We start from the raw sequence: 57,671 nt of genomic DNA on the forward strand, positions 1-57,671 counted from the left end.
GACCTGGACGTGACCGCGCTGCTGCGGTGGAGTGCCCAGCCCGGCGCCGTCGAGGCGTATGGACTGTTACGGGAGGCTGAGCGGGAAGGGCTCGCACGCTGGCTGTTGGAACAGTTCGGCCGGCCAGCGAAGGCCCTCTTTGCACTGCTCGAAGCCGGGCATGGCGACGAGGCGTTGCCGCTGGGTCTGGTCTGTGACGCGCTCTGGAGCACCGAGGGCGCCGACGCGGTGCGTGCTCAGGGACGTATTGACCAGTACTTCGGCAACCTCAACGACGACGCCACCGTGCGCGGCTTCGCGGAGGCGGCTGTGCAGGTGGTCACCGCGCTGTTGAACGCGCCGCAGGCCGCGGTCCGCCGGGATGGGCATGCGATCCTCGACCGGGCGGAGCAACTACTCATCCAGTTCTCCGCGGTCAGCAGCGCCGGCCACAGTCCGATCCTGCGGACCGGCTTCACTCATCGCGTGGGCGCGGTGGCGGAGGCGCTGCTCGCCGGGTTGGGGGACCGCGCATATCCGGAGCTTGATCTCGCCGTCGACGATCTCGCCGGGCACCGGCTCGCCAAGGCCGAGGCGGAACGGGTACGTCGGGTCGAGATGGCACAAAGGCTCGTGCGCTGGCTCGGTACGACGGTGGCGCCCCCACAGAGCGTCGCGGACGGCGTGGAGCGGCACATCGCCGAGTGGGGATGGGTGGACCAAGCGCTCAATCACGTCTGGGCTGGCGAAGAAACCCACCCTGAGCTGCAACGGGCATACCGGGACATTCATGAGCTGGCGCAGCAGCGGCGGCGTGAACTCGATGGCGCCTTCGCGGGCAGGCTCGCGGCGTGGGCCACCGCCGGACCGGGCGGCGACGGGAGCTTGCTCACCGTCGAGAATCTTTTGCCCCGCGTGGTCGATCCGCTGATCCGTGCCGGTCGCCCCTTGTTGCTCGCCGTGCTCGATGGCATGAGCGCAGCGGTCGCCGTGCAGCTTGCCGACGAGTTGGCCCCGCACTGGGTGGAGTACGACCCGTTGGCAGGATCGGGAGCGGCCAGGCGGCGGGGAATCGTCGCCGCGCTCCCCACCCTCACGGCGGTCTCCCGCACGTCGCTCTTCGCTGGAGCGCTGCGTACCGGGAATCAGGATCTTGAGCGGAGGCTCTTCGCCGAGGGGCGTTGGGGCCGGGATTCCCGAATCTTCCACAAGGGCCCGGCGCGTGGCGGTGCGGGCGAGGTTATTGCCGCCGAGTTGACCGATGCGATGGCGAGTTCCGCTCCGGTGGTGGCCGTCGTGATCAACACGGTCGACGATTCGTTGGCCTACGGTCGGGAGGGCGATGAAGCCGGGTGGCAGGTCAACGATCTCGGCTTCCTACGGAGCCTGCTCGACCAGGCTCGCCGCACCGGCCGAGCCGTCATCATCACCAGCGACCACGGACACATTCTCGAGCGCGGGGGTCAGCACCTCAAGACACCGGATGCGGCATCTGCCCGGCACCGGATCGGCGCTGGCCCGGCCGGCCCCGGTGAGGTGGAACTGACCGGTCCGAGGGTCATCTCGGATGGCAACCGCATCATCGCGCTCTGGGATCCGCTGCTGCGTCACCGCCCCAGCCGGGCGGGGTACCACGGCGGTGCATCGCTGGCGGAGGTGACCATTCCGTTGTTGGCCTACCTGCTGCCCAACGTGGTCGAACCACCGGCGGGCTGGGCGCCCGTCGAGGAGCGCACCCCGGAGTGGTGGCAGGCAAGCGCCGCTACGCCGGAGCCGACCGCGCCCCTCCGGCCGACCACCGCGCCGAAGACACGACGTAAACCGCCTGTCATCGCCGGAGACGCGCTCTTCGACGTACCGGAGGCGGCGGCCGTGCCGCAGGCCGCACCGCCCGCCAGTGACAACGACCTGGTAACGGCGCTGCTGGCGACTGAACTGTTCGAGGCGCAGCACAGCTTGACGCCGCGCCGGTTGGAGCTGAAGAAGATCCAGGCGGCGCTGCGGGCACTGGTCGACGCCAAGGGGGTGCTGCCCGTTGCAGTACTCGCACAGCGGGCCGGCGAGGCACCGGTACGGGCGGTTGGCTTCGCCACCACTCTGCAACGGATCTTCAACGTGGACAACTACCCGGTGCTGTCGCTGACCGACAACGGCCGGACCGTCCGGCTGGATCTTCGGCTGCTTCAGGAGCAGTTCCGCCTCCCCGGGGGTCCGGCATGACGACAGTAAGCCCGGCCCGCCGCCGCGAGGTGATCGACGCGCTGCGGCGCGGCGCCGTGCCATCGGCCGGGCTGGACCTCTTCGCGGTGGGGTTGGACCGCTTCGCCGGCGCTATCGGTGACGACCTGGACAGCGTCGCCTCCGGCGGATCCGTCTTCAAGGCGGTTCGTGGCGAGTACGGCTCCGGAAAGACGTTCTTCGCCCGGTGGATCGCCGAGCGGGCGAAGCAGGCCAATCTCGCTGTCGCCGAAGTGCAGATTTCCGAGAACGAGACTCCCTTGCACAAGCTGGAAACCGTCTACCGAAGGCTCAGCGAGCGACTCACCACCTCGACGTTCCCGCCCAGCGCGCTCCGTCCGATCGTGGACGGCTGGTTCTATGCGTTGGAGGAGGACGTCCTGGCGGCAGGGCAGATCGCTGGTGATGACGCCGACGGTCTCGACCGAGCGGTAGAGAACCTGCTCGACCAACGGCTGGCCACGGTTAGTCGCAGCGCTCCTGCTTTCGCTGCCGCGTTGCGCGGCTACCGGACTGCTGCCGCCCAAGGAGATGCGGCGACCGCAGACGCTGTGCTCGCCTGGCTCGGCGGACAGCCGCACGTCGCGGCCGCCGCACGTCGGGCGGCCGGCGTACGCGGCGACCTTGACCATTTCGCGGCGCTCAGCTTCCTGCAGGGTCTGCTGGCCGTGCTTCGTGACAGTGGACATCCCGGTCTGCTGCTGGTGCTCGACGAGGTGGAGACGCTGCAACGAGTCAGATCGGATGCCAGGGACAAGGCACTCAACGCCCTCAGGCAACTTATCGACGAGGTGCACTCCGGGCGGTTCCCCGGTCTCTACCTGGTTATTACCGGCACGCCAGCGTTCTACGACGGCCCGCAGGGCGTCCAGCGTCTCGCGCCGCTGGCGCAGCGCCTCGCCGTGGATTTCCGCACCGACCCACGGTTCGACAATCCCCGCGCGGTGCAGATCCGGCTGTCGGGCTTCACCGTCGATTCGCTCGTAGAACTCGGCGGCCGAGTCCGGGACCTCTACGCCGACGGGTCCGCCGCGTCAGAGCGGGTCTCCGCGCTGGTCGACGACCGGTACCTCGGCGAGTTGGCGCGGGCGGTAGCCGGCGGCCTCGGCGGCAAGGTCGGGGTGGCGCCGCGGCTGTTCCTCAAGAAGCTTGTGGGAGAGGTGCTCGACCGGGTGGACCAGTTCCCTGAATTCAATCCTCGGCAACACTACGCGCTCACCCTGTCCACGGCCGAGATGACAGACGTTGAGCGAAACGCCACGAGTGCCGACGAGATCTCGCTCGACCTCTAGGAAAGAATCAGCTCATGAGCAACGACCTCGCCACACTCCTCGGCACGCAGGAGACCGCCGTACTCGAGTTCAAGCGGGAGGCGAAGGACCGCAACGCGATCAGGAAGGCAATCTGCGCGCTCGCGAACGACCTACCGCGGCTCGGAGGTGGCGATCTGCTCATCGGCGTCGACAAACAGGGCCAGCCGGTCAGCGGCCTGGACACCTCCGACGAGGCACTGCTGACGTTCACCAACATCCGAGATGAGGGACGAATCCTCGACCGGCCGTCGATGGTTGTCTCCCGCGAGTCGTACCAGGGTGAGCAGGTCATCCGGGTACGAGTCAACGCCTCACACACGCCACCGGTCCGGTTCGACAACGTCGTCTACGTTCGGCCGGGCCCCTCCACCCGTACGGCGAGCAGCACGGACGAGCGAGTGCTTTCCGAGCGGCGCCGCGCCTACGACATCCCGTTTGACGTCCGCCCGATCATCGGCGGCGCTCTCGATGAACTCGACCTGGAACTCTTTCGATCCGAGTACCTGCGCCAGGCGGTTGACATCTCTGTGCTTGAGGAGAACCACCGGCCGCCCGCACAGCAGCTCGCGTCGCTCCGCCTCGCCGATCCGGATGGCTCTCCGACGGTGCTCGGCCTGCTGCTCGTCGGTCTTGATCCGACAAACCGGATTCCCGGCGCCTACCTCCAGTTCGTCCGTTACGAAGGCATCGACGTGGGCGGTCCCATTCAGGACGAGCACGAACTTAGAATCAACCTCATCGATGTCGCTGAGCGTCTTGAGAGCGTCTTGAAGGGCCACCTTCGGACCCGACTGGTGGAGGTGAGCGGGTTCCGCGAGGAGTCCCGCCCGAATTATCCCATCGAGGCGCTGCGGGAGGCTTGCATGAACGCTCTGATGCACCGCAACTATGAGTCCTCGCACGCGCCGGTACGCGTCGCCTGGTTCGACGACCGGGTCGAGGTGACCAACCCCGGTGGGCCCTTCGGTCAGGTCCGGGCCGACAACTTCGACCGGGTCAATGACTACCGGAACCCGTCGCTGGCCGCCGCGATGAAGTCGTTGGGCTATGTCAACCAGTTCGGACGCGGCATCGGACGAATTCGGGCATCCCTCGCACGCAACGGTAACCCGCCGCCCAAGTTCGTGGTCGACGACTCGTCCTGGACTGTCATTGTCGGGAGTGCCCCGTGATCTCCGTCGCGCTGTTCAACAACAAGGGCGGTGTCGGCAAGACGACCCTGACCTACCACCTTGCGCACATGCTGCAGCGGCTGGGGCATCGCGTGCTCGCTGTGGATCTGGACCCGCAGTCGAACCTGACCGCGGCGTTCCTCGACGAGGACGAGTTGAGCGAGATCTGGCAAGAAGGGCTCGAGTCGAACTGGCCGCTTGCGGAGGGCCAACAGAAGCTTCTCCTACGGGCGTACCGTGACTCGGGCACGGTGGCGTCAGCCGTCGAGCCGATTATGCAGGGTTTGGGTGATGTTCGCTTCAATGATCCGATCACCATCACCGACGGCCTGTGGCTCGTGCCCGGTGATTTGAACCTGAGTGCCTTCGAGGACAAGCTTTCGGCGGCATGGCCAAACAGCCTGATTGGCGATCCTGCGGCTCTTAGGACGACCACGGCATTTCACCGACTGATCGCTGATGCTGCACGCAGGGTTCGTGCCGAGATCGTGCTGGTCGATGTCGGCCCCAACCTCGGCGCGATCAACCGAGCCGCGCTGCTTGCCGCTGACACGGTACTGATGCCCCTGGCAGCCGACCTCTTCTCACTGCGCGGTCTGCGCAATCTGGGGCCTGCATTGCGTGACTGGCGACGGGTATGGCAGACGAACGTTCTCCCTCACGTCCCACCGGACATTTCAGCACCCCGGGGGACTATGACACCCCTTGGCTACGTGGTCATGCAGCCCAAGATGAGGCTCGACAGGCCGGTCAAGGCATATCAGCGTTGGCTCGACCGAGTGCCGGTTGTCTTCGCGAGTTCGGTTCTGAACCTGCCAGGGGAAGGCAGTAGCGGATCGTACGAAGTCGCAACGTTGCGCAACTACCAAAGTCTGATGCCACTCGCCCACGATGCGCGCAAGCCGATGTTCGACCTCCGTTCGGCTGACGGCGCTCTCGGCAGCACCCAGACCCTGGTGCAACGGTGCTACCAGGACTTCAAGTCGCTGAGCGAGAAGGTCCTACAGCGGCTCGAGGACCTACCCGCGCAACCGTCATGACGGGTGAGGAGTTGCTGCATCCGGTCGTCCTGCACCACATTGTGAACTCCCTGCAGTGGCCAGCGCTGCGGCCGCTGCAACAAGCCGCGGTGCAGCCACTGATGGCCGGCGAGGATGCCCTCCTCCTCGCGCCCACGGCCGGTGGAAAGACCGAGGCGGCGGTCTTCCCGCTGCTGTCCCGGATGGCGCAGGAGCGCTGGTCGGGCACCTCCATCCTTTACGTCTGCCCGCTGAAGGCGTTGCTCAACAATCTTCTGCCCCGGCTGGAGAGCTATACGGCGTGGCTCGGACGCCGCGCGGCGCTCTGGCACGGCGATGTGACGATGGGCAGGCGCCGCGCGATCCTCCGCGAGAGACCTGACATCCTGCTGACCACGCCGGAGTCCCTGGAGTCGATGTTGGTCAGCGCCACCGTCGATCACGACGCTTTCTTTGGTCAACTTCAGGCAATCGTGGTCGACGAGGTCCACGCGTTCGCTGGTGATGATCGAGGCTGGCACTTGCTGGCCGTATTGGAACGGCTCAGCCGGGTGGCGGGACGACCCGTGCAGCGAATTGGGCTCTCGGCCACCGTCGGCAACCCGGACGAGTTGTTGGCGTGGCTGCAGGGCTCGGGTCGTGGCCAGCGGTCCGCGCGGGTGGTGGCCCCCGATCTCCCCCCGGTGGCTTCAGCGACGGCGGTGCCGCGTCCAGCCGGGGAGGTCGAGCTGGACTACGTCGGGTCCGTGCACAATGCGGCCAAGGTCATCGCTGCGCTTCACCAGGGACAGAAGCGCCTGGTGTTCTGCGATTCCCGTGCATTGGTCGAGGATCTAGGCCAACGACTGCGTGCACTCAACGTGACGACCTTCCTCTCCCACGCGTCGCTCTCGGTCGATGAGCGGCGGCGGGCGGAACATGCCTTCGCGCAGGAACGCGACTGCGTCATCGTCGCCACCAGCACGCTGGAACTCGGCATTGATGTAGGCGACCTTGACCATGTCATCCAGATCAATGCCCCGCGCACCGTCGCGGCCTTTCTGCAGCGTATCGGCCGGACCGGTCGGCGCCCCGGCAGCAGCCGCAACTGCCTTTTTCTCGCATTGGACGGGGAAGGACTGCTGCACGCCGCCGGGCTGCTGAACTTGTGGGCACAAGGTTGGGTCGAGGCAGTCGTACCTCCGCCCGAACCGCGGCACATTGTGGCTCAGCAGATGCTGGCGCTCTCGCTGCAACAGCATCGAGTCGGCGACAACCTCTGGTCGCAAGAGTGGAACGCGCTGGCGCCCTTCGACAAGAGTGCTGACGTGATCGTGCGCCACCTCGTCGACCGTGGTTACCTCGATGTCGACTCCGGGATGCTCTTCATCGGGCCGGAAGCGGAGCTGCGCTTCGGACGTCGGCACTTCATGGACATGTTGGCGGTGTTCACCGCGCCACCGCAGTTCACTGTGCTGGCTGGTCGCACCGAGATTGGCCGGACCGATCCCGCACTGTTGACGGCGAGGGTGCTCGGCCCCCGGTTGCTGTTGCTTGCCGGCCGAAGTTGGCGCGTTACTCACATCGACTGGAAACGCCAACGCTGCTTCGTCGAGCCGGCCGAAGGCGGCGGAAAGGCGCTTTGGATGACCGGTGGCTCGCCGCAGGGGCTGTCGTACCGAATGGTCCGGGCCATCCGTGATGTGCTGCTCGGCGCCGACCCGCCGGTCACTCTAACCAGCCGAGCAAAGAGCAGGCTCGCTGATCTACGGGAAGACGCAACAGCTATCGTCCATCCTGCGGGCACGGTGGTCCTCAGAGACGGCGACGGTGAGGTGCGATGGTGGACCTGGGCTGGCTTCCGGGCCAACGCCACACTGATCGCTACTCTCAGTGAACTCGCCGATCCGACCCAGCGGTACGACGACGCTTCCATTCGACTGCGGCCAGAACTGGACCGCACCATGGTGCGTAAGGCAATGGAAGACGCGGTCAACCGGATCTGTCTGCCCGACGTCACCGAAAAAGCGCTTGCCGGTCTCAAGTTCAGCGCCGCCCTGCCGGAGCGACTAGCCGTCGCCACCCTGGCTTCCCGACTGGCGGACACGCCGGCAGCGCGGGCAGTTCTCGCCGAGCCTACGCGGATGACCCACCTTGCGGCTCCGAGCTGACATGGAACATGGCAGAGAGCGGTGCAATGCTCGACGAGGGTGCCTACGTGGGCCGGGCGGAAGTCGGCGGACCGCGACCGGGCTGGACCGCTCATTCGCGCTGTCAACGAATGGCTGACCACGTCGCAGCGGCTGGTCGTCGCCCTTGCCGAGGTGCCGAGGACGACGGACTGTATGGCGCTGCGGGGTCTGCTAGATCGGCTCGCCGCTGGTTGCCGCAGCCCACTGGATATCTCGGGCCACGACCACGTTTCACCGGCCCGGGTATGCCGCGCTTCACCCGTCAGGTGCGGGTGCGGGTCGGGGCTCGATCGATCACGCCCGGCCCTGTCGCGATGTCTCCGCGTACGGTGAACGGCCTGGACCGGATCGTGTGGTCAGGCGTGCCCATCGACTATCGCAGGGGAGAGCGGGGTGCGGTCACCCTTGGGTGTGCTCAGATAGCCGGTGAGCGACGATCACGCTCGTCGGCCCGCGCGGCGCCACTTTCCGACAGCGTCCGCCGTCCCAGCGGCGTACCGTTCGCGGTCGAGCGGAGGGGGAGCCGGATGAGCCATCTGGAGCAGGCTGAGCAGTCGCCGGACACTGAGCGGATGTTCGACGCGGACACGAAGGCGATGGGCTACCTGCCCAACTACACCAGGTTGTTCGCCCACAGCCCGGCCGTCTACCTGGCCTGGCAGCAGCTAAACGGTGCGGTGAAAGCCGAGATGGAGTTGCGCCGCTACGAGTTGGCGACCCTCGCCGCGGCCCGGGCCCTAAAATCCTCCTACTGCGGACTGGCGCACGGAAAGGTCCTGCGAGACAAGTTCTTCGACGCGCCGACCGTCGCCGCCATCGCGTCAGACCACGGCAGCACCGGCCTCTCCGCGCAGGAGGTCGCAGTCGTCAACTTCGCCGGAAAGGTCGCGGCCGATGCGAACTCGGTCATCGAGGCCGACATCGCGGGCCTGCGCAGTCACGGTCTTGATGACACGGAGATATTCCGCGTGATCCTCGCCGTCGGTGCCAGATGCTTCTTCAGCACGGTCCTCAGCGCTGCCGGGGCTGAACCCGATCCGCAGTACAACGAAAGCCTCGACGCGGACCTGCGGCAGGCGCTGAGCTTCGGCGGCTAGACCCGACGTAATTGGCCGGCGCTCGTTGCACACACCGGTTCGATCGTCGGCACCGTGCCGCCGTCGCCTCGATGGCGTCACCCAGTGGCCGGAGTTGTCGTGCTCTGGTGCCACCTTTGCCGAATGTGCTGCGGACCGCAATCGCTGGGAGGCGCGATGAAAGAATCGGATTATCGGGCGTCGGACGAGTCGCCAGCCGCCGCTTTTGATCGAGTCGGTGGTGGGGGTCGGTGAACAGGTCGGTCGGGCAGCCCAACCGACCTGTCCTGTTTGACCAAACCGATCCTCGGATGGTGTTCAGTACCGGTCGGCGCCCGTGAGTAGATGCTCGAGATGGTCGGCGGTCGTCGTCACCAGTGCCAGCGGCCGCTCGAACTCGTTGATGTTCAGATTCAGCAGGGGCACCGCGTGCCGGAACGTGACGAGGTCGCCGGTGAGGGCCATTCCGCCGCAGACGGTGTTCCCGATCTCCTGTAGTGCCCGCGCCAGATTCACCGACCCCAGGTCACCAAAGGACGATTCGATCTGGACCCACTCTTCTTCAGCGTCGGCGAGCGTGAGGTGCCAGATCAGCACTACCTGGGAGCGCAGGTTGCCAGTTTCGAAGACGAGCTTGATCAGGCCCGGCCGCTCTTCGGCAATCTTGTAATTCGATCGAATGTAGGAGGTGAGGTCAGCCCAGGTCGCCATGCAAGACTCCTTCATCTGCGGTGGACAAAAGTGAGTGCATCCGACCGGCTCAGGAATCGCAAGCCTTGATTGAACGGTTGTACAAGATCTGTCTACCAGTAGGGACGGTCGGCGGAATGGGAACCGGATTCCAGGGGAGCGCCGGCCGGCCCTGCGTCTCTGGTCGTCCAGCGCTCGTCCTACGGGGTCTGCCGAAAATGTGACCGTTTGCGGCCGCGTGGTTACTGCGAGATCGGCCGACTGGCTTGGCTATCCCATCGTGGCGGAACTCAGCACTCAGGCTGGGTCGGGCTTACGGGATCGGCCGGGGTGGCGACTCAGGCGGCGGAGCTGGGCTGGGGCGGCTCTGCTGCGGTGGGACCTGGGACGGGTCTGTGGGGTGCTCGGAGTGGCGGCGTAGGGGTTCGGTGATCCAGCGGGCGGCTCCTTTCTGGGTGGTGAGCGTGGCGTCGCGGGCGTCGGCGATGTCCTGGTCGTCGGCGTGGGCGCTCAGGATTTCCACCCACCTGCGGCTCAGCTCCTCGGCGTACGTCGCCTTGCGGAGCTGCTCGTCGAACTGGTACTCCAACTTCACCATCCGGTCGACGTGCGGCTGGAGCGCCGGCAGGATCCGCTCGTCGAGGCGGACGGCGGCGGGCGACAATTTGTACTACCGGGCGCGCCTTGAGTTCACCCGCCGGTGCCTCCAGGACCCGAGCGCGCCGACCACCGCGATCTGCTGATCTTCGAGTGCTACCCGTGGCACTCGAAGTCCATCACGGCTCCGCTGAGGTCGCCGCCAGAGGTCATTGACGAGTTCGTGTGGCAGCCGATCGCTGAGCTGCCAGTGAAGGACGTATTCGCCTTCGGTCGGCCATGGGACTACTTGGCCCGGGCGCTTGGGCTGCGAGAGGTGGGCAGACTGGGATCGGGCGGACTGAACTACGGGTCAGCGGTGCCCTCCTCCGCCATAAGCTGCTTGGTCCGGCGATTGACGAAACTGGCGATCCACCGCGCCTCGTCCCCGGACGGATTACTGGCGCATCGCCGATGATGTGATCGCCGACGTCAGGTCGAGGAAGTTGAAGCCGGGGGACAAGCTGCCCTCGATCGCTGAGCTGCGTACTCGCTATGGCGTCAGCCACGGGACAATGCAGATGGCCTACGCCCGGTTGGAGGCGCTGCGGGTTATCCGGCGGCAGCAGGGCAAGGGCGTCTTCGTGACCGACCCGAAGACCTGGATGCGAGAGCCGTAGGTAGCGGGCTGGATTACCGGCGGGTCGCCACAGGGGTTGCCGTACCGAATGGTCCAGGCCGCAACGGCGCCCCAACTACGCTCAGTGCTCGAAGAACTCGGTCAACACCGGCGCGAGGACGTCGTCAGGGATCCCATGCCATCCACCGGGCAAGCTCCGGTGGGAGCTGTTGGGCATCGCCTTGGCAACGGTTGCAGCCATTCCGGTGAGATCGTCACCGCTCGCCTCGCTGCCCAGGACGAGGGTCGGCACGCTCACCGATGCCAGGAGTTGGAGCGAGGTTGCCTCGCTGACCATGCAGTCGTAGACCAGGGTATGCGCGACCGCCTCCATCGCTGACCAGGACTGACTCTCGCGCATCCCGGCGATGATCTCGTCGGGGACGCCGACGCTGTTCAGGAAGTGCTCCACTGCGGCCGTACGGCGTTCCGCCGCTATCAATTCAGCGAGTTCGGTGGTGAAGGCTGCCTGTGCCGACCTGTCCTCGGTGGTCTCGATGGGCGGCTCGAGAAGCGCCAGCTTGGGAATCGTGAGTCCGTTCGCGGCAGCGTGTAGGGCGACCAGGCCGCCGGAGGAAAAACCATAGAGAAAGGCCCAACCGCCGGCTTCGTCGATGAGCGCGGCGAGGTCGTCGACCTCGCGCTCGACGGCGTACGGCTGGGTGTCTGTGCTGTCCCCTCGGCCGCGGCGGTCGTAGTGGTAGACGGTGAAGTTGGCCGAGAGAAGGCCGATCAGCCCACCGAACGAGCTGAGTCCGCGGTAGTGCCCGGCGGCGTCTACCAGGATGACCGCGGGCCCGCTGCCCGACTGCTCGTAGGCGATCGAGGTGCCGTCCCTGGACGTCACCGTCTTGCTGGTCGTTGGCATCGTCATCCACTCGCTCCCCGCAGCAACCGTACTGAACGGTTCAGTTCAGTACGGTACCTAGCTGCTCCTGTACTGTCCAGTACAGTGCGAGGAGGTTTGGGAGAGATCATGCGCGGAGTAGAGCAGACCGAGCAGGAGCTGAGCGCGGTCGAAGGTCGTTCCGCCCAGAAGCGGCGCGCCATCTTGGGGGCAGCGCGCGAGGTGTTTCTAGAGAGCGGCTACGCGAGCGCCAGCATGGACGATATCGCCGCCATCGCCGTGGTGTCCAAGGTGACCGTCTACAAACACTTTGCTGACAAGCGGACCTTGTTCATCGCCGTCGTGACAGGGGCCATCAAGGAGGCCGAGGAGAGTTCGCAGTCACTCGTCGGCAGCCTCGCCACGAGCGTCGACGTCGAGAAAGACCTCCGGGATTTCGCCCGCCAGCACATCGTTCTGGTGACGCAGCCCCACCTCGTCCAGATGCGGCGAATGATCATCGGCGAGGCCAACCGCTTTCCGGAGTTGGCGCGGACCTGGCACCATGCCGGCCCCGAGCGTGGCCACGCCAAGCTGGCCGACCAGATCGAGCAGCTCGCACGCCGCGGGCTCCTGCAGGTGGCCGACCCACTGCTCGCCGCTCAGCATTTGAACTATCTAATTCTGTCGGTCCCCGTGAACGAGGCCATGTTCAGGAGCCGAGGCAAGCCATACAGCCGTCGGCAACTACAGCGCTATGCAGACGAGGCGGTTCGTGTCTTCATGGCCGCCTACGAACGGCGATAGATTCGTCGAGTCGGGCCGGCGGTATCGACATGCAGGAAGACCGGACGAAGACCCTCGCCGAGGAGAAGCTGCCGGTCAACCTGCCGGCTCCGGTAGCCGCCGTCTGGCGCAGCGGCTGACGTCTGTCCGTGGCGGCCTCAGCGTTGGCTCTGACGAAGGTTCCACCAGGGCCGGCGCGGCCGTGGGCTGACGGGAGCAGTCGCCGTGGTTTCCATCGGTGCGGTGCCGTTCAGGTTTGCCAGGGTCAGGTGCCGGCGTGGCCGTTGCGCCGCCCGGAGGTCGCTGAACCATCGCACGAAGGTGCCGATGAAGATGCCGTCCGGGTCGTTGATGATGTAGATGCCGGTCAGCTCGACGATGTCATCCCGGGCCTTCCCGTCGACGTGCTGGTGCATCTGCCAGATCAACCGACCACCGTACTTTCCGTCGGCGGCGTTCTGGACGAGGACAAAACAGGTCGGGTACTTGCCGAGCACCGCCTCCAGCACGGCTTCCTTGCCCTGCTGGCCGGCTTTGACGATTTCCCGATAGTGCGCCAGGTAGTTCTCAGCTACGAGTTCCGCGATCGATTCGTCGGGGTGGCGCTCCAGCCGGTCCATGTCGATGTGCGAAAGCTGCACGATGCGGTGGTACGTGACCTTTCCGAGCTTCCGATTGAGTGATTCGAGGTAGCGCAGGCTGTGATCTTTCACGTGAGCGTCGCCCGGCTGGATGCCGACCTCCACGAACGAGTTGACGGCGTAGATGCGGGAGTCGCCGTCCTCGTGTGCCGACTCGATGACCAGCCGCGCGGCCGCGTAGAGGGCACGCGCCTTCTCGTCCCGCTCCGGCGAGTGCTGGCCGGGATCCAGCGGGTAGTACTGGATGGAGAGGCCGGCGCGTCGTGTCAACTCCTCGACGCTGCCCCGTAGCGAGGCGAGGATGGCGATCGCCACGATGAGGATGAAGATGAGAACCATCGTGAGCCACGTCGTCTGAGTGGTGGCTTTGTCGGCGACGTTCTGACCCAGTTGTCCCACCAACGCCTGACCGAGCACCGCGAGCGTGAACGCGATCCCGGCGGTGAGTACGGCGACAAGTGGACTCCTTCGGAAGAACAGCCAGGTTCTACGCATTAGCCCACCCGTCCTGGAGTTGTTTTCTTGGGCGTGGCACCGTAGAGAGCCGCGCACCTTCGCAATTCGATGTTTGCATGCCGATCAAGGCGTCGAGAATGACAAAAATCCGACAGCCGAGCCGCTCGCTCCGCCTCAACTTCGCAGGTCGCCACCTGTGGCGGGGCGATTCTGTTGGGGTGGGACGTTCGGCGACTCGAACTGGCCCCGCTGCGGACGGCGGCGCTCGTCCAGCAGTTCGTCGATCCACCGGATGGCATCCCGCTGCCTGCTGAGCATGTGCTGGCGCGCGCTGGCCAGGTCCGGGTCGCCACCGGCCACCGCGAGGTGTTCATCCAGGATCACGACCCACCGGCGGCTGAGTTCTTCGGCGTACCGTGCCTGCTGCAAGTGCTCTTCGAGGCGGCATTCGAGTTTGATCAACCGATTGATCTGTGGCTGAATCGCCCGTCTGATCTGCTCGTCGAGCCGGACGGCGACGTCCGGTGCACAGCTGACTTCGAGGTCGCCTCGCTGGTAGCACCAGGGGCCCTGCTCGGCGAGCGCCTGCTGCAGGTGCTTCTCCAGGTCCGCCGCGCGGTGTGGGGCCAACTCCCGGGCGGCGTCGGCGGCGAGCCGGGTCAGCCGCTGGATTGCCTGCGGCATGAAGTAGTCGGCGTACCAGCTCAACACCTCGGAGCGCAGGCTGACCGTCGACGACCAGGCGAACGTCGCGCGGATGTGGAAGGAGTACACGTAACCCTGGGCGGGCACCACGATCTGCCAGGGCGCGCTGCGCTGCTCGACGAGCGGGCCGGACGGCGACGGGCCGGCCCCGGCCCCGACAGGCGCCTCGTCCTGGAGCGCGGCGACCAGCCGGTCCCAGGTTCGCGCCCACCAGCGCCACGCGCCGACACTCACGTCCCGGGTGATGGTCAGCCCACGGATGCCGCGCTGCCGCCACTGGTCCGCGGGCCTCGGCCTCCCGTCGGGAGCGTCCGTCATGGCACCCCTCCAGGGTCACGGATCCGCATTTCACGCTAACAACCGGTGACCGATTTGCCCGTAGCCACGCCGTCACCCGGCGGGGCCGCCATCAAGGGTTCACCCAGCATTGTGGAGCCGTTGAGGCGTCGAGGGGTGTTGCCGTCGGCCGACAGCGGTGAGACTGGTCCCGATCCGACAACGACACGGATCGATGGATCGGATGGTTTGGAGGCAGCCTGTGCCCACCCTCGTGTCCCCGCTGGCCACGCTCGGCGCGATCCGCCGGCGTACCACCACCCTCGCCCTGCTCCTCGCCATGGTCGCCGCCACGCTGGTCGGCCCGGCCGTGGTGACCCCTCGGTTGACCGACTCCGCGTCAGCGGCGGTCTACAACTCCTGCACCATCAGCCGCTGCGCGGACGCCCGCACCGCCCGCTCCGGATGGTCCGCCAAGGGCTTCCCGATTAGCCGTGCCTGGTATTCCTGGAGCGGCGGCAAATCCAACTTCGCCGGCGGCCGGTTCTACAACTACGAGGGTCAACTGCCCACCAACGCTACCTACTACGAGTACGACGTGTACCCGCGCACCCAGGGCGCTGCCCGGGACGCGTACCGGATCGTGGTGAACCGCAGCACCGGGGTCACCTGGTTCTCGCCCAACCACTACACCGACTTCTACCGGCTCTGACCAACGCCGGTGCCGGCCGTCCCGACCGGCCGGCACCGGCGACCGGGCCAGATCAGGGGGTACGTGATGGTCGATCCGAGCGGTGGCGAGCCGCCCGAGTGGCTGACCGTGTGCCGTGCCGGAACGCCGGACGTGCCCGGCGCTTCGGTGCTGGCCGGCGCGACGACCCGTACCCGACCGGCCCTCTTCGCCGCGTTGGCCGAGGCGCTTGCCCTGCCGGCCCACCTGGGAAGCACCTGGGACGCCCTCGCCGACGTGCTGCGCGACCGGCTGGACGCCGGCCCGCTCACCCTGCTGATCGACGACGCCGGCCAACTTCTCGCCGACGAGCCCGCCGGCCAGTACGCCCTGCTGCTCGCCGTGCTGGGCAACCTGGCCGCCACCGCCGCGCACCCGCTGCGCGTCGTCCTGCACGACGCCTCACCCTCCTGAGTGCTGCCGCCGCCGCGAACGGGGGACTCGCGCACGGGCCTCGCGCCGTCCCGCTCCCACGAGCCGCGATGGCGTCCGGCGCCGACCGGCCGACAGGATCGCTTCGTCGCCGACGTAGCCGGGACGCCGCCGGGGGGTTCCGCCAGCCGCGAGTCACTCGGTGCGGATGGCATCTTACGGAGCGTAACGGTGCGGGAGTGAGCATGCTCGTACGAGCGTGATGTCACACAGACATCTTGATGTCTGTGTGACATCACGCTCAACAGCGACACCGGCACCCCGCGCGTTGGCGGGGCCTGCGCGTTGGCGGGGCCTGCGCGTTGGCGGGGCCTGCGCGTTGGCGGGGCCTGCGCGTTGGCCGGCCTGTGCGTTGGCTGGGCCTGTGCGTTGGCCGGGCCCACGCGTTGGCCGGGCCGCTGCGCGCGCAGCCCGGGCGTTGGCTGGGCCTGCGCTCGCGGTGACGCGCCCCGCCTCGCCGACACCCCGACCTGGCGCGGCAGGCATCGACCGGAGCCGCGTCGGGGGCAGGCTGCGTCGACCGGCGCCGCGTTGGGAGCAGGCTGCGCTGACCGGCGCCGCGTTGGGAGCACGCCACGTCGACCGGCGCCGCGTTGGGGGCCACGCCGCGCCGACCGGGCCGCGTGGGGGTGTGCTGCGTTGACCGTGCGCTGCGTCGGGGTGCGCTGCGCGGTGTGGCCGCGGTTGCCGCTTCGGCGGCCTGGGGGCGGGGCGCTGTCGCTGTGCGGGTGCTCAGTTCCCGACAGTCCGGGCCTTTGGTGGGTGCGGTGACGGTGGCGGTGACGGTCGGGTGACGGCCCCTTCGCGATCCTCGTGCCGAGCCGGGCGGCGTGCCCAGGCGCGGGCAGTGGGGAGGCCGGTGCGGTGGACTTCGTCGACGGTGTGCTGGTGCGGCTGGCCGATCCGGGCACCCGCGCCGCCGTCTTCGACGACGACTCGCTGGCCCACCTGGTCGAGGCCGCGTACGACACCGAGGCGATGCCTGTCGCACCGCCGTACGCGGCGGTGTTCGACGAGCTGACCCTCGGCTTCGCTGCCGCGCCGGTGACCCTGGCAGAGGGGGAGTGGCTGGGCTCCGGCGGCACCACCCGTACCGAGCTGCGGGTCCGGCTGCACGGCCTCGGCGGGTCGGCGCTGCGCATCGACGCGCTGTGGCGGGGCAGCCTGGTGGTGCGTACCAGCGCGGCCCGGGACCGGGTGGAGGACCTCGACGTGGCGGTGCCCGCCTTCGACGTCGACCCGCAGATCGTCGCCGACCTGGGCGCGTTGCCGGCCGACCCGGCGGTGCTGGAGACCGAGCGCCGGACCCGGCTGGTGGCCCGGCTGCGGGCCGGCCTGCACCAGCCGGCCGCGTTCACCGACGCGCACCTGGACCGGCTGCTCGCCGGCGTGGGGGCCGCGACCGCCGGTGACCTGGTGGCCAGGATGCGCGGGCAGGTCGCCGGCGCCACCGTGAAGCTGCGCTACGCGGCCCCGCCAGCGGCACCACCCACCCCGCGTCCGCTGCCGTTCGCCGCCGCCGTGCTGATCCGCGACCGCGGCTTCTCCCTGGCCGACCTGCTCGTCGAGACGCGGCTCGTGCGGGCCCGCGCGGAGGAGTTGGGGCTGGACGTGCCGGCGCCGGACGACGTCCGGCGCCGACACCGGGTGGTCGCCGTCTGGGTGGTGCCCATCGAGACGTTCGACGACGACGGCTGGCCCGGCGGCGACACCGGCACCGACGCGCAGAAACGGGCCGCCCGGTTCGCGCGGGCCGGCCAGTGGCTCGCCCGCAGCGGCATCGGGCTCGCCGCCGTGACGACCTGAGACTCCCGGCCGCTGGCAGCCCGCAGCGGCCGGGAGTCGCCCACCGACCACAGCAGAAACTCCGTCCGGGAGGACCCGTGGCACCGACAGCAGCATTCCCGTTCATCGAGGTCCGGATCGTGCCACCACCGGCGCCGCTGGCCCAGCGCTCACCGGGCGTCATCGCCGTGGTCGGCAAGGCGCCGTCCACCGCCGACGGCGGCTCGGCGCCGGCGAACACGCCGGTCCGGATCGAGACCCTCGACGACGCGGTCACCAACTTCGCCCGCCGGCAGGCCGGCAACGTAGTCCGCAACGCCCTCTACAACTCCCTCGAACTGGCGTTCCTACAGGACCCGCGCCCGGCCAAGGTGTACGGGGTCAAGGTCGCCGGCGACGACTACGCCGCCGCGCTCGGCGCCCTGGAGGCCGCCGACGACGTGACAATGGTGTCGCTGGCCAACGAGACGAGCGTCGGCAACCCGGCGGGGGCGGGCGCACCGACCGGTCTGCACGCCCTCAAGGCACACGTGGAGACGATGTCCGCGGCCGGCCAGCGGCGGATCGGCTTCGCCATGGTCAACCCGGCCACCGAGAAGGTGCCCACCTACGTCGCCGACATCACCGCCGCCGCGAACCCGCTCAAGAGCAGCACCAGCCGGATGCTGATGATCGCGGCTCGGGGCGCGGACGGCGACGCGGCCACCGCCGCGATGGCCGCCGTGGCCGGGCTGCCGGTGCACCACAGCATCGTGCTGAAGAAGATTCGCGGGGTGGCCATCTCGGTGGCCAAGCAGTACAGCCCGGCCGAGATCAAGGGTCTGTCCGAGGCGAACCTCACGCCGATCATCGACCCGACCCTGATCACCGGGGAGAGCCTGCACTTCGCCGACGGGAGGCTCTTCACCACCGACGCGAGCCTGCTGCACGTCGACCTGGTCCGCACCCTGGACCAGATCGAGTTCATGCTCCGCGCCGGCCTGATCGGCCTGGTCGGCGACGCCCGGATCACCAAGCCGGGCATGACCCTGCTGAAGACCCAGGTGGACGGCATCCTCGGCCCGCTGAAGCGACAGGCGGTGATCGACGACTACCGGATCGAGATCCCGGTGCTGGAGATCCTCAGCATCCCCGAGGTCGCCCGCACCGCCACCGACACCTCGATCGTCACCGCCGCCCGGGCCGACCGCACGGTCGACCTGGTCGTCACCGTCACGTACGGCCCGGCCGTGAGCCGCCTGCTGGTCACGCTCGTGGCCAAGTTCTGACCCGGAGGAACCAGACCATGGAGTGGAAGACCCGCCTCGCGGTGCAGTACACCAAGGGCACCGAGACGGTGCTGATCAGCCCGATCGACTCGTTCAGCCCGTCCTTCTCGCTCAACGTCGAGGCGCTGCACTCGTGCGAGGTGACCCACCTGGGCGTCATCCACGCGCCGGTGTCGATGAACTTCACGATGACCGTCAAGGCGATCGGGGACGTCGCCGGCCGGCTCACCAAACTGGCCCTCGACGGCGAGCTGTTCGACATCGCGCTGCTGGAGCACACCGGCGACGACTGGGCGTTCTCGTCCTTCGTGTTGCAGGACTGCCTGATCACCAGTGCGACACCGACCACGGCCACCATCTCCGGCGCACCGGCGGCGACCTTCAGCGGCTTCAGCCTGGCCGCGACGGTCGACCCGAAGACCGGCGACCAGTCCGTGCTGCCGTAACCCGCCGACCGCAGCCGCCAACGACAGCCCGCCGACGACGAACCGGAGGTAGCAGATGGCGACCGGTGCTGGCCGTGCCGCCCGGGTCACCCGTACCGGGCTGGCCCTGGTGCACGCGGGTGAGCTGGTGCTGCCGGCGGCCGGCAGCGAGGCCGAGGCCGAGCAGGTGGCCGAGGACGACCGCGCGGTCATCGCGTACCACTTCCCGGTGGAGATCGAGGTGGTCGCGGCCGGCGGCGCGGTCGACGCCGACGCCCTCGCCGACCTCGCGCTGGCCCGGTTCGCCGAGCACCTGGACGGGTGGGCCTGACGGTGGCCATCTCGGTGCACGTGCCGGTGCGGATCCGGCTGGACGCCCGCTCGGTGACCGAGCGGCCGGAGGCGGTGACCGGCGCGCTCGGCGCGGCCCTGGCCCGCGCCCTGGAACGCTCCCGCCGCGAGGTGGTCGCGCCACGCGGCGGCTACCTGGAGGTACGCCCCAGCGCGCCGGAGTTCCGCTGGACCGGCGCGGGCCGTGAGCGGGTGTCCCCGGACGACCGGCGTGCCTTCGAGGCCCGGCTGCGCCAGCGCATCGACGAGGTGGTGGCCGCCGCGCGGCTGGACCCGGGGCTGCCGGCCGGGGTGGCCGCGCCGCTGAGCCGGCCACCGGCCGAGCTGTTCGACCCGCAGCGGATGCGCCACCTGCTGGCCGTCTACCGGGTGCCGTCCTACGACGACGGTGGCGACGCCGCCGAGGTGCCGGTCGACGGCGACGAGCCGCCGCCGATGCGCTACGACTGGCATCTGCGCCCGGTCGCCGACCTGGTCGGTCACTTCGCCGAACTGGCCCGCGAGGCGGTCCGACAGCACGGTGGCTTGCCGTCGGGCACCCCACACGGCATCATCGCCCGGGTCACCAGCCCGGAGGGACGGCAGGTGTGGCTGGTCATGGTCACCACCACGCCGCTGTCGTACCTCACCTTCGACCGGTTCGGCGAGACGGTCTTCCGGGCCACCCCGCAACCGCACTTCGAGATCGAGGCGCGTACGCCCAGCCCGCAGCCGGGCACGGTGGACCGTCGACCCGTCGCCGACCGGGCCGCGCTGGTGGCCATGGTGGACGAGGAGATCGGCGCCGACATCCGGACCCGTTTGCGCACCGCGCAGCCGCGTGGTGAGACCACCACCGCCGAGGAGTACGCGGCGCAGATCGAGCGGGCCGTCGAGGCGGAGGTGAACCGGCGCGTCGAAGGGATCCTCGGTTCGCTGGGCGGTGCGACACCGACCAGCCTGATCATCGTCCAGGTGGGTGGCACGTCGCTGCTGCTGGTCGGCACCGAGGCCACCGATGCGACGCTGCACTGGACCGGGCGGGCCAACCTGCTGCCGATCAGCGTCGAGCAGCACCCCACGACGCCGGTCGACCCCAACGCGCCACCCGGTGGCGGCACCAGCACCGGGGCGGGCGGCGGCACTGGCTCTGATGGCGGCGGTGGCACGGGTGACGGAGGCGGTGGCACCGGGGCGGGCGACGGTACGGGCGATGGTACGGACGCCGGGGGAGGGTCCGGTGCCGGAGCCGGCGGTACGCCACGGGGCGGGTTCGTCTTCGACCCGAGCGTCCCGAGCGCGCCACCCGGCGCCGGGGCGAGCCGGTTTCCGCTGGTCACCGGCGAACGGGCGGAGATCCCGGCGTGCGGGTCGCTCAACGGCGAACCCGACCTGGACGCGTTGGGCGCGGACGCCGACGATCTGCGTCGCCTGATGGACGACATCGCGTTCCGCCTGCAGATGAACCAACCGTGCCGCTACCCGGCGACCTTCTGCCTACAGGCCGCCGCGGTGCTGCGCGCCCGGGCCGCCGCGATCGGCGTACTCGTTGGCACGGCGGAACGGGAGGCGTTCAGTCGGCCCGTTCCGGAGGGCACCGGTCGGCTCGGGCCGCTGGACTTCCGGCCGGTCGCCTCGCCCGCCATCCAGTTCCTGCGTCACCTCGCCGGGGTGGTTCCCCGGCTGGACCACCTCGCCCAGCGGATCATGGCCGTCTATCGCAAGCCGGAGCACTGGGCCCGGATCCGCAGCGCCTCGTTCGAGCACCCGGCCGCCTGGAACCTGCACTTCCTGCACAGGTTCACCCCGGCCGTGAAGGACGCCGTCGGGACGATCTTCGTGATCGGCAACAAGGCCATGCTGGTGCAGTTGCTGCTCACCTCCCGGCAGGGCATCCAGGCTCGGATCACCAACTTCCCGGCGTACGCGCCGATCTTCGAGCGGCTGATCGTCTCCCAGCTCACCGACTACGTCGAGTTGCAGGGACTGCGGGACCGGCTGCGTCGGCACGAGGCGGCCCGGACCCTCCTGACCTACACCAGCACCGGGGGAGAGGCACTCGCCACAGCCAGCCTGGTGAACCCCTCCACGGCCTGGTACGGCGCGGCGCACTCGCTCGCCGGCGCGTTCCTCGCCGCCGAGGCCGCCTTCACCAGCGCCGGGGCGGCCGGCGAGATCGTCGAGCGGGACGGGGTGACCCGCATCCGGGACTCCCACGGCGTGCTCTGGACCGTCGCCGACATCGAACAGGCGATGGTCATCCAGCGCGGCGAGGCCGAGGGCATCGACCCGCTGGTCAAGCAGATCGCCGACCTGCCCGACGTGCTGGCCCGCTTCGCCGGTGACCGCAGCGCCATCCGCGACGAGCTGTGGCGGGTGCTGCAGGACATGCGGCGCAACAACGCCGAGATGCTCGACCGCGCCCGGGAAGACGCCGGGTTCGCGTTCCGGTCCAGCCGGATCAGCGAACACATCCCGTCGGCCACCATCCCCGGCGGCCGGTACGCACTGCAGGGCATCCACCTCGTCACCCACCAGCAGCTCGGCGAGTTCTTCGGCGGCAGCAGTTACTACACCCTCGGCGTCGATGACCTGTTCAGCGGTGAACTCGGCCGGCAGGCGCTGTCGACGTTCGCGCTGACCGTCGGCATCATCGCCCTGTCGGTGCTCTGCCCACCGCTGGGTTTCGTCGTCGGGGTGGCCGTCGCCGTGGGCGACGTGATCCACGCCCACCGGCGCGAGCGGCTCTACGGGGCGTTGATAGACCCGGAGCTGGTGCTGACCCGCGCCGAGGTGGAGGTGGAACTCTTCGCCGCGTACCTCGGGCTGGGACTGTCCCTGATCCCGGAGGTCGGCACCATCGGCGGCGCGGTCGTGCGCGGTGGCCGGGTCGCCCTGCGGTACGGGCTGCGCGCCGGGCTGCGGGCCGGTGGCCGGTACGTGGCGCGCCGGGTCGCCCGCCAGGTCATCGAGGCGGCCTCCCGGGACCTGCTGCAGGCGTTCATCACCGAGATCCTGCTCAACGAGGTGCTGGAACGCGTCGTGCAGAAGCTGATGGAGCCGGTGCTGGCGTACGTGGAGCGGGAGGCGATGCTGCGCAGCGCGGTCGGCGGCCCGGAGGGCGCCCGGTTCATCCTCATGGTGCTCGACTCCCAACCCGCCGCCGCCGGTCCGCGCGTCCCGGTGGTGCGGCCGTGACCCCGCCCCGCCGGTTCCGCGCCGGCCGCTTCCTGGACGCCGCGGCGGTGCACGCCGCCGCCGACGCCAACCCGCGGTTGCGCCGGTTCATGCGAACGGTGGCCGGGCACAGCGAGGCCGGCGAGGTGCGTTCTCGCCGGCTGCTGGAGCACCTCATCCGCCGCATCGTCGACGATGTCGGCGACCTGCACCTGGGCAACGCGGTGAGCCGGCTGGAGCGGATCGCCGTGCTGCGGGAGAACATCGCCGCGATCCTCGACCACGTGCTCGACGGCGGCACCCTGCCCGAGGGGGTCCGGGTGGAGACCCTCGGCGAGTACTTCGACCAGCTCAGCACCGAGATGCGCGAGCTGAGCCGACCCCGCGACGGCATCGTCGGGGACGCACCGCTGCGGCTGGCCGACGACGCCGCCGCGTACGCCGAGTCGTTGCTGCGGGAGTTCGAGGCCGGCGGCGGCGCGGGCGGCCGGCACGCCGAGCCGGCCGCCGTGGTCGGTGACGCGTTCCGTGCCATGCCGGCGGACCGGCAGGCCGCGCTGCGCCGCGCCGCCGAGCTGGAGCCGCAGGCGCTGTGGCGGGCGGTGGCCGCCGAATCCGAGAGCGGCAAGCGGGCCGCCGTCGCGGACCTGGAGACCCGGCTCGGCGGCCGGCTCACCCCCGACGAGTTGGCCCGGCTGCGTACCGCCGTCGACGACCTCGGTCGGGCCCGCTCGCGCGGCCTGCAGATGAGCGAGGCCCGCCTCGCCGAGATCCTGGCGCGGATCGCCGACCCGGACCTGCGGGCGGTGGTGGCCGGTGGCGACGCGTGGCTTACCCAGCAGCTCGCGGCGCACAACCCGGAGGCCCTGGCCACCCTGTGGCAACGCTTCCGGGACCGGGGCGGACGCGCCGACGACGGCCCCGGCTTCCGCGCCTACCTGCGCCACGACATGGTCACCTACGGCCGGGGCGTGCTCGGCGAGTACAGCGCGGCGTTCTCGCTGAGCAGCATCGAGCTGTTCCTCAAGGGGCCGGACGCCAACGTCAAGGTCGCCGGCACCGACCTCGTCGGCATCGGCCACGACGGCTGGGTGTGGCTGATCGACGACAAGTCGCACCGGGCCGCCAGCGTCAGCGGAGTCAGCGCGCTCACCGAGAACCTGGCCACCAACCTGCGCCGCGACGCCGCCGACTTCCGCGACGCCATCACGCGGCTGCAACGCGACGACCCCGGCTTCACCCCGGACCCGCGGATCCTCGACGCGATCTCCCGGATGGAGGACGCCGCCACCGAGATCGACCGGATCAACCGGCGCGGCTCCGCGTCCACCCGGCCCGCGCGGATCAGCGCGGCAATGGCGGAGCGCCGGCTGCGGCTGCGGGTCACCAGCGCAGCCGGCGAGGTCCGCGAGATCACCCAGGCGCTGCGCGACCTGGGCCTGGCCGTCGAACCCACCGGTACGCCGGTGCCGCTGCCACCGACCGGAGGGCGCTGAGCATGGCCATCACCAGCAGCTTCATGCGGTACGGCACGGTGCCGTCGGCGATCATCAGTGACGGGGTGCTGCCGATCCCACTGTGGGCGGTCACCGCGATCTCCCTCGCGCAGACGTACCACCTGCCGCCGATCGGCTCCACCGCGCACAAGGCGATCGTGGCCACCCACGACGACACCATCACGCTGACCGGGGTGCTCGTCGGCGCGGAACGCTACGCCTGGAAGTTCGCGCTGGAGACGATGGCCGAGGCGAGCAAACGCGGCACCGCGCTTGCCGCGTACTCCGGTGGGAAGTTCGGCGGGCTGATCCTCGTCACGTCGATGACCATCCGCACCGACATGCAGGTGCAGTCGCTGACCTTCAACGCCTCGGCCGCCCGCCGGGACGTCCTGGACACCACCATCACCCTCGTCCACGTGCCCCGTCCCAGCCTGCTCGGCAAGCTGCTCGACGTGGCCAGCATCGGAGTCGGCGCGCTCGCCGACGGGTTGGGCAACTGATGCCACCGTTCCCGATCGACCGCTACCTGCTGCCGGAGACCCCCATCGAGGTGCCCGACGGGTTCACCGAGGTCCGGCAGAGCCTCACCGCCGGCCTGCCGCACCGCGTCGAACTCGGCGCGGGCGTGCACGCGGTGCTGATCCTGCCCACCGGCCTGGCCCGGCAGTGGCTCGACACCGACCCCCTGGCGGTGGTCACCAGCTCCGCCGACGACCTGGCGCCCCGGCCCGCACCGCCGGCCACACCTCGGGCGCCGGCGCTGGTCGGCCGGGTGCCGCTGCGCCTGGTCGTCCGCCAGGGCACCCGGATCCTCGGCTCGGTGCCGCTCGCCGCCGGCCTGCGCCGGGTCTGCCCCGACGCCGGCACGCCCGCTGACACCGCCGGGTCCGCCCCGGTCGCCGTCGAGGTGGTGGTGCTCGGCTGGCTGCTGCACGCCGGGACGGTACGCGGCTCCGGCGACTACGGCTCGTCGCTGACGCTGGCGTGGCGTCGGGCCGACCGGGCGGTGGACCAGTTCGGGCCGCCCCCGATCAACGAGTTCGTCTGGCGTCGCCGCCCACCCGCGCAGCGCGTCGAATCCGAGCTGGGCCCCGGCAAGCTGCGCTACCGCTACCTGCTCGACAAGAAGCTGCGGAGGGTTCTGCGATGACGCTCACGCCGTTCCAGACCGGTCAGGTGCGCCAGGGCGCGGTGGGCAACGACGCCGGCTGGACCCTGACCTTCCACCGGGAAACCCCGACCGGCCTCAGCCCTGACACCGCGCTCACCCTCTCCAGCGCGGACTACTACGCGGCCATCGACGCCGCGCTGCCCGACGGGCTCGGCCCCGGCGCGTACACGATTACCGTGCAGGGGCTGATCGACGAACACTTCGCCGCGCTGCGCACCGCCGAGGGGCAGCCGCCGCTGGTGGCGAAACTGCACCTGTACTGGCGGGACGCCAACACCTCCGTCGGCGCGTTCTTCACCAACCTGGTCGGCGTCAACGCCGGCCCGTCGCCGGCCGAGCTGACGCAGGCGCTTGTCGCCGTGCTGCGGGTGACTAAGGTACGCCGGCTCACCGGCCAGCGGACCTACGACACCGAGCTGACCCTCGTCGAGCAGGCGTACGCCCGACTCGGGCAGCGGGTCGCCGAACGGTTCGAGGCGGCGAACTTCACCGCGGCCGTCCGGACCATCGCCGAGCGGACCCGGGTGGACATCTCCACCTGGGGCGCCAACCCGGACGGCACGATGACCCGGGGTGCCAGTGAGGCGGCCGGTGACGAGCGGGTCGCCTTCGGCGCCGGTCTGCTCTACCGTGCCGCGTTGGACCGGCTCGGGGGCGCGTTGCAGCAGTCGCTCAACGCGTACGGGCGGGGGATGCTGCTGATCCGCGACGGCACCGTGCACGTCGGCAAGCGGCCGATCCCGTACCCGGAGGGGGAGCCGAAGCCGCTCACCCTCGCCACCGGCCTGCTGGAGTGCACCGAGAGCGGCGGCCAGGACACCGACCCGTACGCGGCCACCGAGGCGGGTGGGACCGCGCCGCCGCGCCGTCGGGCGTGGACGCTGACCCTCAAGGGCCGCCCCGATCTGAAACCCGGTGACGTGGTGCTCTTCGACCCGCCGGCCGTGGACGAGGCCACCACGCTGGGCAGCGTCGGCGCGGCGCTGCTCGGCTCGTTCGCCGCCCCGTTCGCCCCGTCGACCGGGGAGTTGGGGGCCGGGGCGAAGCTGCTCTACCTCAGCGCGGCCCGGCACACGCTGTCGCGTACCGCCGGGTTCGTCACTGTCGTGCAGGGCGTGGAGGTCGCCTCGCCCGCGCAGGCCTGGGACAGCTGGAGTGACGCCTCCGGCGTGGGCGCCACCGAGCCGGCCGGCCCGGCGTCCTCGCCCGGGGTGGCCGCCGCCGAGGCCGTGCGCCGTGCCGTCCGCGCGGCCCGGGGCGAGACGCGTGGCCTGGAGATCGGCGAGGTCCGGGCGGCGGCCACCAACGCCAGCGGCGCGGTCGAGCCGCCGGCCCAGACCGAGACGGTGTGGGAAGGGCTGGCCCGCCCGGACGGCCGACCCAACGGCGCTCGCCGGCTGCCGGTACGCCGGGAGCAGCCCGCGCCGTTGCCCGGGGTGACCTACCTGACCCCGTTCGCGTGGGGTGGATGCGGGCTGATCCTGCCCCGCTACCCGGGGACGCGGGTGGCGCTGGCCTACCGCAACGGCGCTCCGGACGACCCGGTGGAGGTGGGCGCGCTCTGGCCCACCGGGCACGCCCCGGTGTCCGAGCCGGGGGACTGGTGGTTGTCACTGCCGGTCGGGGTCGCCACCAACAGCCGCTCGTCCATCGGCGACACGGTGGTGCCCGCCGACCACGCCGGCAAGGTGACGCACGACCTCACCGACGGCGACGGCAACCGGGTCATCGAGTTGGGGGAGCTGACGGTACGGGTGGGCCGGGATCAGCTGCACGGTCGGGGTCAGCGCCCGGCACGCGCCGGGGTGGCCGACAGCATAACCATCGAGCACGCCGCCGGTGGGTCGTCGATCGTCATGAAGCAGGACGGCTCGATCACCATCACCGCCAAGCGGATCGACCTGGACGCGGGCAACGGTGCGGTGAACATCAGCGGCGGCACCGTCAACATCGCCGCCGACGACGTCGACGTCCAGGTCAGCAACGCGATGAACGTCCACTGAGGAGAACGACATGGCATTCGTGCTCACCACGTCGAGTGACGTGCACTGCCCCACCCAGGGGAAGGTCTCCCCGGCCGGGCAGGCGAAGCTGATCGTGGCCGATGCCGAGGTGACCCGACTCGACGGCATCACGGGGAAGTCGGTGACCGGCTGCACGATCACCGACAGCAACTCCACCATGCAGTGCAAGAGCGTCGTCTCGGCGACCGGCGCCGCCGGAAAGCTGCTCGTCGGCAACGTCGGTGTGGCGCTCGACACCCTCAGCGGCGCCACCAACGGCAGCACACCCGCCCTCTCGGCCAGCGCCGGGCAGAGCAAGCTGAAGGCGGTCTGAGATGGACCGGACCGAGCGGGAACGGCAGGCCGCCCAGCGCCGGTACCTCGGCTGGGGCCTCGCCTTCGAACCCACCATGCCCGGCGTGGACCTGGCCCGCGACGTCGTCTTCGACGACGGCCCGAACGGCCGAGTGCTGGCCCTTGTCGCCGGCACCCAGAACGTGGCGCAGAGCCTCGCCGTGGCGCTGACCACGCTGCGCGGCTCGAACGTCTTCGACGCCACCTTCGGCTTCGACGGGCTCAACGCCCTCGCCGAGCAGATCGAGCCGAACCTGATCCGCGAGCAGGTACGCATCGGCATCATCACGCTGCTCGACCGCGATCCCCGGGTTCGCAAGATCGTCGACGTGAACCTCGACGACGGACGGCTCGGCGCGAACGGCACCGACGACGCGGCCCGCGCCGCACTGCGTGCCTCGCGCACCCTGCAGGTGCAGGTCCAGTTCGAAACCATCACCGACGACCGACTCTCGGTGCATCTCGGGGAGCTACCAAGTGTCTGATCCCACCCTGCCGGCCGAGCTGGCCGACGTCCTCGCCGTCGACGCCGCCGCGCTGCGGGCCACCGGCTCGACCGGCTTCGGCATCGTCGAGACCGGCTTCGTGCCCAAGTCCTTCGCCCGGCTGCTCGCCGAGAAGCTCGCCACCGCCCGGCTGCTCTTCGGCGACGACGTCGACCTGACCAGCGGGGCCGTCCTGCGCAAGGTTCTCGAACTGGCCGCCCTGGAGGACGCCCGACTGTGGGCGGCGCTCGGCGCGGTCTACGACAACTCGTACGTCGTCTCGGCCACCGCCGACGCGTTGACCCGCCTCGGCGAGGAACTCGGCATCCCCCGGCCATACCTGCCGGCCCGGGGCACGGTGAAGCTGAAGCTCAAGGCCGCGCTGCCGACCGGCCGCACCCAGCTCACGCTGCCCCGGGGCGCACGGCTCTCCACCCCCGGCGGGCACCACGTCGCGCTGGACGAGACGGTGGTGCTCACCGCCGCCGTCGGTGAACGGACGCCGGCCGTCGCGGCCTTCTATCCCGGCCCGGCGCACAACCTGGACCCCGCCCAGGCCAGCCAGAAGATCGACCGGTGGAACCGGGCCGACACCCTGCTGGCCGACCTGGACGACGCCGAGCAGGCCGCCGGCAAGGAGCTGGTGGAGATCACCCACACCATCGCGCTGACCGGCGGCGAGCAGCAGGTCTCCGACGCCCGCTACCGACAACTGCTGCTGGCCGCGCCCCGCTCCATCTGGACGGCCGAGGCGATCGGCCTGGCCGTGGCCACCGTCCCCGGCGTACGCCAGGTGCAGGTCTTCGACGGCCGGGGCGGGCTCGACCTCAACCAGTCCATCTTCGGCAACTTCAACTTCATCGAGCGGGTCTTCAGCACCGAACGTGACCTGGGTAACCCGTACTACGTCACGGTGCTCGTCGCGCCGACCGCCGCGGCCATCTGGGACGGCCCCGACGGGCTGCACGCCGCCGTCGAGTCGGTCATCGAGGACCTGCGCCCGGTGGGCATCTTCGCCTCGGTGGACCGGGCCGACGAGGTCGGCATCGGTGTCGAGGCCGACCTGGTGATCCGTGGCCTGCCGCTGCCCACCGGCTCCACGGAGACGGTGAACGCCTCCACGGCCGCCGCCGAGCTGCGCGCCCGACTGCACGCCCGGCTCCGCCGCTACGTCGACGAGCTGCCCTTCGGCGAGCCGGTCCGGGCGGCCGAGGTGATCTGGACGCTGATGAACGAGCCAGGTGTCGCCGACGTCCGCTCGCTGCGGCTGGTCCGTTTCCCGGCCGATTCGGCCGTGGTGGTGACCGGCAGCGCGCCGACCGGCGACGGGGTGCAGCGGCTGCCCGTCGGCGACAACGCGGTGCTCGCCGCCAACCAGGTGCCCGTCTACGTCGACCGGGACGATCCCCGGCCGTTCCGGATCGTCTGAGCGGGGGCGCGATGACCGACATCCGGGTACCCGTGGACGGTGCCGACCCGTCCGTCGAACGCAACCTCGTCGACCAGTTGGAGGGCCCCTACCCGGGCACCGTGCGGCGGGTCGTCGTGCCGATCGCCGCCGCCGGCACCGCCGCCGTGGACTGGACCAGCCGACACCCGCTGCTCACCGTCGTGCTGCGCCGGGACCTGGTCGAGGAGACCGTCCGGGTGACGGTCACCGTGGCGCCGGGCGGCACCGGCGAGCGCGTGCTGCCGCCGGTCGTCTTCGCGCCCTGGTCGGCCGCTGGCGCGTCGGTGCCCGCGTACGCGCCGGACACCGCCGACGAGCCGCTGGTCGCCCCGTTCACCGTCGCGGTGACGGCCGAGCGGGCCGTCGACGGTGGTGCCGCCACGGCGGTCACCGGTGCGGCGCTCGGCGGGCTGGTCGAGCTGGCCGTACTGGAGGGCAACCTGGGGCGGCTGCTGTACCTGATGTCGTACGAGAAGCACCGGCTGCGTCGCGCGGCCCGGGAGGTGCACGCGTACCGGACCCTGGCGCACGCCCGGCGCGACGCGCTGGACCGGATCGGCGCCGACGTCGGCGTGGCCCGCTTCGTCGACGAGTTGGTGCACGAGCCAACCCGCGGCGAGGTGTACGCCCGCCGGCTGGCCCCGCCGGCCCGCGAGCCGGATTCGGCGTACGCCCACCGGCTCGGGCTCTACCGGCGGTTCCTGCTGCCCACCCCGGGCGCGGTGCGCCGGTTGCTCAACGGGCCCGGCGCGGACACCGACCCGAACGCCGGGCTCTTCGCCGACCTGCCCGGCGGCGCCCGGTTCACCCTGCGCGAGGACGACGACCGGTTCGCCGTCGCGATCCGGCTGGTCGCCGCCGGCGATCCGCAGCACCGCACCAACTTCCTCGCCCAGCTGCGCCGCGACCGGCTCGTCCTGCCGGCGAACACCCCGCCGAACAACACCACGCACGCCGGCCGGGCGCTGCCGGCCAGCCGACTGGCCGAGGTCACCGCGCTGCGGGCCAGCCTGCGCCAGTCGTACGCCTTCGACAGCGGGCACGCCGTGGCACCGCCGCTGGCCGCCGCCCTGGACCGCGCCGGGCGGGTGTGCCGGGCGCTCGGATCGTCGGTGGTGTGGCAGGTGACCCGGGCGCAGGACGACGCCGGTGGCAGCCGCTACGAGCTGGGTCTCGGTGTGGACGTGAGCTGGCCGACCCCCGCGCAGGCCACCGACCTGCGCAACCGGGTGCTGGACACCGGCCGGGCGGTCACCGCTGACCGGACCGCCGAGGCGTTGATCGTCGCCGCTCGCGCACGCGGTGTGCCCACCGTGGCGGCCGACGGCGAGCTGGCATGGCTGTGGCGGGTGTGCGGGTTGCCGACCACGCACCGGATCAGCACCACCCGGATGTACCTGTCCCACCTGCCCACCCGAGGGTTGGCGGTGACCGCGCCGCTGAGTGCGCCGGTCGCCGCCGATGCGACGGTCGAGGCGCAGTTCCACGCGCCGGGCGACCCGGGCGGCAACGCGCTGCTGTTGGCCGGGCTCAGCGCGGCCCGGACGGCGTGGACCAACTCCGGGGAACCCACGTGGAATTCGCTGACCGACGCGGTGGCCCGCACCCGGTGGGCGGCCGTGCCGACCCGGCCGGCAGGGCAGCCGGTCGATCAGGTGCTGGCCGCCGCCGGTCTTCCCGCGGTACGGGAGCCGGCGCCCGTGGTGGCCGCGCTCAACCGCCTGCCCGACGAGCTGGTGGAGACCATCGAGCTGCCGGCGGCGCTGGCCTCCGCCTTGATCGCCGGGCAGCCGGCCGCCGGAGTCCGGCTGGCCCGGCTCGTCGGGCTGCTGCGCGATCAGCACCTGGCCGCCGCGCTGCCGCTTGTCGAGACGGGCAACCGGGTGCTGCTGGTGTGCAGTGTGATCGGCCTGCCGCAGGCCGGGCTGAACCTGGCCGAGCGGCGGGCCACCGGGTTCCGCTGGTACACCGTCGGACTCGGCGGCGGCACGGCGGAGATCAAGGCGGTCGGCGCGCGGACCACCCTGCGCCCCACCCACGCCGGGCTGGTCGCCGTGGTGGCGCTCTCCTATGTGCGTACCGGCCTGACCGACCCATACGAGTTCCGGGTGGAGCTGCCCGACGGGGTGGCGCTGACCCTGGCGCAGTACGAGCGGCTGATGAACGCGTTGACGCGAGTCTGCCCCCTCGGCGTGGAGATCAACACGTTCGGCATCCGGCGCGACCACGTCGACCTCGACGGCAACGGCACCGCCGAGCCGCTGCGCCCGGCGGTGGCCCGTACCTTCCGCACCTTCCAGCAACGCCGGCACCGCGGCGTGTACGACCAGCTCTGAGAGGGACACCACCATGGCGAGCGAGATCAACTACGACGGGGTGACCGTCACCGAGCTGTACGAGGCGTTCACCAAGCACGGCATCCCGGCCTCGGACGCCAGCGTGCTGGTCTCCTCCTGGATCTACGAGAACGTGGGCACCGCGAAGCGGGTGTTCAGCTACGCCGAGTCGTTCCCGGCGGTCGAGCCGGGCTGCGCGCCGCCGCCGTTCGCCCGGACCTTCGCGCACACCGACTGGGTCGACGGCGAGGATGTCGTACAGGCTGGACAGACACCTGGCGAGCAAGGCTTCAACGAACGCTTCCACCGCATCGAGCACGACCTGGACCACCTCGGCACCGACCTGGCCAAGGCGTTCACCTGCATGGCCGCGATGCGGGTGAGCCTGCGCCGGCTGCTCGACGAGATCCGCGCCGAGATCAACCGGCTGCACTCCGCCGTGCACGAGAACAAGGTGACGCTCGGCCCGCACGCCATCGAGCAGATCCCCAACTACATCGGCGCGCTGGACTTCGGTAAGTACATGGGCACCACGATGTTCATGGACAAGAAGGTAAGCATCTGGCAGACCAAGGCCGGCACCATCGTGCTGCCCGCCGTGGAGACCCTCGGCGTGGACGTGGTCGTCGGCCCGAAGGTCCGCGGTGCCGCCCAGCTCGCCCGCCACGCCGCCGAGCACAGCGACGTCCGGCAGCGTTTCCCCCGCGAGGTGAAGCTGGTGGAGTTCATCCGGTTCTTCGGCGAGGAGGAGTTGGCCGACGGTCGGCTGGTCCGCGACGTGCTCAAGGTGCTGCCGGCGGACACCAGCTACCCGAGCCTGGACGCGATGTTCGGCGAGGTGAGCGAGCGTGAGGCAGCGATCGTCCGGACCACGGTCGGCGCCTCGTCGGCGGTCTCGGCGGCGCTCGGCATCGAGGCCGAGTTGGAGAACGTCGCCGACGCCGACATCGCCATGCTCGCCGGGGTGCCGACCAAGGCCCGTGCGGCGCTGACCCGCGCCGGGATCAGCACCCTCGGCAAGCTGGCCAACGCGAAGCCCGAGCAGGTGCTCGCGGTCATGAAGGAAGCCGGGGTACGCGCCGACGTCGGCGACGCCGCCGAGTGGACCGGGTACGCCCAGACGCTGAGCAAGCTGCGCTGAACGGACGGCCACGACTCCGGCGAACGGGTGATCCGCGCCGCTCGCCGGGTCGGTGTGACGACACTGCGCTGGCGTGCCGACCTTCCACACCCGAGCGTGGAACTGCCACGGCTCGATCGGGTGCGAAAGGCGCATGCATGGCTGTTCAAGAGGTTCCGCACGACCTCCGCACCGCGCCGCACGAGGCCGATGCGGGGCAGCCACCCCGGTACGTGCTGCGCCTGCTCGGTGGGTTCGGGCTGGAGCGCGACGGTCGGTCGGTCGCGGTGCCGCAGGGCGCCCGCCGGTTGCTCGCCTACCTCGGCGTACGCCAGCGGTGCGCCCGCGCGGAGGCCGCCGGCACGCTCTGGCCCGGCTCCCACGAGGAGCGGGCTCGGGCCAACCTGCGCACCATGCTGTGGCGGCTGCACCGGGTCACCCCCGAGCCTTTGGTGGCCGAGGACGACCGGCTCGCCCTTGCCGCCGGGGTGACCAGCGACGTGGCCATTCTGGGCGCGGCGGCGGCCGCACTGCTGGCCGGCGGGTCACCGGTCGGCGTCGGCCTCGGCGTGCCGGCGCTGGCGACCGGCGAGCTGCTGCCCGGCTGGTACGACGACTGGGTGCTGACCGAGCGGGAGCGGCTGCGCCAGACACGGCTGTACGCGTTGGAAGCCCTCGCCGAACGACTCACCGCGCAGGGCCGCTTCAGTGAGGCGGTGCAGGTGGCGTTGACCGCCGTGCAGTTGGAGCCGCTGCGGGAGAGCGCCACCCGCGTGTTGATCGCCGTGCACCTGGCCGAGCGCAACATCAACGAGGCGGTACGGCGGTTCGAGCTGTTCCGCGCCGACCTGGGCCGGGAGTTGGGTGTGGCACCGACGCCCTGGCTGGAGCACCTCGTGCGGGCGGGCAAGTCCGGCGCCCCGGTCCCGTATCCCTGAAAGACTCCGGCGCCGCCCCCGGCCGGCTCCCGCTCCCGCCGGTCTCCGCGCCCGACCAGGCCGGGCGGCGGCCACCGTCCCCACGGCCTTTGCTCTGCTTCAACCGGCGCAACGCCTACACCGCTTGAGTGTTGCGTCGGTTGAAGCAGAGCAAAGGCTGCGCGGGGGTGGGGCGGCCCCGCCGTGTGGGTGGCGTGACCGGCGCTGCCGCCGCGCCGGTCAGTGTGTCGCGGGCGGGATGCTCTGCTCGTACTGGAAGACGTTGTGGGGGTCGTACTTCGCCTTGATTCGGCGAAGCCGGTCGAAGTTGCGTCCCCAGTAGGCGGTCTCCCATTCCGCCATGCCGATGTTCGGCACGTTGACGTAGGCGCCGCTCACGTAGGGCCGCAGTGCCTGGCTGAACTCGGCGATCCAGGTCTGGGCGATCGGGGTGACGTCGTCACCGCTGTTGGGCTCTCCGCGGGTGCCCCAGCCAGCGCCGGGCTCGGAGTAGAAGAGCGCGTCGCGGTGCGGGAACGCCGTGCCACCGAACGGTTCCTGCCGCTGCGCCCCCGTGCCGAACGCCTGGGTGAAGAAGTTGCTGTCGTCCGACGGAGCGTCCTCCATGAACGCGCGGATCACTCTGATCGCCTTCGCCGGGAACGGCTCTCGGGTGAACTGCGAGAAGAACTTCCAATTCGCCGGCTCGTCCTCGGTCGGAATCTGGAATCCCGCGTACGTCTCGCCCCAGCCTCCGATCTGCACCGTCACCTCGGGGCTGCCGATTGACAGGATCGGTTCCAGCAGCCGCCTGGCCTCTGCCTCCGAGCCTTCGGCGAGCACTCCGAACAGCAGGATCTCGTTCCGGTGGACCTCGAGTTGGCTGCCGAGGCGGGGGTCGGTGAACGGTGCGCTGCGCTGCCAGGTGTCGAAGACCCCGTGCAGGTCGCCGAGGCCCTGCCAGGTCGCCTGGAGGTAGGCGACGCTCTTGAGTGGGGCCACCTTGTAGGTGAGCGAGGTGACGATTCCGAAGTTGCCGTTGCCCGCTCCCCGCAGCGCCCAGAGCAGGTCCGGGTGGTTCCACGGGTCGACCTCGAGCACCTTCGCGCCGTCGGCGCCCGCAGCGACGACGATCTCCGCCCCGACCAGGTTGTCGCAGGCCATCCCGAGGTAGCGGGTGAGGAAACCGAAGCCGCCGCCGAGGGTCGCCCCGGACAGGCCGACGGTTCCCTCCGTTCCCGTCGTCGCCGCCAGGTCGTACTCGCCGAGCGCGGTGACCGCCTCCAACTGGCTGAGCCCGGCGCCGACCCGTGCGATGCGGCTGGCGGGGTCGATGTGGGTGCTCTTCAACTCGCTGACGTCGATCACGATGCCGTTGTCGACGTTCGACCAGCCTTCGAGGCTGTGACGACCGCTGCGGACCCGGAGCGCGACGTTGTTCTGCCGTGCCCACGTGAGGGCGTTGACCACGTCCCGGGTCTCCTGGGCGAAGACGATGACCAGCGGATAGTGAACGAAGAGCTCGTCCCAGCCGAGGCTCGCGTCAGCGTAGTTGGGGCTCTGGGGGCGGACGATGCGGCCGGTCAGCTCCGCCGGGGGGTACTTCGCACCGGACCCGGACCCGGGGCCGTCGGCCGCGATCGCCGAGCTGCCCGCCAGCGCGCCTGGGATAGCGACCGCTCCGGCGCCAGCGGCCGTCGCCTTGAGCAGATCACGACGAGAAAGGTCACGCATGGTCAGAGTCCTCTCGATCGGGGTACGCCGAAATCGGTCAAGAGGGCTCATTGCCTCTGATCAGGCGCAAACCAACCGTAAGTGCAGAGGGCTCTTCGAAGATCTGAGAACTTGTCGCGGAACCCGGTCGGGTGACGCGGCGGCAGGTCAGTTCGGGTGGGCGGGCTGGTCGAGGATGGCGCTGAACCGCTCCTCGGCAAGATCGAGCTGGCCGAAGATGTGCCGCTTCACCGCCAGTGACAGCGGCGTGTCCGGCCGGCCGATCAGGTCCCGGAAGAGCGGCACCAGCGGCCGGTACTTGCGGGCCGACGAGACGACCTTCGGACCGACCGTGTGGATCACCCCAACGCCGTTGTCGGTGAAGTCCGACACCTTGATCACCCGAGCCCAGGGCTCCCGGTCCAGGCTGACCGCCAGGTGCTCCCGGTACTGCTCGTTGCGGTCGCGCCGCGGGTCGTACACCGGGTTGGTGACGGCGGCGACCAGGGTGGCCACCCGGGGCCCGAACCGCGCGGCGAGCGCGGTCAGCGCGGCCTCGGTCGGGTCGGCCCCCGGGTCGCCGTCGGCCAGCTCGACCGGGTGGTCCTCCACCGCGTCGTGCAGCAGGCCGGCGACGATCACGTCCACGTCCCGCACCTGGTAGTGGTGCATGAGCCGGATCGCCACCCGCAGCAGGTGGTTGAGGTAGGGCTCGCGTACCCGACGGTCGTCGCGGTGCAGCTCGGCGGCGAGGTCGAGCGCGGCGGTCAGCCGCGCCCGGGCGGTGTCGTCGAACTGCTGGACTTCCAACCGGAAGCGCTCCAGCAGGCCGGGTTCGCCGTGGATCTCGGTGATCGCGTGCATCGGCATGCTGCCCAGGTGTGGCGGGAAGTCCATGCGTCACTTATAGCCGATCTTCACCACATCGATGATCCCCTGCGTCGCCGACCCGACCACGAGATCTGAGAGGCAACCAGGACGTCCCGGTGCGTGGTCGACTCCGTATCGCCGACATGGGGGTATCCGAGCACGCGGACACCGCCCTGTCGGCGACACGGAGTCGATCAACGGGCGGTCAGATCGGCAGTCGGTCGGCGCCGGCGAGCGGGCCGACCAGCAGCGGGACCAGCGGCGTCGGCAGGAGCGGGTCGCGGCGCAGCGTAGGCGTCCAGCCCGCGTCGGCACCAAAGTCGGGGTCGTGCACCGCGTTGTACGCCGCCAGCAGGTCGACCGGTCGGGCCAGGCCGGCGCCCCGGCGGACCCAGGATCCCCGCTCGGTCAGCGCCGTGCCGCCCCAGTCGTAGAGCAGGTCGGCCGGGTCGACCGCCGCGTCGAGCGTGAAGAAGTTGTTCTGCGCGTAGATCGCCGACTGGACACCGACGCCGAGCGCGTACTCGAAGGCGTCGCCGCCGAGCCGGTAGTGGTTGTTGTAGACGTCGACCTGCCCGAAACGCACCCGGGGCAGCCGTTGCAGGACACCGTCGAAGAGGTTGTGGTGCAGAGTGACCTTCAGCCGGCCCACGTCCGGGCCGACGGTGTTGGACGAGCCGATCAGCATCAGCTTGTCCCGTCCCGTGAAGCGGTTCCAGGAGGCGGTGACGAGGCTGGCGGTGTGCGTGACGTCCAGCGAGCCGTCGTGCACCTGGTACGGCCGTCCGAAGTAGGTCGGCTGCGCGCTGTCCGGGTTGTCGCCGTCGGTGAACGTGTTGTGGTCGATCCAGACGTGCTCGCTGCGGCGGACCGAGATCTGGTCGTACTGGCTGTTCCAGTTGCCGCTCTCGCCGTCGGTCGGTGACCAGGCGGGGAAGCAGTCCCGGGCGTCGGCGAAGGTCAGGTTGCGCACGACGACGCTCGACGCCCGGTCGATCATGAGGGTGAGGCCGGTCAGCCGTGCGCCACGCAGCCCGACGATCGTGGTGTTGGAGCCGACGTTGATCTGGGTCTGCCGGGTCTGGTTGGCCACCGAGCGCACCCGGGCTTCCTCCAGCGGCCCGGTCGGCGTCACCCGACCCCAGACCGCCGGGTCGTACGCGGCCAGGTAGGCGTCCAGCCGGTACTCCGGGTCGGCCAGGTCGGTGCAGCCCAGCGGCGTGCCGTCGGGTCCTTCGAAGCCGTCGACGGCACCGTCCACGTAGATCAGTTTCGGGGTGGCGTCGGTGGCGTTGCTGGCGTTGTCACCGCCCAGTGCGGCGATCAGCTCGGCCCGGTCGCGGACCACCCGGGTCCGCTCGGGCGCCGCCGTCGAGCCGCCGGTGGTGCCGGCGCCCTCGGCCGCCCAGCCGTCCCGCTCGGGCAGGGCCTGTCGCCCGAGCTGACGGGCAGACCAGGAGAGACGGTCGGCGGGGTCGGGGCGGCCGGCGGCCATGGCCGGCGCGGGTGCGGCACCGAGCAGAAGGGCGACCACAGTCGCGCCGGTGAGTGTTCTGCGCATCGTTTCTTCCCATCGCTGGTGGTGGAGGATCTGTTCCAATGCGGCCCGCAGAAGCTCGTCAGGTTGCCGTCGTTCCCTTAGCCGGTCAGCTCGGCGCGGTACGCCGGAGCCGCCCACGGCACCGCCAGCTCGCTCGGCAGCGCCCCCCGCTCGGCCGCCCGGCGCAGCACGTCGACGACGCCCCGCAGGTGCAGCACCCGGTCCGGGCCGTCGCCCACCGCCGTCACCAGGTCGCCGTCGAGCAGCCGGGGCTCCGGCGCGGCGCGCAACGCGTCCAGCAGCACAGTGAACGGCGCGGTACGGGCCAGCGGGGCGATCAACGGCACCCCGGCCGGGTCGGCGCGGTGGGCGAGCAGGTTCTCCAACAGCCCTCGCCGACCGGGGATCCGGCGGACCACCACGTCGTCGGGCAGCCGCAACCGGTCGGTCGGATATTCCAGCACGGCCTGTCCCGCCGCGCCGGTCACCACGACCTCGCCCGCCACGAACTCCTCGGCCGCGAGGGTGACCGCGGCCAGCACCGGCGGGCCGGCCCGGAACCGGACCCGCAGCACCGCCGTGTCCTCCACCTCGATCGGCCGCACCCGGTAGCGCTCCACCTCGATCGCGATCGGCCACGGTGGGGCGCCGCCGAGCGCCTCGGCGACCGCCAGGCACTGCATCACGGCATGCGCGAGCGGGTTGGCCAGCGCGCCGTCCAGCACCGGCCGGCCGTCCAGACTCCGCCGACCGGCCCACGGTGAGCGGGTGTAGTAGGCGTCCGGCCGCTGCCACGCCGCCACGGTCGCGATGCCGATGACCGTGCCGAGCCGGCCGGCCGACAGCGCGTCGGTCAGCGCGGTCAGCGCCGCCGAGCCGAGCGCCTGGAAGCCGACCTGCGCCACTCGCCCGGTCGCCGCGAGCGCCGCGGTTAGCTCCTCGTGCTCGACCATCGACAGCACCGGCGGCTTCTCCAGCAGCAGGTCCGCGCCAGCGGCCAGGGCGTCCCGGGCGATCGGCAGGTGGGTGTGCGGCGGGGTGCAGATCACGACCACGTCCGGCCGGGTGGCGGCGAGCATCGCCCGATGGTCGGTGAACACCTCCACCCCGGGTGGCACCGGCGCCGCCGGCTCGTCCTCGATGGGGTGGACGTCGACCAGGGCGACCAGCCGCAGCCGGCCGTCGGCGTGCAGCGGCGCGATCACCCGCCGGTGCCACCGGCCGTGCCCGTTCGCGCCGACAACTGCCACCCGGGGCGCCGGCGCCGCCCCGTTCACCGGCCACCGACCGGGCTCAGCCCGCTCACCGCGCACCGGCCAACGTCGCCTCGACGCCGTGTCGCTCCAGCGCGGTCAGCCAGGCGATCACCTCGGCGCGTACCTCGTCGTCCTCGGCCACCTCCACCGGGATGACCTCGCGCAGCGCGAAGACCGCGTCCACGGTGCCCGCCGGGCTCTGCGCTCCGGCGTCCAGGGCGGCCCGGATCGGCCCGGCGAGGGGATCCTGGAACGGCAGCGGCCGGCCGTCGTCGGCGTACCCCAGCGCGAAGCGCAGCCAGGCGGCCACGACCAGCGCGCCCCAGCGCGCGGACCGGCCGGCCGCGCGCAGGTCCACCACGGTGTGCAGGACGCGCTGCGGCAGTTTCTGCGAGCCGTCCATCGCGACCTGGAGGGTGCGGTGCCGGATCGCCGGGTTGGCGAACCGGGCGAGGACCTGCTCGCCGTAGTCGACCACCCGCACCCCGTCCGGCGGGGTGAAGCTCTCCGCCACGTCCTCGGCGATGAGCCGGCGCAGCACGTCGGTCAGGTGCGGGATCTCCAGCGCGTCGGCGATCGTCTCCCGACCGGCCAGCGCCCCCAGGTACGCCACGGCCGAGTGGACGCCGTTGAGCGTGCGCAGCTTCAAGCGTTCCCATGGGCCGGCGTCGCCGGTGAGGACCGCCCCGGCGTGCTCCCAGCCGGGCCGGCCGCCGGGGAAGTCGTCCTCGATCACCCAGTGGGCGTACGGCTCGGCGGCTACCGCCGCCAGGTCGCTCACGCCGAGCGACTGCCGGGCCGCCTCGATCGTCTCCGGGGTGCTGGCCGGCACGATCCGGTCCACCATGGTTCCCGGGCACGTCACGTTGGCGGCCACCCAGTCGACCAGCCCGGCCGGCACCCCCGCGGCCCGGCCCACCGCCTGGTCGACAAGGCCACGCAGCCGACGGCCGTTGGAGGGCAGGTTGTCGCAGCTCACCAGGGCAATCGGCCCGGCGTCCGCGGCGGCGCGGGCGGCCAGCCCGCGCAGCAGCAACCCCGGCACGGTGCCCGGCGGGCGGCCGCCGGCCAGGTCCGCGGCGAGCGCCGCGTCCGGGCACAACCGGCCGGTCACCGGATCGAGTTGGTACGCCTTCTCGGTGACGGTCAGCGTCACCACCCGTACCGCCGGGTCGGCGAGCAGCGCGACCACGGCGTCCGGGTCGCTCGGAGCGTGCCGCACCCCGCTCAGGGCGCCCACCACCCGGGTGGTGCTGCCGGCGGCCGAGAGGGCGCTGACGCTGAACAGGTTGTCCTGCGCGGTGAGCGCCTCGACCAGGGCGGTGCTGCGCGGGGCGACGGCCACGATGCCCCAGTCGCCGCCGGTCGCGCCGATCGCCGCCTCGGTGTAGACGGCCTGGTGCGCCCGGTGGAACGCGCCGAGCCCCAGGTGGACGACGCCCGTCGGCACGGTGCCCGGCCGGACCAGCGGTCGGGCCTCGACGGGCAGCCGGCGCAGCACACCCAGGCCGAGCCGGGACGCGCCGACGGTCACCGCCATGCCGGGCCGTCCGGGAAGCGGAACTCGGCGATCGACGCCGGCTTCATGGTGGCGCTGTAGCCGGGGCGCTCGGGCAGCAGGTACCGGCCGTCGCGGGTGCGGACCGGGTCGACGAAGTGCTCGTGCAGGTGGTCGACGTACTCGACCATCCTGCCGTCCAGCGCGGTGCCGACCCGCAGGTAGTCGAAGACCGCCAGGTGCTGGACGTACTCGCAGAGGCCGACACCACCGGCGTGCGGGCAGACCGGCACCCCGAACTTCGCCGCCAGCAGCAGTTCGGCCAGGACCTCGTTGACGCCGCCGACCCGGCACGCGTCGATCTGCATCACACCGATCGCCTCGGCCTGGAGCAGCTGCTTGAAGATCACCCGGTTGGCGGCCACCTCGCCGGTCGCCACCCGGCACCGGCCGCCGGTCAGCTCGGTCACCGCGCGGGCGATCCGGGCGTGCCCGAGGATGTCGTCGGCGTGCGTCGGCTCCTCGATCCAGTACGGGTCCACCTCGGCCAGCGTCGCCATCGCGGTGATCGCCTCGTCGACGTCCCAGACCTGGTTGGCGTCCATCATCAACAGCGCGTCCGGGCCGATCTCCTCGCGGATGATCCGAGCCCGGCGCAGGTCGTCGGCGAGCGGGCCGCCGACCTTCATCTTCATCGCCCGCCACCCGTCGTCGTACGCCTGCCGGGTCAGCGCCCGCACCTTGTCGTCGGGGTAGCCGAGCCACCCGACGGAGGTGGTATACGAAGGGAAACCGTCCCGCTCCAGCGTCGCCAACCGGTCGGCCAGGCCGTCGCGTCCCTTGTCGAGGATCGCGGCGGCGTCGTCCGGGGTGAGCGCGTCGGTGATGTGCTTGAAGTCGACGCTGGCGACCAGCTCGTCGGTCGGCAGCTCGGCGAGGAACCGCCACATCGGCTTGCCGGCGAGGGTGGCCCGCAGGTCCCACACCGCGTTGACGAGCGCCCCGGTCGCCATGTGGATGACGCCCTTCTCGGGGCCGAGCCAGCGCAGTTGCACGTCGGCGCTGAGCGAGCGCCAGAACGCGACCGGCTCGGCCGCGATCTCCTCGACCGTGCGCCCCCGGACGTGGTGGGCCAGCGCGCGGACCGCCGCGCAGGTGATCTCGTTGCCCCGGCCGTTGGTGAAGGTGAACCCCGCGCCGACCGGCCCGGCGTCGGTGCCGAGCTCCACGTACGTCGCCGAGTAGTCACCCCGGTTGATCGCGTCGGAGCCGTCGCCCCGCGCCGCGGTCGGGAACCGCACGTCGTGCACCTCGACGGAGGTGATGGTGATGGTCACTGGTCAGCGCCTCCGAAGTTGAAGACCCGCTTGGGCAGCCGGTACGCGAGGTCGACGATGGTCTCGGCGGCCTCGTCCATCGGCAGCCGGTGCTCGGCGACCAGCCGGGCCAGGAAGCCGGCGTCGACCCGGCGGGCCACGTCGTGGCGTACCGGGATGGAGCAGAACGCCCGGGTGTCGTCGACGAACCCGGTGGTGTTGTAGAAGCCGGCGCTCTCGGTGACCGTCTCCCGGAACCGGCGCAGCACCTCGGGGGAGTCCAGGAACCACCAGGGCGCGCCGAGCAGCAACGCGGCGTAGCCGCCGGCGAGGGGGGCCAGCTCGCGGGTGAAGGTGTCCTCGTCGAGGGTGTAGAGCACCACCCGCAGCCGGGGGTCGTTGCCGTAGCGCTCCAGCAGCGGGGCGAGCGCGTGCACGTACTCGGTCGCCTGTGGGATGTCCCCGCCGACGTCGCGGCCGTGCCGCGCGTGCAGCCAGCGGTTGTGGTTGCGCACCGCGCCGGGGTGCAGTTGCATGACCAGGCCGTCGTCGAGCGACATCCGGGCGAACTCCATCAGCATGTGCGCCCGGAACGCCTCCGCGTCGGCCGCGTCGGCCTCGCCGCGCAGGCCCCGGTCGTACAGCCGGGCGGCTTCCTCCGGAGTCAGGTCCAGGGTGCGCGCGGTGGGGTGCCCGTGGTCCGAGGAGGTCGCCCCGGCGGCGATGAACGCGGCCCGGCGGGCGCGCAGCGCGGCCAGGTAGCCGGTGTACGTGCCGGTGTCCTCGTCGGCCAGCGCGCCGAGGCGCTGCACGTTTGTCGACCAGCCCTCGAACTCCATGTCCACCACGTCGTCGGGGCGGAACGTGGTGACGACCCGGCCGCCCGGCCCGCCCCAGCCGTCGGCGGCGAGCTTGGCGTGCTGCCCGAGGTCGTCCAGCGGTGACTCGGTGGTGGCCAGCACCTCGATGTTGAACCGCTCGAACAGCGCCCGGGGCCGGAAGTCCGGCTGGGCGAGCCGCGCCGACAGCTCGTCGTAGAGGGTGTCGGCGGTGGCCGGCCCGAGCGGGGTGTCCACCCCGAACACGGTGCGCAACGTCTGCTCCAGCCAGAGCCGCGACGGGGTGCCCCGGAACAGGTGCCAGTGCGCGGCGAAGCGCCGCCAGATCACCCGGCCGTCGGTCTCCGTCGGGCTGCCGTCGCGGGTGGGCACCCCCAACTGCGCCGGGGGTACGCCCTGACTGAGCAGCATCCGGGTCAGGTAGTGGTCGGGCACGATGAGCAGCCGCGCCGGGTCGGGAAACGGCTGGTCCTGCGCGAGCAGGGCCGGGTCGACATGCCCGTGCGGCGAGATGATGGGCTGCTGCGCCGCGAGGGCGTACAGCTCCCGGGCCAGTGTGCGCTGGCCGGGCTCCGCGGGCAGGAGCAGGTCGGTGTGGTCGAACGTCGGCACGGAGAGGGACTCCTCGTCTCCTGGTCAGCGGGGGGTGAGCAGGTCGGCCACCCGGACCGGCTGCCCGGTCTCGAAGGACCGGTTGGCGGCCAGGCCGGTGAGCAGGGCCAGCGCGCCGTCCTCGGCGGTCGCGGCGCGGTCCAGTGGGTCGGGTTGGCCGCCGAGCAGCACCCCGGTCATCCGGGCGTCCGCGCCGCCGTGGCCATGCCGCGTACGGCCCTCGACCGGGATCTGCCGGGGCGGTGCCCAGAACGGGCGCACGGTGAGCGTCGCGCCGCCGCCCTCGGGTGCCGCCTCGACGCCGTGCAGGGCGGCGCCCTTGACCGCGCCGGCGGTGCCCCGGTCGACGAAGTCGTTCTCGGTGACCTCCAGCTCCAGCCGCCCCCGGCTGCCGTTGACCATCACCCGGTAGCCCTCCCACGGCGCGTACGCGGTGAGGTGGTAGGTCATCGTGGCGCCGGTGGAGTAGCGGGCCAGCACGGCCATGTCGTCCTCGATGCTGACGCCGGGGGCGAAGACGTTGCGGTCGCGCTGGTAGCCGTCCTCGGCCTCGGCGTCGAGGTACAGCTCGCGGAGCCGGGGGTGCGCGTCGAGCCGCAACGCGAACGGGTCGTCGGCGGCGGCGGGGGAGCCGTACGCGCGGTCGTAGTCGCGGGCGTAGCCGTGTCGGCGGCCGTCCTCGCCGTAGAAGAACAGCCGGCCGGCCGCGTACACCTCGACCGGGGTGGCCGCCAGCCACCAGTTGACCAGGTCGAAGTGGTGGCTGGCCTTGTGCACCATCAACCCGCCGGAGGTGGCCTTGTCGCGGTGCCAGCGGCGGAAGTAGTCGGCGCCGTGGCGCACGTCGAGCAGCCACTCGAAGTGCACCGAGCCGATCTCGCCGACCGCGCCGTCGGCGAGCAGCCGGCGCACCTGCTCGTGCAGCGGGTTGTAGCGGTAGTTGAAGGCGACGGTCACCCGCCCGCCGGTCTCGGCCACCGCGTCGAGGATCCGCCGGCAGCGCGGCGCGTCCACGGTCATCGGCTTCTCGGTGACGACGTCCCGGCCGGCGCGTAGTGCGGCCACCACGTACTCGTCGTGGGTGACGTCCACGCTGGTGACCAGCACGACGTCGACGCGCTCCTTGTCCAGCATCGCCGCGAAGTCGGCGGCCGGGTAGGTCGGCACCGGGCGGTGGCTCAGCTCGGTCAGCCACCTGTTGTGCGCGTCCATCCGGGCCTGGTTGACGTCGGCGAAGGCGACGAGTTCGGTGGTCTCGGCGTGGTCGAGCACCAGGGCGCGGACGAACATCTCGGCCCGCGCGCCGGTGCCCACGACGGCGTACCGGACCCGCCCGTCGGATCTCGGTGACATTCGGTCGCCTCCCCGGGTGATCCTGCAAAGGTTTGCAGTGAAGTAACCACGATCGATCCAACGTCGTCAACGACGGCGGCACAATCGGCGTCAAATGTCAGTGTTTGCGGGGTTGGATGTCACCACTGAGGACGTTGGCGCAACAGAACCGCAACCATTCACCGTTGACACTGGAGCAACCGTTTGCATTAATGGGCCACACCCACGTGACCGCCGCCACATCGGACGAAGGGGCCGCCGTGCCAGTCACCATCCGGGACGTCGCCCGCGCCTCCGGCGTGCACATCTCCACCGTGTCCCGCACCTTCTCCGCGCCGCACCTGGTCAACCCCGAGACCCGGGTCCGGGTGCTGGCCTGCGCGGAGGATCTGGGCTACCGGCCCAACCGAGCTGCCCGCGCGCTGATCACCGGCCGGACGCACAACATCGGGCTGATCATCGCGGACATCGCGAACCCGTTCTTCCCGCCGCTGATCAAGGCGGCGGAGAGCCAGGCCCGCAACCGCGACTACCACGTCTTCGTGGCCGACACCAATGAGGACCCGGCCGCCGAGGAGGAGCTGGTCCACGCGCTCGCCAAGCAGGTCGACGGGGTGCTGCTGTGCAGCCCGCGGATGAGCAACAGCCTGATCGAACAGCTCAGCCGCGAGGTGCCGCTGGTCGTGGTGAACCGTCAGGTGACCGGCCTGCCCTGCGTCCTGATGGACGTCGGGCAGGGCGCCCGCGCCGCGATCGAGCACCTGATCGGCCTGGGTCACCGCGCCATCGCGCTGCTCGGCGGCCCACGCAGCTCGTGGACCAACCGCGAGATGCGCCGGGCCGCCGCTGCGGCTGCCCGGGCCGGCGGCGCGGAACTGACCCTGCTCGGCCCCAACGCGCCCACCGAGACCGGTGGCTCCGCGGTGGCCGAGCAGGTGCGGCGCAGCGGCGTGTCGGCCGTGCTCGCCTACAACGACCTGATGGCGATCGGCCTCATCGAGGGGCTGGACGCGCTCGGGGTCCGGGTGCCGCAGGAGGTGAGTGTCGTCGGGGTCGACGACATCGCCCTGAGCCGGCTCACCCGCCCCAAACTGACGACGGTGGCCACACCCACCGGGGCCGCCGGCCGGACGGCCGTCGACATGCTGCTGCAACAGGACACCGAGTCACCGCGCGGTGCGCGGGGGTCCGGTGCCGGCACGGCGCTCGGCGTCCGTCGTACCACCGCACAGGTAATGCTCCAGACCGACCTGGTCATCCGCGACTCGACCGGCCCGGGCCCACACGCCCGACCGGCACGTCCCCTGGCCGCACCGCTTGGCCCGGACCCGCATTGCCCTGCGGGCCCGGGCATCCCGACCGCTGCCAACGGTGACGCCGTCGCCTCCTAATGCCGAGGAGTGAGCGCACATGCACCCCGCAACGCCTCCCACCACTGACGCGCCCGTCGGGCGCACTCACCGTACCCCTGCACCTCGGCGGCGGCTGCTGCGCGGCCTGCTCGCCGTGACGGTCGCCCTACCGCTGATGTTCTCCGCCGCCGCCTGCGGAGACGACGAGACCGCCGCCGACCCGAACGCCCCGGTCAAGCTCTCCATCTTCTGGTGGGGCGCCGAGGCGCGGGCCAAGCTGACCGAGGACGCCCTGGCCCTCTACACCAAGAAGAACCCGAACGTGACCTTCGAGAAGACCTGGCAGGCCAACCAGGGCTACTTCGACAAGCTGGCCACGCTCACCGCCGGCGGCAACCCACCGGACCTGTTCCAGATCGACGACAACTACCTGTCCGAGTACGCGGGACGCAACACCACGCTGGACCTGACCCCTTACCAGGAGTCCGGCAAGCTGGACACCTCCAAGTTCCCCAAGAGCCTCTGGCAGTACGGCGTGGTCGACGGCAAGCTCGCCGGCCTGGCCGCCGGGGAGAACACCCAGGGTCTGGTCTACAACAAGACGCTGCTGACCAAGAACAACCTGCCCGAGCCCACCACCGGGATGACCTGGGAGCAGCACATCGCCTGGGCCGAGGAGGTCTCGAAGAAGACCGGCGTGCCCGGCACCCAGGACCCGAGCGCCGACTACAAGGCGTTCTGGGTCTGGCTGCGCCAGCAGGGCAAGGACCTCTACAAGGGCAAGGAGTTGGGCTTCACCGCCGAGGACGTGACCACGTGGTTCGACCTGTGGAAGGGCGCCCGGGACCGCAAGGCCACCCCCACCCCCGACGTCATCCACGAGGGCAACTCCAGCGACATCAGCAAGCAGTTGGTGGTCACCGGCAAGTCGGCGACCTCCTGGGTGTGGGCCAACCAGATGCCGGACCTGAAGAAGAACACCAAGGACGAGCTGGGCGTGATCGCCTACCCGGGTGACCCGAGCGCGCAGTGGGCCCGGGCCTCGATGTACTGGTCGGTGTTCAAGGGCAGCAAGCACAAGGACATCGCTGTCGACGTGATCAACTTCCTGAACAACGACACCGAGGCGGTCAAGCTGCTCGGCACCGACCGGGGCCTGCCGTCCAACCTGGATCTGCGCCGGGTGGTCAGCGACGACACCACCGACCCGGCGATGAAGCAGTCCATCGCCGTCGAGGCGGAGCTGACCCAGAAGTTCGGCGAGTCCCCGCAGGTGCCGATCAAGGGACACAGCAAGGTCAAGTCCGAGCTGATCAAGGCCGCCGAGAACGCCCAGTACGGCCGCGCCACCCCCGCCCAAGCCGCCGCCCAGTTCGTCGAGGCGTGCAAGGCCGCGATCACCTGACCGCCCCACCAGGCGAGGAGAGGAGTTGTTCGTGGCGTTGACCACGGCACCCGACCCGACCCGACGCGGCCCCGGAACCGACCGGGCCCACGCCGAGAGGCGTGGGCCCGGGCGCATCCGGCACAGCGAAGGTCTGGCGGGGTACGTCTTCCTGTCGCCGTGGCTCATCGGCCTGATGGGTATCACGGCGGTCCCCATGCTGCTGTCGCTCTACCTGAGCTTCACCAACTACGACATCCTCACCCCCTTCTCCGAGGCGCAGTGGGTGGGGTGGGCCAACTACGAGCGGATGTTCACCGCCGACCCGTCGTACTGGCACTCGGTGCGGGTCACCCTGACCTTCGCCCTGGTCGCCGTACCGCTGAAGTTGGCGGCGGCGCTCGGCGTGGCGCTGCTGCTCAACCGCGCCTGGCGCGGCGTCGGGCTGTTCCGTGGCCTGTTCTACCTGCCGTCGCTGCTCGGCGGCAGCGTCGCGCTGGCCATCGTCTGGGTCAACATGTTCAACCGCGACGGCGCGTTCAACTCGCTGCTGAGCCTCGTCGGCATCGAGGGCAAGCCCTGGGTCAACGACCCGGACTGGGCCCTGCAGACGCTGATGGTGCTGGCCATCTGGCAGTTCGGCGCCCCGATGGTGATCTTCCTGGCCGGGCTCAAGCAGGTGCCCACCGAGCTGTACGAGGCCGCGTCGGTCGACGGTGCCAACCGGTTCAGCCAGTTCCGCAACATCACCCTGCCGATGCTCTCGCCGGTGATCTTCTTCAACCTGGTGCTGGAGACGATCAACGGCTTCCAGGGGTTCACCGCCGCGTTCGTGCTCAGCAACGGCACCGGCGGCCCGGTCGACTCCACCCTGATGTACACGCTGAACCTCTACATCACCGGCTTCACCGACCTCGAAATGGGCTACGCCTCGGCGATGGCCTGGGTGTTCCTGCTCGCCATCGCGGTGATCACCGCGATCTTCTTCAGCACCGGGCGGTTCTGGGTGCACTACTCCGACGGGGAGGACCGGTGATGGTGGCGGTGACCTCGACGGCCGGCACGCCGACTCCAACGGCGCCGGTTGCCCGCCGGCGACCCGGCGGTCGGCCGGTGCTGCGACTGCTGATCCTGCTGGCGATCGTCGCCGTGGTGCTCTATCCGCTGATCTGGATGGTGGGCACCTCGGTGAAGTCCCAGGAGGAGATCGTCAACAACATCGGGCTGCTGCCCGAGCGGTTCACCCCGGGCAACTACACCGACGGGTGGTCCAATTTCGACGTCAGCTTCGGCCGGTTCTTCCTCAACAGCGTGATGGTCAGCCTGCTCACCGTCGTCGGCAACGGGCTCTCCTGCCTCCTGGCCGCGTACGCCTTCGCCCGGCTGCGGTTCCGGCTGCGCGGCGTGTGGTTCGCCGTCATGATCGGCACGCTGCTGCTGCCCGGCCACGTGCTGATCGTGCCGCAGTACATCCTGTTCCGCACGCTCGGGCTGGTCGGCGGCGACTGGCCGTACCTGCCGCTGCTGATCCCGCAGTTCCTCGCCACCGAGGCGTTCTTCGTCTTCCTGATGGTGCAGTTCATGCGGGGCGTCCCACGCGAGTTGGACGAGGCGGCCCGGATCGACGGCGCCGGCCCGTACGGCATCTTTCGGTACGTCATCCTGCCGCTGAGCCGTCCCGCGCTGGTCACCACCGCGATCTTCTCGTTCATCTGGACCTGGAACGACTTCTTCCGGCAGTTGGTCTTCCTGTCCCAACTGGAGGACTACACCGTGCCGGTCGCGCTGACCCTGTTCATCGACTCGACCAGTCAGAGCGCGGTCGGGCCGATGTTCGCCATGTCGGTGCTGTCGCTGCTGCCGGTCTTCCTGTTCTTCGTCGCGTTCCAGCGGATGCTCGTCGAGGGGATCAACACCAGTGGCATCAAGGGCTGAAGCGGCCGACACCGCCGGGCGGCGGGACTGGCGCGACGTCGCCCGCGACGCCGCCGACCTGGCGCTGCTCGGCATCCTGCTGACACTCGCGGCGGCACCCCTGTTCACCGCCGCCGCGGCGGCCGGCACGGCCAGCGCGGCCGTGCACGACTGGACGCGTACCGGCAGCTGGCCGTCGGCGCGCACCACCCTGCGCCGGTTCGGCCGGTCGGTGCTGCCCGGCGTGCCGGTCAGCCTGCTCGCGCTCGCCGTGGCCGGGCTGCTCGCCGCCGACCTGGCGGCCCTGGCCACCGGCCGGGTGCCCGGTGGGGCACCGGCGCTGGCGGTGACCGCGCTGGTCACGGTCGGCCTGACCGGGTACGCGGGGCTGGTCGTCGTGGAGGTGGGCGGGTGCCGGCGGTGGCGGGCGGCGGCCCGCCGCGCCGCCCGCGCCTGCCTGGACGCGCCCACCCGCTGGGCCGCGTTGAGCGGGGTGACCGCGCTGGCCGGGCTGCTCGCCGTCCTGGTCACTCCGGTGGCGGTGCCGATCCTCGCTGGTTACACCGTGGCCGCCCTGCACGCCGTCGCCGGCCGCCGTCCGGTCCTGGCCCACCCGGAGCTGCCGTGAGCGCCGAGCCTCCGTCCCGCCACCGCGTCGCCGACCCCGGCCCGGCCACCACGATCGAGGAGCCCGCACGGCTGCTGGTCGACGGGACGGAGGTGGCCCGGTACGTGGTCGACCCGGCGTTGGACGCGCGGCACGGGCCCCGGCCGTACCTGCACCCGGTACGCACCCTCGGCGGCACGGTGGTCACCGACGCGCTGCCCGCCGACCACGTGTGGCACCTCGGCGCGTCCCTGGCCGTGCAGGACGTCAACGGCAGCAACCTGTGGGGAGGGCGCACCTACGTCCGCGACGTCGGCTACACGTGGCGCGACGACCACGGCGTCATCGCCCACACCGGCTTCACCGAGCGGGCCGCCGACCGGCTGGAACACCGGTTGGAGTGGCGCGACCCGCACGGGGCGGTGCTGCTCACCGAGCGCCGCCGGCTCACCGCCGTCCCGCTGACGGCGGGCGGACCGCTGGGCGGCGACGGCGAGTTGACCGGAGAGGGGCCGCCCGGGGGGTTGTCGGCCTGGCGGCTGGAGATGGACTACACGCTGACCGCCCCGGCTGGGCAGGACGTGCGGCTGGGCAGCCCGGCCACCAACGGCCGCCCCGGTGGTGCCGGTTACGGCGGGTTCTTCTGGCGGGCGGTCTCGACCGAACCGGCGTCGGTGTTCAGCGCCTCGGCGACGGGGGAGGAGGCGGTCAACGGCTCCGCCGAGCCGTGGGTCGCGTTGCGCGGTACCGGGCCGGACGGTAGGGCGTACACCCTGGTCTTCTCCGGTCTGGGGGACGGCGACCGGTGGTTCACGCGGACCGCGATGTATCCGGGCGTGGGGGTGGCCTTCGCGTTCGACCATCCGGTCACCATCGCGGCAGGCGCGAAGCGGCGGGGCCGCCACCGGGTGGTGATAGCCGACGGCGCGCTCGACCGCGCCACCGCCGCCGCCTCCACCTGTTGACCATGAAGTTGTAGCCACGACACGCCGTGCGGGTCGACAATAACTTCATGATCAACCGGAGGTGCCGCCGCCGCCGATCCGGGTGGGCAGGGCGGCCGTTACTCGGATGGCCTTGACGATCGCCGGGATCGAGCCGATCAGCAGCACCAGCCCCCAGATGATCGCGATCACCGCGAAGATCAGCGCCGCCACGTCGTCGACGATGCTGACCAGGATCACCGGCACCAGGTTGTGGAGGAACTCCAGCACGACCGTGCACAGCAGCGTGGTGAGGATCAGCAGCACGAGGCCCTTGTTCTGCAGGAAACGCGGCTGGGCCACCAGCAGCAGACCCGCCCAGAGCAGCTTGAGCAGCAGCGCCAACCCCAGCAGCACCGACGCTTCGCCGACCGGGAAGAACCCCCAGAGCGCCAGATACGCCAGGGTGCCGAACGGCACGGCCAGGAACAGCGAAACCATAATCATCAGCTCGACGAACGCGATGATCAGCGCGATCAGCCCGACGATGATCAGGATGATCGAGAAGATCAGGCCGGCGACGCCCTGCACCCGGCCCTGCACTCGCTCGGGCAGCAGCAGGCCCAGGCAGAACAGCCCGGTGCTCCAGACCGCCACCGCGTCGATCAACGCCAGATAGCCGGTGCCGCGACCGGACGGCTCGCTGACGCCGGACACGTCGCCGATCTCCACGTCCAGTTCCCCGGCGCTGTCCGCGAGGGCCGCGCCGGCGTCGGCGCCGCCGAGCAGCAGCCCGGCACCCAACTCCACCCCGATCGCCAGGACGATGGCGAGCATGGCCAGCAGCAGGAACGGCTTGCGCAGGTCACCCACGACGGCACCTTCCTCTCAGGTCACGATCGGGTCAGGACGTGGCCACGACGACCGTGCAGCCACCGAGGCCGGGGCAGGTCAGGCCCACCTCGGTGGCCTGGTCGACGGCGACCTTCGCCACCGCGCCCGTGCCGTCCGACGCCGGCTCGACCTCGTCGCGGATGGTGAGGTCGGCGTCGCCGGGCGCCGGTGCGACGACCGTGAACCGTGCCGCGCTGCGGAGCACCAGGGTGCGCAGCCCACCGGGGTCGGCGACCCGCACCACGCAGCTGCCGGAGAACACCAGCCGGCCCGGCTCGTCGGCACAGTCGGCGCTGACGGTCGCCGGGTCCACCGCGGCACGCTCGCCGCCCAGCGCCCCCAACCGGTCGACCAGTCCGTGCCGGGCACCCGGATCGCCCTGGTCGTCGCGGCCGGTGCCCGCCGCGACCACGAACAGCGCCACCAGGGCGACGGCGAGCAGCCCCAGCAACGCCTTCTGCCGGCCACTCATCGCGGGACGGCCTGCGCCAGGATCTCGGTGAACCGGATCTCGTCGACGCCCGCGAAGTAGCGGTTGGTGCCCTGCGTCTTGCCCACCACCAGCAGGGTGACCTGGTGCGGACCCTTGGTCAGCCGCACCGTGCCGACGTCCAGGAACTCCGTCTTCTGCACCTTCGGGGTGAAGCCGAGGAACGTCCCGCCGACCTGGTCCCCGTCGATGACGAACACGGTGTTGGCGTAGTCGAACGAGGTGGTGCGTACCGCGGCGAACCGCCAGGTGCCGTCGGCCGGGATCTGTACGGTCACGGTGACCTGGTCGCCGACGGCCAGCCCCTGAAAGAAGAGTTGTTCGTCGCCGGACCAGGTCACCGCGCAGCAGTTGGGCTGCGCCACCACGACCGCGCCGCTCGTCCGTGGGGACTCCACCACCGCCGCGTCCGCCAGGCTCTCCGCCTCGACGGTGACCACCCTCGGCTCGCCGGGGGCCGGCTCGCCGTCGCGGGTCAACAGCACCACCCCGACGGTCACCACCACCAGCACCATCGCCGCCGCGGCGGCGATCCACAACCATGGGGTACGCCGTGGCGGCGCGACCGCCCGCACCTCGTACGTGACCCGGCCGCTGGAGCGGGAACTCTCCTCCGGCGCGGTGTTCGCCGAGTACGCGAACCCGGTCATGTCGTAGCGCCGGGGCGGGGTGCCGGCCGGCACGGCGAGCTTGACCAGGAACGACACCGAGCCCTGCCCGGGGACCACCCGCTGCGGCTCGGCGACGGTGAACCACGCCCGCTGGGAACCGTCACCGGGCGCGACGTCGAACACCACGGTGTCCGGCGCGTTGCCCGGGTTGGAGACGGTGAAGGTCAACTCGCCGCTGTTGCGCGGGTCGAGGGTGAACTGCTCGGCGGCGGCGACGACCGCCCACTCGGTGGTCATGACGACTCCTCTTCCAGGACGATCTCGGCGGTGGTCGAGGCGGGTTTCTCCGCCTCGACGATGCGGGTGACCACGGCGAGCTGGCCGGCGGCGGCGGCCGGCACCCGCACCACGACGTGGAAGGGCTGCTCGGCGGGCTCGTCGATGGTGAAGCCCGGCACGCCGGTGGCCAGCTCAAGGGCCCGGCGCATCCCGTACGGGGTGCCGCGCCACCGGGCCAGCAGCGCCCCGTTGGCCACCAGGTCACGCAGCCGGCCCACCGGCAGCGGCAGCGCGGCGTCCGGTCGGGGTGCGGCCACCACGTGGTCCATCGCCACCCAGCGGGTCAGCCGCACGACCAGATGGTCCGGCGCCCGGTACGGGTCGAACAGGGCGTCCACCTCGGCGAGGATCGCCTCGTCCGGGGCGTGCAGCCCCTCCATCACGTCCAGCAGCGCCCAGAGCACGCTGCCCGGCACACACGCCCGCTGGTACGCGGCGGGCAGCAGCCGCTCAATCGCCGAGCGTCGCATCCTGGCGCACCACCTCGATGTCGTGCTCGCCGGAGCAGAGCAGCCAGGTATCCGGGACGGTCACCACGTCGGCGGTGGCCTGGTTGGCGCTGGGGGTCCAGTCGACGGCCCCGGTGCTGCGGTGGACGCCGCGCTCACCGCCGGCCAGGATCAGCCGCTCGGCCGTGCCGCCCGTTGCCGCGCCACTGGCTGCCGCGCCACTCACGGCGATGGCGTCCACCGGCACGAACCGGGTCCGGTCGCGCAGTGGCAGCCCGCAGTTGACCGACACCGGTTGCCACTGCGGCTGCGCGGCAAGGGTGTCCAGCCGTAGCACCCCGCCGCTCTGCGTGGCCGCCAGCGCCATCGGGCCGGAGAACGCGAGATCCCGGCAGGTGCCGCCGATCCACCCGGCCTGCACCGACTGCCACTGCACGTCCGACTCGAACAGCCGGGTGCGGTGGCAACCCTGCCCGGGTTTCTTCGGGTCCGGCTCACCGGCGCCGCTCCACAACAGCGTCGCCGGGCCGTCGTACTGCACCGACAGCACCCGGTTGTCTACATTGGAGAGACCGACGTGCGCGAAGCTGCCCGGCCGGCCACCGGCCGTCGACAGGTACACCCCGAAGCTGGCCTGCGCCGCCACCGCCACACCGGGGGCGCCCCGCTCGGAGACGAACGCCCGCACCGCGTAGAAACCCCGGTCGGCGTCGGACGGGTCGACGAGGATCTGCAACGGCACCGCGCCGGGCAGCAGCGACACCTCGTACAGGCCGGTGTCGGTCGCCACCAGCAGCGCGCCCGCGCCGTCGCGGTCCAGCCACGCCACGTCGGAGATGCGCGAGTCCAGGTCGGTCAGCAGCGACCACGTCTCACCTAGGTCGGTGCTCAGGTGCACCCGGGAGCCGCCGGACGCGCGCAGCGTCACCACGGCCACCGAGCCGGGACGCGGCACGATGCCCGGCCGCACCGGCGCGGGCGCGGGCGCCACCCGCAGCACCGTCTCGTCGTCGAACCGGCCGGTCGGCTCCCAGCCCGCGCCAGCGTTGCTGGAGCGGAACAGCACCGGCCCGCGCCCGGCATACCAGGTGCGGGGCTGGTACTGGTCGACGGCGAGGGCGCGTACCTCCGCGTCGGGTGCCTCGTCGACCACGAACCGCACCGACTCGACGTAGCGCACACCCGGCTCGGCGTGCTCCAGCAGCCGGTACACGTTGGACGCCCGCAGCGGCTCGCCGAACGGCCAGCCCGTCGGATTGAGCGCGGTGGGCAGCGGGCTCAACGTCTGGTGCAGCCGGTCGTGGATCCGGCGACGGACGGCGTCCACGTCCTCCTCACGCCGCACCACCACCCGGGCGCGCACCGACACCGCCTTGAACCGGGCCCACGTCGCCCGGGACCGGATGCCCACCATCCGGCGCTGCTCCAGATCCGCCTCCACGCGGTGCCGCGCCTCGGGCACCTCGTGCTCGCGCAGCACCGCCACCGACAGCCGGCCTCCCGGGCGGGCCTCCGGCGGGACGTACGGCACCAGCACCACCTCCACCTCACCCGGCCGGGCGAAGCTGTACACCGCGGCACGGGTGAACGCCCGCGCCCGCGCGACCGCGCCCGAACTGGTGGCCAGCACCTCGAAGTCGCGGGCGGTGACCGCGCGCTGCTGGGCGAAGAACTCGTACGGGCCGCGCAGCAGCACCGACTCCAGCGCCTCCATCTCCCGCCCGCCGGCGGCCGGCGTGGGGTTGTCGACGCGTACCCCGGGTAGGGGGTCGCGCAGGCTGGTCAACGTGCCGGCCGCCACGTTGCCGGTGGGCCCGCCGCCGGCCCGGTACCAGAGCCGGACCTGCCGCCCGGCCGGCGGCACCGCCGCCACCGTGACGACCGTCGGGCCGGCCGGCGCGGGCTCGCCGGGCGGGCGCAGGTCGAGGGCGGGGGCGAAGGTGATCGTGCCCGAGCAGCGGTCCACCAGGTACGCCTTGGCCTGCGGGCCGAGCCCGGCGAAACTGTCCACCGGCCGCCAGATCTCGAACGTGCGCCCGTCGTGCTCGCGGGCCGCCGTCCCCAGCTCCACCGAGCCGGCCGGCACCTCCACCCCGAGCAGCAGGTCCAGCGGCTCGGCGGTGTGCGCCAGCGGGGCCTGGGACGCTCGCAACACCTGCCCCGGCTGGCCGGTGCCGACACCCAGCAGTTCCGCCTCCACCGGCTCGCAGTGGTGCATCCGGACCGTCACCGACGCCTCGCCGGCCGGCAGCAGCGCCGGCTCGGTGGTGACGAACACGACCGGCCGGGGATCCGCGCCGCGCGCCGCCGCGACCCGCAGGCCGGCCGGGATCCGCACCGCGCCCCGGTCGGTACCGCTGCGGGTGAACCGCACGTCCGCCCAGGCCGCCGTGGGCGCGTGCCGCGCCACCCCGAGCAGGTTCAGAAACGAGACGTACGCCTTCTCCGGCAACTGGTTCAGCCGGTAGATCATCACCTCGGTCAGGTGCGCGAACGCCTCCACCAGCGCCATGCCCGGGTCGTGCGCGGACAGGTCGGTCCAGGCCGGGCAGGACTGGCGGATCCGCTCGCGGGCCTCGGTGACCAGGTCGAGGAACCCACGGTCGTCCAGGTGCGGCACGGGCAGCGTCATGACGGTCCTTCCGGGTCGTCGGCGGGGAGCAGATCCACGGAGAACACCAACTGCCCGGGCGTCAGGCTGGCCCGCACCCGGTAGTCCAGCCGGATCACCAGCCGCCACGCGTCGTCCGGGTCCGGCCCGGCGTCCACATCGATCACCTCGACGCGGGGCTCCCAGCGGGCGATGGCCTGCCGGACGTAGTGGATGGCCAGGCCGGCCGTCGTGTCGTCGTTGGGCGCGAAGATCAGCCGGTGCAGCCGTGACCCGTACCCGGGCCGCATCAACCGCTCGCCCGGAGTGGTCGACAACAACAGACACAACGCCTGGCGTACGCTCTCGTCGCCGTCGGTCATGGCCAGGCCGCCCGCGGCGGTGAGCGCCAGCCCGCCGGTACGGCCGGCGTCGAAGCCGGCGCCCACGAACCGGAACGCCCTCACCGGTCCGCCCCCAGGAACCGCTGGCGCGGGTCACGCACCGTGTGCTTGACGAGCCCTGGCGGCGTGCCGTTGGTGAACCCCTCCAGGTGCGACAGCACCACCCGGTGCCCGTCGACGCGCAGCCAGTCGCTGTAACCGACCCGGACGGTGAGCGTGTTCGTGCACGGCTTGATGGTCGGGCCGTAGTTCGGGCAGGCGACGATCTTCCGGCCCTCCGGGTCGTCGTCCACCAGCACCGGCACGGCGGTGACGGTCACCCACCGCTGCGACGGCTGGTTCTCGACCCGGCCGTCGTGGTCACAGGTGATCACCGAGTCGCGGTGGATCCAGCGCATCAGCCGCCTCCCTCGTGATGTGCGCGGGCGAGCGCACGAGCGCGCTGCGCCGCGGTGGTCGGATCCTCGGGCGATTCGGCGTGCAGGAAGTCCACGCTGCGGGCGCGGACCACCATGGCCTGCCCGGGCGCGGAGATCACCAGGTCGGTCGCCGCGTGCAGGGTCGCCAGATCGGGCGTCAGCTCCAGGAAGCTGCCGCCCTCGGTCCCCAGCCGCAGGCTGCGCTGGACGTCGTCCACGACGATCGACTGCCCA

General features: G+C 71.1%; 52 protein-coding genes (2 of these 52 only partly in view). 31 read left to right on the forward strand and 21 right to left on the reverse strand.

The features are described from left to right. The 6 genes from pglZ to ABZ808_RS03755 all read left to right on the forward strand — a co-directional run. Positions 1-2,199 carry the 3' portion of a BREX-2 system phosphatase PglZ gene (gene pglZ / locus ABZ808_RS03730; RefSeq protein WP_357000434.1) on the forward strand. The gene continues 543 nt to the left of window position 1, outside the view, so the window shows 2,199 of its 2,742 coding nt (coding positions 544-2,742); its start codon lies beyond the left edge, outside the window; it ends in the stop codon at positions 2,197-2,199. Further along, positions 2,196-3,509: a BREX system ATP-binding protein BrxD gene (brxD, locus tag ABZ808_RS03735; protein ID WP_357000437.1), complete on the forward strand. Its 1,314-nt coding sequence runs from the start codon at positions 2,196-2,198 to the stop codon at positions 3,507-3,509. Before pglZ ends, brxD begins: the two co-directional genes overlap by 4 nt. Before the next feature lie 14 nt (positions 3,510-3,523). Beyond that, a complete protein-coding gene (locus ABZ808_RS03740) occupies positions 3,524-4,702 on the forward strand; it encodes an ATP-binding protein (RefSeq protein ID WP_357000439.1) in 1,179 nt (392 codons plus the stop codon). Continuing rightward, positions 4,699-5,742 (forward strand): AAA family ATPase, encoded by a 1,044-nt coding sequence (locus ABZ808_RS03745; RefSeq protein WP_357000442.1) that lies wholly within the window; start codon positions 4,699-4,701, stop codon positions 5,740-5,742. The genes ABZ808_RS03740 and ABZ808_RS03745 overlap by 4 nt, the downstream gene beginning before the upstream one ends. Beyond that, positions 5,739-7,871 carry a DEAD/DEAH box helicase gene (locus ABZ808_RS03750; protein WP_357000445.1) on the forward strand — a complete coding sequence of 711 codons (2,133 nt, stop codon included), beginning with the start codon at positions 5,739-5,741 and terminating at the stop codon, positions 7,869-7,871. Before ABZ808_RS03745 ends, ABZ808_RS03750 begins: the two co-directional genes overlap by 4 nt. A 548-nt stretch (positions 7,872-8,419) precedes the next feature. Beyond that, the gene (locus ABZ808_RS03755; protein WP_357000448.1) at positions 8,420-8,989 is read left to right on the forward strand and encodes a peroxidase; all 570 of its coding nucleotides are present in this window, start codon (positions 8,420-8,422) and stop codon (positions 8,987-8,989) included. Positions 8,990-9,286: 297 nt separating this feature from the next. On the opposite strand, the gene ABZ808_RS03760 is transcribed toward ABZ808_RS03755, so the two are convergent. Then, positions 9,287-9,679, reverse strand: coding sequence for a hypothetical protein (locus ABZ808_RS03760; protein ID WP_357000450.1), 393 nt, complete (start codon positions 9,677-9,679; stop codon positions 9,287-9,289). A 292-nt stretch (positions 9,680-9,971) separates the two neighbouring features. After that, positions 9,972-10,322, reverse strand: a complete 351-nt coding sequence (locus ABZ808_RS03765; protein WP_357000452.1) for a hypothetical protein — start codon at positions 10,320-10,322, stop codon at positions 9,972-9,974. Positions 10,323-10,701: 379 nt separating this feature from the next. Here ABZ808_RS03765 and ABZ808_RS03770 point away from each other — a divergent pair, with 379 nt between their 5' ends. Further along, entirely contained in the window at positions 10,702-10,914 is a 213-nt protein-coding gene (locus tag ABZ808_RS03770) for a winged helix-turn-helix domain-containing protein (RefSeq protein ID WP_357002734.1), read from the forward strand. Positions 10,915-10,995: 81 nt separating this feature from the next. Here the strand turns inward: ABZ808_RS03770 and ABZ808_RS03775 are convergent, their stop codons facing one another. Further along, the gene (locus ABZ808_RS03775; RefSeq protein WP_357000455.1) at positions 10,996-11,787 is read right to left on the reverse strand and encodes an alpha/beta hydrolase; all 792 of its coding nucleotides are present in this window, start codon (positions 11,785-11,787) and stop codon (positions 10,996-10,998) included. A 102-nt stretch (positions 11,788-11,889) separates the two neighbouring features. Between ABZ808_RS03775 and ABZ808_RS03780 the strand changes: the two genes are divergently transcribed. Further along, entirely contained in the window at positions 11,890-12,546 is a 657-nt protein-coding gene (locus ABZ808_RS03780; protein WP_357000457.1) for a TetR/AcrR family transcriptional regulator, read from the forward strand. A 137-nt stretch (positions 12,547-12,683) separates the two neighbouring features. On the opposite strand, the gene ABZ808_RS03785 is transcribed toward ABZ808_RS03780, so the two are convergent. Both ABZ808_RS03785 and ABZ808_RS03790 read right to left on the reverse strand, forming a co-directional pair. Beyond that, positions 12,684-13,718, reverse strand: coding sequence for a hypothetical protein (locus ABZ808_RS03785; protein ID WP_357000460.1), 1,035 nt, complete (start codon positions 13,716-13,718; stop codon positions 12,684-12,686). A 78-nt stretch (positions 13,719-13,796) separates the two neighbouring features. Further along, positions 13,797-14,645: a hypothetical protein gene (locus tag ABZ808_RS03790; RefSeq protein ID WP_357000462.1), complete on the reverse strand. Its 849-nt coding sequence runs from the start codon at positions 14,643-14,645 to the stop codon at positions 13,797-13,799. Between the two features lie 220 nt (positions 14,646-14,865). Between ABZ808_RS03790 and ABZ808_RS03795 the strand changes: the two genes are divergently transcribed. From ABZ808_RS03795 to ABZ808_RS03875, 17 genes are all read left to right on the forward strand, one after another. Next, positions 14,866-15,315, forward strand: a complete 450-nt coding sequence (locus ABZ808_RS03795; RefSeq protein WP_357000464.1) for a ribonuclease domain-containing protein — start codon at positions 14,866-14,868, stop codon at positions 15,313-15,315. Between the two features lie 66 nt (positions 15,316-15,381). Then, positions 15,382-15,747: a barstar family protein gene (locus ABZ808_RS03800; protein ID WP_357000466.1), complete on the forward strand. Its 366-nt coding sequence runs from the start codon at positions 15,382-15,384 to the stop codon at positions 15,745-15,747. Positions 15,748-16,629: 882 nt separating this feature from the next. Then, the gene (locus tag ABZ808_RS03805) at positions 16,630-17,571 is read left to right on the forward strand and encodes a hypothetical protein (RefSeq protein ID WP_357000468.1); all 942 of its coding nucleotides are present in this window, start codon (positions 16,630-16,632) and stop codon (positions 17,569-17,571) included. Between the two features lie 77 nt (positions 17,572-17,648). Then, positions 17,649-18,818 carry a hypothetical protein gene (locus ABZ808_RS03810; RefSeq protein WP_357000471.1) on the forward strand — a complete coding sequence of 390 codons (1,170 nt, stop codon included), beginning with the start codon at positions 17,649-17,651 and terminating at the stop codon, positions 18,816-18,818. A 17-nt stretch (positions 18,819-18,835) separates the two neighbouring features. Then, positions 18,836-19,264, forward strand: a complete 429-nt coding sequence (locus tag ABZ808_RS03815; RefSeq protein ID WP_053659779.1) for a hypothetical protein — start codon at positions 18,836-18,838, stop codon at positions 19,262-19,264. A gap of 55 nt (positions 19,265-19,319) precedes the next feature. After that, the gene (locus ABZ808_RS03820; protein WP_357000474.1) at positions 19,320-19,574 is read left to right on the forward strand and encodes a hypothetical protein; all 255 of its coding nucleotides are present in this window, start codon (positions 19,320-19,322) and stop codon (positions 19,572-19,574) included. Further along, positions 19,565-22,771 (forward strand): hypothetical protein, encoded by a 3,207-nt coding sequence (locus ABZ808_RS03825; RefSeq protein WP_357000477.1) that lies wholly within the window; start codon positions 19,565-19,567, stop codon positions 22,769-22,771. The genes ABZ808_RS03820 and ABZ808_RS03825 overlap by 10 nt, the downstream gene beginning before the upstream one ends. Beyond that, positions 22,768-24,246 carry a hypothetical protein gene (locus ABZ808_RS03830; RefSeq protein ID WP_357000480.1) on the forward strand — a complete coding sequence of 493 codons (1,479 nt, stop codon included), beginning with the start codon at positions 22,768-22,770 and terminating at the stop codon, positions 24,244-24,246. Before ABZ808_RS03825 ends, ABZ808_RS03830 begins: the two co-directional genes overlap by 4 nt. A gap of 2 nt (positions 24,247-24,248) precedes the next feature. Further along, on the forward strand, positions 24,249-24,749 hold the full coding sequence (locus tag ABZ808_RS03835) for a hypothetical protein (protein ID WP_053659787.1): 501 nt from the start codon (positions 24,249-24,251) through the stop codon (positions 24,747-24,749). Continuing rightward, on the forward strand, positions 24,749-25,399 hold the full coding sequence (locus tag ABZ808_RS03840; protein ID WP_357000482.1) for a hypothetical protein: 651 nt from the start codon (positions 24,749-24,751) through the stop codon (positions 25,397-25,399). Before ABZ808_RS03835 ends, ABZ808_RS03840 begins: the two co-directional genes overlap by 1 nt. Then, a complete protein-coding gene (locus ABZ808_RS03845) occupies positions 25,396-27,423 on the forward strand; it encodes a hypothetical protein (RefSeq protein ID WP_357000485.1) in 2,028 nt (675 codons plus the stop codon). The genes ABZ808_RS03840 and ABZ808_RS03845 overlap by 4 nt, the downstream gene beginning before the upstream one ends. Before the next feature lie 10 nt (positions 27,424-27,433). Further along, positions 27,434-27,757 (forward strand): hypothetical protein, encoded by a 324-nt coding sequence (locus ABZ808_RS03850; protein ID WP_357000488.1) that lies wholly within the window; start codon positions 27,434-27,436, stop codon positions 27,755-27,757. Between the two features lies 1 nt (position 27,758). Beyond that, on the forward strand, positions 27,759-28,262 hold the full coding sequence (locus ABZ808_RS03855) for a hypothetical protein (protein ID WP_357000491.1): 504 nt from the start codon (positions 27,759-27,761) through the stop codon (positions 28,260-28,262). Continuing rightward, positions 28,255-29,691 (forward strand): baseplate J/gp47 family protein, encoded by a 1,437-nt coding sequence (locus ABZ808_RS03860; RefSeq protein ID WP_357000494.1) that lies wholly within the window; start codon positions 28,255-28,257, stop codon positions 29,689-29,691. The genes ABZ808_RS03855 and ABZ808_RS03860 overlap by 8 nt, the downstream gene beginning before the upstream one ends. An 11-nt stretch (positions 29,692-29,702) precedes the next feature. Continuing rightward, positions 29,703-32,048, forward strand: coding sequence for a hypothetical protein (locus tag ABZ808_RS03865; RefSeq protein WP_357000497.1), 2,346 nt, complete (start codon positions 29,703-29,705; stop codon positions 32,046-32,048). A gap of 13 nt (positions 32,049-32,061) precedes the next feature. After that, positions 32,062-33,189: a hypothetical protein gene (locus ABZ808_RS03870; RefSeq protein WP_357000500.1), complete on the forward strand. Its 1,128-nt coding sequence runs from the start codon at positions 32,062-32,064 to the stop codon at positions 33,187-33,189. A 137-nt stretch (positions 33,190-33,326) separates the two neighbouring features. Next, a complete protein-coding gene (locus ABZ808_RS03875) occupies positions 33,327-34,106 on the forward strand; it encodes a BTAD domain-containing putative transcriptional regulator (RefSeq protein ID WP_357000502.1) in 780 nt (259 codons plus the stop codon). A gap of 219 nt (positions 34,107-34,325) precedes the next feature. Here the strand turns inward: ABZ808_RS03875 and ABZ808_RS03880 are convergent, their stop codons facing one another. The 8 genes from ABZ808_RS03880 to ABZ808_RS03915 all read right to left on the reverse strand — a co-directional run bounded on the left by ABZ808_RS03880 (position 34,326) and on the right by ABZ808_RS03915 (position 45,082). After that, positions 34,326-35,819: an FAD-binding oxidoreductase gene (locus ABZ808_RS03880; protein WP_357000504.1), complete on the reverse strand. Its 1,494-nt coding sequence runs from the start codon at positions 35,817-35,819 to the stop codon at positions 34,326-34,328. 147 nt (positions 35,820-35,966) lie between these two features. Then, positions 35,967-36,695 (reverse strand): HD domain-containing protein, encoded by a 729-nt coding sequence (locus ABZ808_RS03885; protein ID WP_357000507.1) that lies wholly within the window; start codon positions 36,693-36,695, stop codon positions 35,967-35,969. A 178-nt stretch (positions 36,696-36,873) separates the two neighbouring features. Then, a complete protein-coding gene (locus tag ABZ808_RS03890) occupies positions 36,874-38,229 on the reverse strand; it encodes a polysaccharide lyase family 1 protein (RefSeq protein ID WP_357000510.1) in 1,356 nt (451 codons plus the stop codon). 77 nt (positions 38,230-38,306) lie between these two features. Continuing rightward, a complete protein-coding gene (locus ABZ808_RS03895; protein ID WP_357000513.1) occupies positions 38,307-39,485 on the reverse strand; it encodes a Gfo/Idh/MocA family oxidoreductase in 1,179 nt (392 codons plus the stop codon). Between the two features lie 25 nt (positions 39,486-39,510). After that, on the reverse strand, positions 39,511-41,004 hold the full coding sequence (locus ABZ808_RS03900; protein ID WP_357000517.1) for a mannitol dehydrogenase family protein: 1,494 nt from the start codon (positions 41,002-41,004) through the stop codon (positions 39,511-39,513). After that, positions 40,995-42,299 carry an enolase C-terminal domain-like protein gene (locus tag ABZ808_RS03905; RefSeq protein WP_357000519.1) on the reverse strand — a complete coding sequence of 435 codons (1,305 nt, stop codon included), beginning with the start codon at positions 42,297-42,299 and terminating at the stop codon, positions 40,995-40,997. The genes ABZ808_RS03900 and ABZ808_RS03905 overlap by 10 nt, the downstream gene beginning before the upstream one ends. After that, complete coding sequence (gene uxaC, locus ABZ808_RS03910; protein WP_357000522.1) at positions 42,296-43,729, reverse strand: glucuronate isomerase; 1,434 nt, start codon at positions 43,727-43,729, stop codon at positions 42,296-42,298. The genes ABZ808_RS03905 and uxaC overlap by 4 nt, the downstream gene beginning before the upstream one ends. A gap of 24 nt (positions 43,730-43,753) precedes the next feature. Continuing rightward, entirely contained in the window at positions 43,754-45,082 is a 1,329-nt protein-coding gene (locus ABZ808_RS03915; RefSeq protein WP_357000525.1) for a Gfo/Idh/MocA family oxidoreductase, read from the reverse strand. 239 nt (positions 45,083-45,321) lie between these two features. Between ABZ808_RS03915 and ABZ808_RS03920 the strand changes: the two genes are divergently transcribed. From ABZ808_RS03920 to ABZ808_RS03945, 6 genes are read left to right on the forward strand one after another with little or no spacing between them, the layout of a single operon-like run. Continuing rightward, on the forward strand, positions 45,322-46,452 hold the full coding sequence (locus tag ABZ808_RS03920) for a LacI family DNA-binding transcriptional regulator (RefSeq protein ID WP_357000527.1): 1,131 nt from the start codon (positions 45,322-45,324) through the stop codon (positions 46,450-46,452). A gap of 19 nt (positions 46,453-46,471) precedes the next feature. After that, the gene (locus tag ABZ808_RS03925) at positions 46,472-47,818 is read left to right on the forward strand and encodes an extracellular solute-binding protein (protein ID WP_357000530.1); all 1,347 of its coding nucleotides are present in this window, start codon (positions 46,472-46,474) and stop codon (positions 47,816-47,818) included. Positions 47,819-47,849: 31 nt separating this feature from the next. Next, complete coding sequence (locus tag ABZ808_RS03930; protein WP_357000532.1) at positions 47,850-48,833, forward strand: sugar ABC transporter permease; 984 nt, start codon at positions 47,850-47,852, stop codon at positions 48,831-48,833. Next, positions 48,833-49,732: a carbohydrate ABC transporter permease gene (locus ABZ808_RS03935; RefSeq protein WP_357000535.1), complete on the forward strand. Its 900-nt coding sequence runs from the start codon at positions 48,833-48,835 to the stop codon at positions 49,730-49,732. Before ABZ808_RS03930 ends, ABZ808_RS03935 begins: the two co-directional genes overlap by 1 nt. Beyond that, positions 49,716-50,339: a hypothetical protein gene (locus ABZ808_RS03940; RefSeq protein WP_357000538.1), complete on the forward strand. Its 624-nt coding sequence runs from the start codon at positions 49,716-49,718 to the stop codon at positions 50,337-50,339. The genes ABZ808_RS03935 and ABZ808_RS03940 overlap by 17 nt, the downstream gene beginning before the upstream one ends. After that, positions 50,336-51,283: a PmoA family protein gene (locus ABZ808_RS03945; protein ID WP_357000540.1), complete on the forward strand. Its 948-nt coding sequence runs from the start codon at positions 50,336-50,338 to the stop codon at positions 51,281-51,283. The genes ABZ808_RS03940 and ABZ808_RS03945 overlap by 4 nt, the downstream gene beginning before the upstream one ends. A gap of 51 nt (positions 51,284-51,334) precedes the next feature. Here the strand turns inward: ABZ808_RS03945 and ABZ808_RS03950 are convergent, their stop codons facing one another. The 8 genes in view from ABZ808_RS03950 to ABZ808_RS03985 are tightly spaced (at most 31 nt apart) and all read right to left on the reverse strand, a layout consistent with a single transcriptional unit that may run on beyond the window. Further along, entirely contained in the window at positions 51,335-52,114 is a 780-nt protein-coding gene (locus ABZ808_RS03950) for a hypothetical protein (RefSeq protein WP_357000543.1), read from the reverse strand. 31 nt (positions 52,115-52,145) lie between these two features. Further along, on the reverse strand, positions 52,146-52,607 hold the full coding sequence (locus ABZ808_RS03955; RefSeq protein ID WP_357000546.1) for a hypothetical protein: 462 nt from the start codon (positions 52,605-52,607) through the stop codon (positions 52,146-52,148). Then, positions 52,604-53,533, reverse strand: coding sequence for a hypothetical protein (locus tag ABZ808_RS03960; RefSeq protein WP_357000548.1), 930 nt, complete (start codon positions 53,531-53,533; stop codon positions 52,604-52,606). The genes ABZ808_RS03955 and ABZ808_RS03960 overlap by 4 nt, the downstream gene beginning before the upstream one ends. Beyond that, the gene (locus tag ABZ808_RS03965; RefSeq protein ID WP_357000551.1) at positions 53,530-54,045 is read right to left on the reverse strand and encodes a phage tail protein; all 516 of its coding nucleotides are present in this window, start codon (positions 54,043-54,045) and stop codon (positions 53,530-53,532) included. The genes ABZ808_RS03960 and ABZ808_RS03965 overlap by 4 nt, the downstream gene beginning before the upstream one ends. After that, complete coding sequence (locus ABZ808_RS03970) at positions 54,026-56,656, reverse strand: putative baseplate assembly protein (RefSeq protein ID WP_357000554.1); 2,631 nt, start codon at positions 56,654-56,656, stop codon at positions 54,026-54,028. Before ABZ808_RS03970 ends, ABZ808_RS03965 begins: the two co-directional genes overlap by 20 nt. Continuing rightward, positions 56,653-57,081 (reverse strand): GPW/gp25 family protein, encoded by a 429-nt coding sequence (locus ABZ808_RS03975; RefSeq protein WP_357000556.1) that lies wholly within the window; start codon positions 57,079-57,081, stop codon positions 56,653-56,655. Before ABZ808_RS03975 ends, ABZ808_RS03970 begins: the two co-directional genes overlap by 4 nt. Beyond that, positions 57,078-57,416, reverse strand: a complete 339-nt coding sequence (locus tag ABZ808_RS03980; RefSeq protein ID WP_357000559.1) for a hypothetical protein — start codon at positions 57,414-57,416, stop codon at positions 57,078-57,080. The genes ABZ808_RS03975 and ABZ808_RS03980 overlap by 4 nt, the downstream gene beginning before the upstream one ends. Beyond that, a protein-coding gene (locus ABZ808_RS03985; RefSeq protein WP_357000561.1) for a contractile injection system protein, VgrG/Pvc8 family crosses the window boundary here: on the reverse strand, positions 57,416-57,671 show its final stretch. Its footprint extends 1,340 nt past the window's final position; only the last 256 of its 1,596 coding nucleotides appear in the window; the start codon falls outside the window, past its right edge; the stop codon is at positions 57,416-57,418. Before ABZ808_RS03985 ends, ABZ808_RS03980 begins: the two co-directional genes overlap by 1 nt.

It is taken from the genome of Micromonospora sp. NPDC047527 (assembly GCF_040643015.1).
In the GTDB taxonomy this organism is placed as follows: Bacteria; Actinomycetota; Actinomycetes; order Mycobacteriales; family Micromonosporaceae; genus Micromonospora.

Coding starts and splice junctions, on each gene's coding strand:
- ABZ808_RS03750 (WP_357000445.1), top strand. CDS start 5,739: ATGACGGGTGAGGAGTTGCTGCATCCGGTCGTCCTGCACCACATTGTG.
- ABZ808_RS03965 (WP_357000551.1), bottom strand. CDS start 54,045: ATGCGACGCTCGGCGATTGAGCGGCTGCTGCCCGCCGCGTACCAGCGG.
- ABZ808_RS03880 (WP_357000504.1), bottom strand. CDS start 35,819: ATGCGTGACCTTTCTCGTCGTGATCTGCTCAAGGCGACGGCCGCTGGC.
- ABZ808_RS03820 (WP_357000474.1), top strand. CDS start 19,320: ATGGCGACCGGTGCTGGCCGTGCCGCCCGGGTCACCCGTACCGGGCTG.
- ABZ808_RS03790 (WP_357000462.1), bottom strand. CDS start 14,645: ATGACGGACGCTCCCGACGGGAGGCCGAGGCCCGCGGACCAGTGGCGG.
- ABZ808_RS03850 (WP_357000488.1), top strand. CDS start 27,434: ATGGCATTCGTGCTCACCACGTCGAGTGACGTGCACTGCCCCACCCAG.
- ABZ808_RS03875 (WP_357000502.1), top strand. CDS start 33,327: ATGGCTGTTCAAGAGGTTCCGCACGACCTCCGCACCGCGCCGCACGAG.
- ABZ808_RS03900 (WP_357000517.1), bottom strand. CDS start 41,004: ATGGCGGTGACCGTCGGCGCGTCCCGGCTCGGCCTGGGTGTGCTGCGC.
- ABZ808_RS03780 (WP_357000457.1), top strand. CDS start 11,890: ATGCGCGGAGTAGAGCAGACCGAGCAGGAGCTGAGCGCGGTCGAAGGT.
- ABZ808_RS03835 (WP_053659787.1), top strand. CDS start 24,249: ATGGCCATCACCAGCAGCTTCATGCGGTACGGCACGGTGCCGTCGGCG.
- ABZ808_RS03855 (WP_357000491.1), top strand. CDS start 27,759: ATGGACCGGACCGAGCGGGAACGGCAGGCCGCCCAGCGCCGGTACCTC.
- ABZ808_RS03755 (WP_357000448.1), top strand. CDS start 8,420: ATGAGCCATCTGGAGCAGGCTGAGCAGTCGCCGGACACTGAGCGGATG.
- ABZ808_RS03845 (WP_357000485.1), top strand. CDS start 25,396: ATGACGCTCACGCCGTTCCAGACCGGTCAGGTGCGCCAGGGCGCGGTG.
- ABZ808_RS03870 (WP_357000500.1), top strand. CDS start 32,062: ATGGCGAGCGAGATCAACTACGACGGGGTGACCGTCACCGAGCTGTAC.
- ABZ808_RS03980 (WP_357000559.1), bottom strand. CDS start 57,416: ATGCGCTGGATCCACCGCGACTCGGTGATCACCTGTGACCACGACGGC.
- ABZ808_RS03840 (WP_357000482.1), top strand. CDS start 24,749: ATGCCACCGTTCCCGATCGACCGCTACCTGCTGCCGGAGACCCCCATC.
- ABZ808_RS03915 (WP_357000525.1), bottom strand. CDS start 45,082: ATGTCACCGAGATCCGACGGGCGGGTCCGGTACGCCGTCGTGGGCACC.
- ABZ808_RS03885 (WP_357000507.1), bottom strand. CDS start 36,695: ATGGACTTCCCGCCACACCTGGGCAGCATGCCGATGCACGCGATCACC.
- brxD (WP_357000437.1), top strand. CDS start 2,196: ATGACGACAGTAAGCCCGGCCCGCCGCCGCGAGGTGATCGACGCGCTG.
- ABZ808_RS03775 (WP_357000455.1), bottom strand. CDS start 11,787: ATGACGATGCCAACGACCAGCAAGACGGTGACGTCCAGGGACGGCACC.
- ABZ808_RS03815 (WP_053659779.1), top strand. CDS start 18,836: ATGGAGTGGAAGACCCGCCTCGCGGTGCAGTACACCAAGGGCACCGAG.
- ABZ808_RS03890 (WP_357000510.1), bottom strand. CDS start 38,229: ATGCGCAGAACACTCACCGGCGCGACTGTGGTCGCCCTTCTGCTCGGT.
- ABZ808_RS03960 (WP_357000548.1), bottom strand. CDS start 53,533: ATGACCACCGAGTGGGCGGTCGTCGCCGCCGCCGAGCAGTTCACCCTC.
- ABZ808_RS03740 (WP_357000439.1), top strand. CDS start 3,524: ATGAGCAACGACCTCGCCACACTCCTCGGCACGCAGGAGACCGCCGTA.
- ABZ808_RS03925 (WP_357000530.1), top strand. CDS start 46,472: ATGCACCCCGCAACGCCTCCCACCACTGACGCGCCCGTCGGGCGCACT.
- ABZ808_RS03935 (WP_357000535.1), top strand. CDS start 48,833: ATGGTGGCGGTGACCTCGACGGCCGGCACGCCGACTCCAACGGCGCCG.
- ABZ808_RS03955 (WP_357000546.1), bottom strand. CDS start 52,607: ATGAGTGGCCGGCAGAAGGCGTTGCTGGGGCTGCTCGCCGTCGCCCTG.
- ABZ808_RS03800 (WP_357000466.1), top strand. CDS start 15,382: ATGGTCGATCCGAGCGGTGGCGAGCCGCCCGAGTGGCTGACCGTGTGC.
- ABZ808_RS03760 (WP_357000450.1), bottom strand. CDS start 9,679: ATGGCGACCTGGGCTGACCTCACCTCCTACATTCGATCGAATTACAAG.
- ABZ808_RS03865 (WP_357000497.1), top strand. CDS start 29,703: ATGACCGACATCCGGGTACCCGTGGACGGTGCCGACCCGTCCGTCGAA.
- ABZ808_RS03970 (WP_357000554.1), bottom strand. CDS start 56,656: ATGACGCTGCCCGTGCCGCACCTGGACGACCGTGGGTTCCTCGACCTG.